57 protein-coding genes (2 of these 57 cut by a window edge) are annotated in these 57,671 nt (G+C 41.1%); 23 read left to right on the plus strand and 34 right to left on the minus strand.

Annotated elements, in window-relative coordinates:
- The 3 genes from A9267_RS16660 to A9267_RS16670 all read left to right on the plus strand — a co-directional run.
- Positions 1-270, plus strand: partial view of a M14 family zinc carboxypeptidase gene (locus tag A9267_RS16660; RefSeq protein WP_065109986.1) — the 3' portion only. 750 nt of this gene lie to the left of the window's left edge; 270 of the gene's 1,020 nt are visible here — the last part of the coding sequence; its start codon lies beyond the left edge, outside the window; the stop codon is at positions 268-270.
- Between the two features lie 59 nt (positions 271-329).
- Positions 330-1,088 (plus strand): alpha/beta fold hydrolase, encoded by a 759-nt coding sequence (locus A9267_RS16665; protein ID WP_065109987.1) that lies wholly within the window; start codon positions 330-332, stop codon positions 1,086-1,088.
- 139 nt (positions 1,089-1,227) lie between these two features.
- On the plus strand, positions 1,228-1,602 hold the full coding sequence (locus A9267_RS16670; RefSeq protein WP_055024855.1) for a hypothetical protein: 375 nt from the start codon (positions 1,228-1,230) through the stop codon (positions 1,600-1,602).
- 11 nt (positions 1,603-1,613) lie between these two features.
- Here the strand turns inward: A9267_RS16670 and A9267_RS16675 are convergent, their stop codons facing one another.
- The gene (locus A9267_RS16675) at positions 1,614-2,030 is read right to left on the minus strand and encodes a thiol-disulfide oxidoreductase DCC family protein (protein ID WP_065109988.1); all 417 of its coding nucleotides are present in this window, start codon (positions 2,028-2,030) and stop codon (positions 1,614-1,616) included.
- Positions 2,031-2,210: 180 nt separating this feature from the next.
- Here A9267_RS16675 and A9267_RS16680 point away from each other — a divergent pair, with 180 nt between their 5' ends.
- Positions 2,211-2,501, plus strand: a complete 291-nt coding sequence (locus A9267_RS16680; protein ID WP_065109989.1) for a hypothetical protein — start codon at positions 2,211-2,213, stop codon at positions 2,499-2,501.
- Positions 2,502-2,623: 122 nt separating this feature from the next.
- Here A9267_RS16680 and A9267_RS16685 read toward each other — a convergent pair whose 3' ends face one another.
- On the minus strand, positions 2,624-3,514 hold the full coding sequence (locus tag A9267_RS16685; RefSeq protein ID WP_065109990.1) for a LysR substrate-binding domain-containing protein: 891 nt from the start codon (positions 3,512-3,514) through the stop codon (positions 2,624-2,626).
- A 191-nt stretch (positions 3,515-3,705) separates the two neighbouring features.
- Here A9267_RS16685 and A9267_RS16690 point away from each other — a divergent pair, with 191 nt between their 5' ends.
- Positions 3,706-4,668, plus strand: a complete 963-nt coding sequence (locus A9267_RS16690) for a TDT family transporter (RefSeq protein WP_065109991.1) — start codon at positions 3,706-3,708, stop codon at positions 4,666-4,668.
- Here A9267_RS16690 and A9267_RS16695 read toward each other — a convergent pair.
- The 4 genes from A9267_RS16695 to ppiC form a co-directional block, all read right to left on the minus strand.
- The gene (locus tag A9267_RS16695; protein ID WP_065109992.1) at positions 4,665-7,118 is read right to left on the minus strand and encodes a penicillin acylase family protein; all 2,454 of its coding nucleotides are present in this window, start codon (positions 7,116-7,118) and stop codon (positions 4,665-4,667) included. The genes A9267_RS16690 and A9267_RS16695 overlap by 4 nt on opposite strands.
- A 157-nt stretch (positions 7,119-7,275) precedes the next feature.
- Positions 7,276-8,007 carry a YccT family protein gene (locus tag A9267_RS16700; RefSeq protein WP_065109993.1) on the minus strand — a complete coding sequence of 244 codons (732 nt, stop codon included), beginning with the start codon at positions 8,005-8,007 and terminating at the stop codon, positions 7,276-7,278.
- A 123-nt stretch (positions 8,008-8,130) separates the two neighbouring features.
- Positions 8,131-8,793, minus strand: a complete 663-nt coding sequence (locus A9267_RS16705; protein ID WP_065109994.1) for a sulfotransferase family protein — start codon at positions 8,791-8,793, stop codon at positions 8,131-8,133.
- Positions 8,794-8,936: 143 nt separating this feature from the next.
- Positions 8,937-9,215 carry a peptidylprolyl isomerase PpiC gene (ppiC, locus tag A9267_RS16710; protein WP_065109995.1) on the minus strand — a complete coding sequence of 93 codons (279 nt, stop codon included), beginning with the start codon at positions 9,213-9,215 and terminating at the stop codon, positions 8,937-8,939.
- Positions 9,216-9,388: 173 nt separating this feature from the next.
- Between ppiC and A9267_RS16715 the strand changes: the two genes are divergently transcribed.
- Positions 9,389-10,018, plus strand: coding sequence for a DsbA family protein (locus A9267_RS16715; RefSeq protein WP_065109996.1), 630 nt, complete (start codon positions 9,389-9,391; stop codon positions 10,016-10,018).
- Positions 10,019-10,190: 172 nt separating this feature from the next.
- On the opposite strand, the gene A9267_RS16720 is transcribed toward A9267_RS16715, so the two are convergent.
- Positions 10,191-10,418: a cytochrome c3 family protein gene (locus tag A9267_RS16720; protein ID WP_065109997.1), complete on the minus strand. Its 228-nt coding sequence runs from the start codon at positions 10,416-10,418 to the stop codon at positions 10,191-10,193.
- 396 nt (positions 10,419-10,814) lie between these two features.
- Complete coding sequence (locus A9267_RS16725; RefSeq protein ID WP_065109998.1) at positions 10,815-11,456, minus strand: SOS response-associated peptidase; 642 nt, start codon at positions 11,454-11,456, stop codon at positions 10,815-10,817.
- Between the two features lie 433 nt (positions 11,457-11,889).
- Here A9267_RS16725 and A9267_RS16730 point away from each other — a divergent pair, with 433 nt between their 5' ends.
- Positions 11,890-14,127, plus strand: a complete 2,238-nt coding sequence (locus A9267_RS16730; protein WP_065109999.1) for an acyl-CoA dehydrogenase — start codon at positions 11,890-11,892, stop codon at positions 14,125-14,127.
- Between the two features lie 239 nt (positions 14,128-14,366).
- Positions 14,367-14,942: a hypothetical protein gene (locus tag A9267_RS16735; protein ID WP_065110000.1), complete on the plus strand. Its 576-nt coding sequence runs from the start codon at positions 14,367-14,369 to the stop codon at positions 14,940-14,942.
- 88 nt (positions 14,943-15,030) lie between these two features.
- On the opposite strand, the gene A9267_RS16740 is transcribed toward A9267_RS16735, so the two are convergent.
- Positions 15,031-15,276, minus strand: a complete 246-nt coding sequence (locus A9267_RS16740) for an NINE protein (RefSeq protein WP_055025792.1) — start codon at positions 15,274-15,276, stop codon at positions 15,031-15,033.
- A 16-nt stretch (positions 15,277-15,292) separates the two neighbouring features.
- Positions 15,293-15,595 carry an NINE protein gene (locus tag A9267_RS16745; RefSeq protein WP_055025791.1) on the minus strand — a complete coding sequence of 101 codons (303 nt, stop codon included), beginning with the start codon at positions 15,593-15,595 and terminating at the stop codon, positions 15,293-15,295.
- Between the two features lie 396 nt (positions 15,596-15,991).
- Between A9267_RS16745 and A9267_RS16750 the strand changes: the two genes are divergently transcribed.
- Complete coding sequence (locus tag A9267_RS16750) at positions 15,992-17,254, plus strand: metal-dependent hydrolase family protein (protein WP_065110071.1); 1,263 nt, start codon at positions 15,992-15,994, stop codon at positions 17,252-17,254.
- A gap of 102 nt (positions 17,255-17,356) precedes the next feature.
- Here the strand turns inward: A9267_RS16750 and A9267_RS16755 are convergent, their stop codons facing one another.
- Positions 17,357-18,685, minus strand: coding sequence for a sensor histidine kinase (locus A9267_RS16755; protein ID WP_065110072.1), 1,329 nt, complete (start codon positions 18,683-18,685; stop codon positions 17,357-17,359).
- 8 nt (positions 18,686-18,693) lie between these two features.
- Positions 18,694-19,389: a response regulator transcription factor gene (locus tag A9267_RS16760; protein WP_065110001.1), complete on the minus strand. Its 696-nt coding sequence runs from the start codon at positions 19,387-19,389 to the stop codon at positions 18,694-18,696.
- A 127-nt stretch (positions 19,390-19,516) separates the two neighbouring features.
- Here A9267_RS16760 and A9267_RS16765 point away from each other — a divergent pair, with 127 nt between their 5' ends.
- From A9267_RS16765 to A9267_RS16775, 3 genes are read left to right on the plus strand one after another with little or no spacing between them, the layout of a single operon-like run.
- Complete coding sequence (locus tag A9267_RS16765; RefSeq protein ID WP_082972433.1) at positions 19,517-20,710, plus strand: glycosyltransferase family 2 protein; 1,194 nt, start codon at positions 19,517-19,519, stop codon at positions 20,708-20,710.
- Positions 20,711-22,153, plus strand: coding sequence for an ArnT family glycosyltransferase (locus tag A9267_RS16770; RefSeq protein WP_065110002.1), 1,443 nt, complete (start codon positions 20,711-20,713; stop codon positions 22,151-22,153). It begins immediately after the preceding gene.
- Complete coding sequence (locus A9267_RS16775) at positions 22,153-22,614, plus strand: GtrA family protein (RefSeq protein WP_082972435.1); 462 nt, start codon at positions 22,153-22,155, stop codon at positions 22,612-22,614. The genes A9267_RS16770 and A9267_RS16775 overlap by 1 nt, the downstream gene beginning before the upstream one ends.
- Before the next feature lie 229 nt (positions 22,615-22,843).
- Here A9267_RS16775 and A9267_RS16780 read toward each other — a convergent pair whose 3' ends face one another.
- From A9267_RS16780 to A9267_RS16805, 6 genes are all read right to left on the minus strand, one after another.
- On the minus strand, positions 22,844-25,057 hold the full coding sequence (locus tag A9267_RS16780) for a cation:dicarboxylate symporter family transporter (RefSeq protein WP_065110003.1): 2,214 nt from the start codon (positions 25,055-25,057) through the stop codon (positions 22,844-22,846).
- Positions 25,058-25,160: 103 nt separating this feature from the next.
- Positions 25,161-26,318, minus strand: a complete 1,158-nt coding sequence (gene bshA / locus A9267_RS16785; protein WP_231919189.1) for an N-acetyl-alpha-D-glucosaminyl L-malate synthase BshA — start codon at positions 26,316-26,318, stop codon at positions 25,161-25,163.
- Between the two features lie 381 nt (positions 26,319-26,699).
- Positions 26,700-28,868 (minus strand): cation:dicarboxylate symporter family transporter, encoded by a 2,169-nt coding sequence (locus A9267_RS16790; RefSeq protein ID WP_055025785.1) that lies wholly within the window; start codon positions 28,866-28,868, stop codon positions 26,700-26,702.
- Between the two features lie 317 nt (positions 28,869-29,185).
- Entirely contained in the window at positions 29,186-30,241 is a 1,056-nt protein-coding gene (locus A9267_RS16795; protein WP_231919190.1) for a dihydroorotate oxidase, read from the minus strand.
- Between the two features lie 159 nt (positions 30,242-30,400).
- Positions 30,401-31,132, minus strand: a complete 732-nt coding sequence (locus A9267_RS16800; protein ID WP_082972436.1) for an oxidative stress defense protein — start codon at positions 31,130-31,132, stop codon at positions 30,401-30,403.
- A 319-nt stretch (positions 31,133-31,451) separates the two neighbouring features.
- On the minus strand, positions 31,452-33,107 hold the full coding sequence (locus A9267_RS16805) for an amidohydrolase (protein WP_065110004.1): 1,656 nt from the start codon (positions 33,105-33,107) through the stop codon (positions 31,452-31,454).
- 307 nt (positions 33,108-33,414) lie between these two features.
- Between A9267_RS16805 and A9267_RS16810 the strand changes: the two genes are divergently transcribed.
- The 10 genes from A9267_RS16810 (at position 33,415) to A9267_RS16855 (ending at position 42,011) form a co-directional block, all read left to right on the plus strand.
- On the plus strand, positions 33,415-34,272 hold the full coding sequence (locus A9267_RS16810) for a GGDEF domain-containing protein (RefSeq protein ID WP_065110005.1): 858 nt from the start codon (positions 33,415-33,417) through the stop codon (positions 34,270-34,272).
- Positions 34,273-34,446: 174 nt separating this feature from the next.
- Positions 34,447-34,866, plus strand: coding sequence for a TetR/AcrR family transcriptional regulator (locus A9267_RS16815; protein WP_055025782.1), 420 nt, complete (start codon positions 34,447-34,449; stop codon positions 34,864-34,866).
- Between the two features lie 381 nt (positions 34,867-35,247).
- On the plus strand, positions 35,248-36,966 hold the full coding sequence (locus tag A9267_RS16820; RefSeq protein ID WP_065110006.1) for a pepsin-like aspartic protease: 1,719 nt from the start codon (positions 35,248-35,250) through the stop codon (positions 36,964-36,966).
- Positions 36,947-37,474, plus strand: a complete 528-nt coding sequence (locus A9267_RS16825; RefSeq protein ID WP_156669187.1) for a GNAT family N-acetyltransferase — start codon at positions 36,947-36,949, stop codon at positions 37,472-37,474. Before A9267_RS16820 ends, A9267_RS16825 begins: the two co-directional genes overlap by 20 nt.
- A 102-nt stretch (positions 37,475-37,576) precedes the next feature.
- Positions 37,577-38,377, plus strand: coding sequence for an SAM-dependent methyltransferase (locus tag A9267_RS16830; protein WP_156669188.1), 801 nt, complete (start codon positions 37,577-37,579; stop codon positions 38,375-38,377).
- Positions 38,378-38,463: 86 nt separating this feature from the next.
- A complete protein-coding gene (locus A9267_RS16835) occupies positions 38,464-38,745 on the plus strand; it encodes a hypothetical protein (protein ID WP_065110008.1) in 282 nt (93 codons plus the stop codon).
- A gap of 12 nt (positions 38,746-38,757) precedes the next feature.
- Positions 38,758-40,539, plus strand: coding sequence for a tetratricopeptide repeat-containing diguanylate cyclase (locus A9267_RS16840; protein WP_065110009.1), 1,782 nt, complete (start codon positions 38,758-38,760; stop codon positions 40,537-40,539).
- A gap of 190 nt (positions 40,540-40,729) precedes the next feature.
- Positions 40,730-41,086 carry a DNA polymerase III subunit psi gene (locus tag A9267_RS16845; RefSeq protein WP_065110010.1) on the plus strand — a complete coding sequence of 119 codons (357 nt, stop codon included), beginning with the start codon at positions 40,730-40,732 and terminating at the stop codon, positions 41,084-41,086.
- Between the two features lie 70 nt (positions 41,087-41,156).
- Entirely contained in the window at positions 41,157-41,657 is a 501-nt protein-coding gene (gene rimI, locus A9267_RS16850) for a ribosomal protein S18-alanine N-acetyltransferase (protein ID WP_065110011.1), read from the plus strand.
- Positions 41,658-41,792: 135 nt separating this feature from the next.
- The gene (locus tag A9267_RS16855; protein WP_065110078.1) at positions 41,793-42,011 is read left to right on the plus strand and encodes a DUF6500 family protein; all 219 of its coding nucleotides are present in this window, start codon (positions 41,793-41,795) and stop codon (positions 42,009-42,011) included.
- Between the two features lie 117 nt (positions 42,012-42,128).
- On the opposite strand, the gene lipA is transcribed toward A9267_RS16855, so the two are convergent.
- The 14 genes from lipA to leuS all read right to left on the minus strand — a co-directional run bounded on the left by lipA (position 42,129) and on the right by leuS (position 56,460).
- A complete protein-coding gene (gene lipA / locus A9267_RS16860) occupies positions 42,129-43,094 on the minus strand; it encodes a lipoyl synthase (protein WP_065110012.1) in 966 nt (321 codons plus the stop codon).
- Between the two features lies 1 nt (position 43,095).
- Complete coding sequence (gene lipB, locus A9267_RS16865; protein WP_065110013.1) at positions 43,096-43,746, minus strand: lipoyl(octanoyl) transferase LipB; 651 nt, start codon at positions 43,744-43,746, stop codon at positions 43,096-43,098.
- A gap of 93 nt (positions 43,747-43,839) precedes the next feature.
- Positions 43,840-44,106, minus strand: a complete 267-nt coding sequence (gene ybeD / locus A9267_RS16870; RefSeq protein ID WP_055025773.1) for a DUF493 family protein YbeD — start codon at positions 44,104-44,106, stop codon at positions 43,840-43,842.
- Between the two features lie 157 nt (positions 44,107-44,263).
- Complete coding sequence (locus tag A9267_RS16875) at positions 44,264-45,439, minus strand: serine hydrolase (protein WP_080917405.1); 1,176 nt, start codon at positions 45,437-45,439, stop codon at positions 44,264-44,266.
- A gap of 224 nt (positions 45,440-45,663) precedes the next feature.
- Positions 45,664-46,476 (minus strand): septal ring lytic transglycosylase RlpA family protein, encoded by an 813-nt coding sequence (locus A9267_RS16880; RefSeq protein ID WP_197495555.1) that lies wholly within the window; start codon positions 46,474-46,476, stop codon positions 45,664-45,666.
- The gene (mltB, locus tag A9267_RS16885) at positions 46,466-47,503 is read right to left on the minus strand and encodes a lytic murein transglycosylase B (RefSeq protein WP_065110015.1); all 1,038 of its coding nucleotides are present in this window, start codon (positions 47,501-47,503) and stop codon (positions 46,466-46,468) included. Before mltB ends, A9267_RS16880 begins: the two co-directional genes overlap by 11 nt.
- Before the next feature lie 89 nt (positions 47,504-47,592).
- Positions 47,593-48,705: a rod shape-determining protein RodA gene (gene rodA, locus A9267_RS16890; protein WP_055025769.1), complete on the minus strand. Its 1,113-nt coding sequence runs from the start codon at positions 48,703-48,705 to the stop codon at positions 47,593-47,595.
- A complete protein-coding gene (gene mrdA / locus A9267_RS16895; RefSeq protein ID WP_065110016.1) occupies positions 48,702-50,558 on the minus strand; it encodes a penicillin-binding protein 2 in 1,857 nt (618 codons plus the stop codon). Before mrdA ends, rodA begins: the two co-directional genes overlap by 4 nt.
- A 95-nt stretch (positions 50,559-50,653) precedes the next feature.
- Entirely contained in the window at positions 50,654-51,124 is a 471-nt protein-coding gene (gene rlmH / locus A9267_RS16900; RefSeq protein WP_055025767.1) for a 23S rRNA (pseudouridine(1915)-N(3))-methyltransferase RlmH, read from the minus strand.
- Positions 51,124-51,453 carry a ribosome silencing factor gene (gene rsfS / locus A9267_RS16905; protein ID WP_055025766.1) on the minus strand — a complete coding sequence of 110 codons (330 nt, stop codon included), beginning with the start codon at positions 51,451-51,453 and terminating at the stop codon, positions 51,124-51,126. Before rsfS ends, rlmH begins: the two co-directional genes overlap by 1 nt.
- Positions 51,454-51,541: 88 nt before the next feature.
- Positions 51,542-52,195, minus strand: coding sequence for a nicotinate-nucleotide adenylyltransferase (gene nadD, locus A9267_RS16910; protein WP_065110017.1), 654 nt, complete (start codon positions 52,193-52,195; stop codon positions 51,542-51,544).
- Complete coding sequence (gene holA / locus A9267_RS16915; RefSeq protein WP_065110018.1) at positions 52,192-53,223, minus strand: DNA polymerase III subunit delta; 1,032 nt, start codon at positions 53,221-53,223, stop codon at positions 52,192-52,194. Before holA ends, nadD begins: the two co-directional genes overlap by 4 nt.
- A complete protein-coding gene (locus tag A9267_RS16920) occupies positions 53,223-53,717 on the minus strand; it encodes an LPS-assembly lipoprotein LptE (protein ID WP_055025763.1) in 495 nt (164 codons plus the stop codon). The genes holA and A9267_RS16920 overlap by 1 nt, the downstream gene beginning before the upstream one ends.
- Positions 53,718-53,880: 163 nt before the next feature.
- Positions 53,881-56,460: a leucine--tRNA ligase gene (leuS, locus tag A9267_RS16925; protein WP_065110019.1), complete on the minus strand. Its 2,580-nt coding sequence runs from the start codon at positions 56,458-56,460 to the stop codon at positions 53,881-53,883.
- 120 nt (positions 56,461-56,580) lie between these two features.
- On the opposite strand from leuS, the gene A9267_RS16930 reads away from it, so the two are divergent.
- A complete protein-coding gene (locus A9267_RS16930; RefSeq protein WP_055025761.1) occupies positions 56,581-57,081 on the plus strand; it encodes a zinc ribbon-containing protein in 501 nt (166 codons plus the stop codon).
- A 44-nt stretch (positions 57,082-57,125) separates the two neighbouring features.
- Here the strand turns inward: A9267_RS16930 and A9267_RS16935 are convergent, their stop codons facing one another.
- Positions 57,126-57,620 (minus strand): prepilin-type N-terminal cleavage/methylation domain-containing protein, encoded by a 495-nt coding sequence (locus tag A9267_RS16935; protein WP_065110020.1) that lies wholly within the window; start codon positions 57,618-57,620, stop codon positions 57,126-57,128.
- Positions 57,617-57,671: the 3' end of an apolipoprotein N-acyltransferase gene (gene lnt, locus A9267_RS16940; RefSeq protein ID WP_065110079.1), read on the minus strand. Its footprint extends 1,475 nt past the window's final position; 55 of the gene's 1,530 nt are visible here — the last part of the coding sequence; its start codon lies off the right edge, out of view — the gene reads right to left on this strand; the stop codon is at positions 57,617-57,619. The genes A9267_RS16935 and lnt overlap by 4 nt, the downstream gene beginning before the upstream one ends.

A 57,671-nucleotide genomic window follows, 5' to 3' on the forward strand; every position in this document is an offset into this window, starting at 1 on the left:
ACTCATCCCAGTAAAGTCCCTTTTGTGCCATTGACATTAGAGATGGGCTCCTGGGCTTGGGTAAAAAAGAATCCACGGCAAATATTTAATTTTTCGGGTTATTTTAATCCGCAGAAACCCCACCGTCACCACAGGATATTGCGCCGTCATGTTGTATTGATGCAATTTTTGATTGAAGCGGCTTTTTCTCAGACTCTTGAAGGAATCAGCGCCGAGCAATATTTAGGTTTACAAACTGATGCACAAAGGCATTGGTCTAAAAAACGTTAAGCGATATATTAGTGTCACTATAGTTTGTTGGTAGGTTAAATTTCACACTGAGGTAGTCGATGGCAACGTGGGTTTTACTGCGAGGGTTAATGCGAGATAGTCGTCACTGGTATGGCTTTGATACGCAATTACGTCAAGCGGGCATTAATTTGCTGACACCTGATGCCACTGGCAATGGGGAACTTGCTGATAGAAATAGTCCGTTAAATATCCGAGATTATTGCGATGATATCTGGCACCAAATAGATAAAGGCTTAGCTAAGAACCCAGATTATAGTCGAGAGTTAGTGGTTGTTGGCGTGTCGATGGGGGGCATGATCGCATTAGAAATGGCAAGACAACGCCACAAACAAGTACGTCATGCTGTATTGATTAATTCAAGTGCAGCTAACTTATCTCCTTGGTATCAGCGCTTTCAGTTAATGCCATTAGTGAATGCTATTTGGCATCGCCGTAAAGCAAAAGAGTTAAGTTTTGTAGAATCCTGCGTGCTTAACTACACCACAGTCACTAAAGCCCATGATGAAAAAGTCATTAAAGATTGGGGAAACATGCGTAGTCAATTACATACCCGTGTACTTAATGGCGCAAGGCAGATATATGCAGCTGCTCGTTACCAGAGTTCTTGGTTTGGTCACTGTAAAGTGAGTATTATTGTGGCGAATCAAGATAAGTTAGCCAACCCTAAATGTAGTGAAGCATTAGCCAAATTTTATCACACTGAATTGTTGCGTGTAGATCACTGCGGCCATGACGCAAGCCTAGATCAGCCTGAACAAATACAACAGCTTATTGAAATGGCGTTATCAAGGTCTTGATTTATGCTTTAGCGTTAATTGAGTCGACCTTGCTTGAGGTCACTGCTTTTGCTTATTACTGATTGCTGTGTGCTAGATAACGTTAAATTAATCAAAACACAGTATAATCAAAGCTAGGTTATGTTGATTGGAAGATGATGTGCTGACAAAAATACTAGTCACGTTATTAGTTATAGCGGGGGCTTTTGCCTATATTCGCAGTGGTCGAGGCACTAAAGTGAGCAACAATGATAAGTTGCTGGCAGGTGAAAATTCACCTTTTTTCAGCCGTGTTGTTATTTACGCCATGATTGCGGTATCCATGTTGGCCTCTGCTGGATATTGGGGCTGGACCTGGTATGACGATAACACCATCGTTGAAGTCACGATTTCCTCTCCAGTTGAAGCCATGTCTGCTAGCTATCAAGTTCGCAAAAAAGACATTGAAGCCCAGCGCATCACCACAGTCGATGGTATTCAAATTCGATTATCAAACCAAGAACGGTTAACGGTAAAAGCAACAGAGAGTCAGTAATAGCCAGTAAACTATTGGTCTAAAAATTTATGTTGTAACGCAGCTGTTGGTACCATACATGCCTGTTTTTTACCAAATAGGCGATATCGATTTTTGGCAACTAAACGATAGGCGTAATCCCGAATTATCTTGGGTAACACGCTAAACCCCCTACATAAATACCAAAATCCAGATAGATCTTTTGTTATCTCTAACGCTGCATCACTGCGTAAAAAAAACTTATCACCTTTGATTAGAATAAATGAATCATTACTGACAGCCTCCAACTGATGCTTGGCGATTAGCGATTGTGCTGTCTGGCTTTGCATTGGGGTGAACAAAAACACATCTTTATGGTCACGTTGAATGATAAAGCTAACCGCACCATTGCAAAGATTGCACACGCCATCGAAGATAATAATATGCTTTGGGATGAGCTGAGCCTTAATGTCTTTTTATAGGGAAAATTATTGTACTCGAAATATTACCTTGGTTGTTTACTGAGGTATTATTAATTGGCTAAACTCAGGCGTTTTCATTTTAAATGAGTTTGTAGCGCGTATTAAAACATGGATGTAACTCATACAACGACAAATTAAGCATAGTAGTCAGTTAAAGGGAGTTTAGCGATGGCACTTTTTTCTATTTCAATTGGGGCAATAATATTCTTAGTATCATTAATTTGGATGGTGTTATATACCCAATTATCTTCGAGTAATAATGCATTATTTGTGGCTATGGTGGGAATGCTACCGATTATATTCGGTTTATTTATTGCGGTTCCAAGTACCTTATACCGCACCATTTTTGTATTAATAAATAAACCTAAGCAATCATTGATAGAAAAAGTCATTTTAACGATGGGCTTAGCAATGACACTGCTGTTTGGGGCTGCCTTAGTGGATATTATTTTTCAATAACTTACCGAAAAACAGCACTTCTATTCTTGACTCTCTACCGCTATCACCATTCGCTTAAAACCATACTTTTCAGCCTATTTCATAGAGGGTAAAGCCTTATATCAATAACTCTATTTTTGTTGTTACTTGCCCCAATTGATACAATATTCAATAAAGTGTTTGAGTAGCGGGCTCTGATATTTGTCTTTGTGAAGTAATACCCAAAACTCTCTTGGCATTTCAATCGGGACATTCACCTTGCTGACGCGTTGGCTTTTTAATGCATGCTGGGCAGCGATATTCGATAAGCAGCCAAATCCAAGCCCTGCAGCTACGGAATTGATCAGTGCCTCTGTGGTATTAACTTCAATACTTTGATGCCATTGTTTAATGTGTGGGGCTAAGTTTTGAATAAAACTGTCCCTGGAGCCTGAGCCTTGCTCTCTGAGTACCCACTCACTGTTTTCAAGTTCTGATAATGCAACATGTTCTTTTGCTGCTAATGGGTGCGATGGAGCACAAATAATACACATGGCATCGCCACTAAAAGGCACCGCAATGATGTCAGGGTGATGTGGCTTACCTTCAATAAGACCAATATCGAGTTCATAATCAATGAGTTTTTGGCAAATATGTGCAGAGTTTGAGACAAATAAACTTTGGGTTTGCTGGGGTGTTATTTGCTTAAATCCGCTTAATATACTCGGCGATAAATGATTACCTATGGTGTCACTGCTTCCGACCCGTAAAACGGCTGATAAGCCTTGGTCTTGGTCAAACACATGATTGATGTGTTGTAGGCGGTTAATTAACTCATCGGCCAAGGGGAGTAATTTTTTGCCTTCTTGATTCAAGATTAAGCGATTATTTACTCGGTCAAATAATGGGTGGCCGAGTTGTTTTTCTAGTTCGGCTAACGACAAACTGACAGCCGCTTTTGAGACAAATAATGTTTCAGCAGCAGCGGTGAGCGTTTTGTGCTGAGTAATCGCATTGAAAACATTGAGCTGTTTAAACGAGATATGTGCTGACATAACGTGAGCCTTAGTGGTTTATAAACCTTATTATAAACGGTTACCTTAATCGTTAAGTATATCTTAACCTCGGTTTTAAATTGTTAGATATAAATAAACGTTTAGCAAGCGTAAGATCAACTTAATTGAAAAAGACAGCTCGTTTGCTCCAATGGTTTTTGAGCAAGCAGGTCAACGACATTGAGGTGATTATGTTACAAACCGCCAAAGTTAAATTGCTTGCAGCACCAACTCCTATGGCAGGTCTTGCACTTGGCATTGCGAGTTTAGGTTGGTGCTGGGAAAATTTTGCAGACATTCAAGGATATGGCCAGTTACTTGGCGCCTTGCTAGCCAGTGTGTTGCTGCTGGTGTTGACCGTAAAATATTTAATTCATTCTGACACCCTTAAAGCTGATTTAGCTCATCCTGTGGTCGGCAGCGTTGTGCCAACTTTTGCGATGGCCTTGATGGTCGTATCAAATGCGTTGGGGCATTACTCACTGATTTTAGGTGATAGTTTATGGCTTGTGGGTCTTGGGTTACATGTCGTCTTTTTAGTCACCTTTATCTATCATCGCGCAAAGGATTTTGAGCTCCACCACATGGTACCAAGTTGGTTTGTGCCACCCGTTGGAATTATCGTTGCTGACGTATCGTTTTCAGGTACAGGGGCGCTTAGTTTATTGGCAAATTCGGCATTAATATTTGGTATGTTGGCTTATGCAGTAATGCTGCCGATGATGATTTATCGCTTAATGTTCACCCATGAAGTCCCAGATGCCGCGAAACCAACAATTGCCATTTTGGCCGCGCCTGCCAGTTTGTCGTTAGCGGGATATTTAACGGTAACAGCGTCACCATCACCACTTATTGTTGCTTTACTATTTGGTATTGGCGTATTGATGACAGCGATTATTTACTTAGCTTTTTTCAAATTACTGCAGCTCCCATTTAGCCCAGGTTATGCGGCTTTTACCTTCCCGATGGTGATTGGTGCGACAGCGTTATTTAAGATGATTGAATGGATGCAAAGCATTGGCATGGCCAGTCAATATATTCAGCAAGTACAGTTACTGGCAACGATTGAGCTGACCATTGCTACGCTAGCGGTGAGTTATGTGGCAATCAGATATGCGTACTTTTTTAACGGCCAGCGTCATTTAACGGTTTAATCTGCCGTTGACTTAACGGCTTCACTATCTTGGGTATCTGATTGAGCCTCAGTTATATCGGTTTCAGTTAATGAACCATGATTATCTTTCAATGGCTCAATCATCAAGGTGTGCTCAATCTCAGTAGGTAATAATGGTGTATTTTGATGTGTCACATATTGCTGATAACCACTTCGGTAGTAAGGCGATAAAGGATGACCCGATTGCCCCCCCGGTATGGTCATAATTGCATCTTGCTCAGCACCTGGTTGTACAATAAAGCGCTGTGAAGCGCCAAACGATTTACCTTGAACTGCAGGCATAAAACTATCACCAAAACCGTCAACACTTGGCATATCTAACCAACGACTGAGTTGAGGGATCTGTTTTGAAAAAGGGTGTTGGATCACCAGTTGGTTGACCTTTCCCCAGCGTAGATCTGATAGCTTTTGATGCTTACTATACTTGGCGAATAAAGCCTGTTTGGCATCGTTATATGCGCTTAGTGCAAAGGCCTGCCAATGAGGTTGAGCTTTAGGTAGCCAACTGGCTGGCTGCTGCTCGATGATTTGCCACATAGGGGTTTCAAGGTATCGTTTTATCACTGACAAGCTGCTTTCTCTTTCTTTGAGCTCTGTTTCGATAGGGGCAAATGTTTGGTCTATTAGTGCCGTTCTAAAGTGTCTGACTAATGTGTAGCCCACTGAATCAGCACAAGCGCAGTGGCCCCAATTGGCAATCAGTTTTATGTCTTCGGCATATTCGACAGGGTATTCACTCAATATTTGCAGTAAATATTGCTGCCAAGGTGCTAAAAAAAGTGCTTCATTATCGAGCTGTAACTGATAAAAATCGGCTTCGTTAAAGTTGGAATTTGCTAATAGGCGATCACGTATCTGTACGCCGCGAGCGCCAAGCGCATAACCACCATCTCCAAAGCGTAATTGCTCTTCGCTAGATAAAACGCGAGAGTTTGCTGTCCATATACGTTGGTTATCTGGATTTATCACCTCAGGCATAACGGCTTGCTGCAGTTGCCATTTTGAAGATTGAAAATTGCTTGGTGACTGGGCTGTATTCGAAGGGTTGTCACGAGCGGGAACTGCCCCTGCGATTGTCCAGCCTGCATTACCTTGATTATCTGCCAGCAACATATTTTGTGCTGGGATCCCCATTTCTGTTGCAAGTGTGCTGGCTTGTTCAACAGTCTCTGCGGTTTCTAATGACAATAACGCCATGTTAACCGCGTAATCAGCATGCCCCACCCAAGAGAGTGCATAATTAACGCCCGCTACTGTTTTTACTGGACCAAATTCACTCACTTGAATCGTATAGTTCACTTGATCGTTAGGCAGTTCGATAGGTTCATATTCAATATCGATTGCTGTATCTGGGCTAATTTCAATCCAGTCCGCCGTGTCGATGTAACTGTTGGTAAAGCCCCAAGCGAGTTTGCCATTAGAACCAACGACTATCGCAGGTGCGCCCGGAAGGCTTACTCCCGTGATTTGGTGTGATGATTTATCTGAAATAGGTGGATTAGGTTTTGCTGAATCTTGAGCTGCACTTGTTTGGTAATTGAGTTGTGCACGATACCAAATAATGGGTACCGCAAAGGATAAATGCATGTCATCGGACAGCATGGCACGGCCGGAATCGGTTAATTGCCCCGTTACTGCCCAATTGTTACTGCCTACTTCTACTGGCTCTTCAATCGTCTGAGTTATCGCACTCAGTAAAATATCGTCCTCGAGAGCGGGAATATCTCCTTGATACAGCGGTATTTGACTGTCATCTAAGGCGGCTTGGTGATGACTTGGCTGGATTAAAAAATCGACCATTTCGTTGCCAAAGGCTTGCTGCAATTGGGTTAACGCCATATCACGTTTAATTGTATTACCTTGTAAATCTAGGTACATACTATAAATCACTAACAAGCTGTCAGTTTCATGCCATTCTCGTGGGCTAGATTGTGTTAGCAAGTACTCAAATGAGCGCACAGTTTGTTCTGCTAATGCATGATTTACCCCTTGGGTATATGCACTAAGCATGGCTTTATCTTGTAGTGGTAGTTGCTCAAAAATGTTTTGTGCTCGCATTCTTAATTGATGAAAACGTTTGTTTTTATCCAATTTAAGTGCGGCTTTGCCAAATATTTCAGCCAATTCACCAGCTGCATTTCGGCGTAATAAGTCCATTTGAAAAAATCGATCTTGGCTATGTGCATACCCCAAAGCATAGGCCGCATCTTTGCGGTTACTGGCGGTAATGATTGCGGTGCCTAATGTGTCTCGTTCAATGGTTAGTGGAGCTGAAATGTCGTCACTCACTACCGTGGCTGATAACGAGGGCATGCTTAAACGCAGGGTGCTATAAATAGCCAGAATGATAATACCGACTAGCAATAACACTATGGCTAGTGAATATTTGGTGAACTTAGATTGTAAAACCCGGTTAAGGCTAAAAGACATGATTTCTTACCCAGTAAAGTGAACCTGTCTATCATAACCAAGGTTATCGAATTGTTAAAAGTGATTTTTGAATATAGTGTGTAAAAAAGCAAAGTAGAAAGAATCAGTTAGCCTCACTTTTGGGTAAAGCTAACGGTTTCGAAGAAGGCGGGTTGCGTTACTGACTTATTTTGGCTTTAAACTTCGCTTTGGTTTCTGCATTGGCTTTGTTGTACCAGTAATCCAGCATTTCACTGATTTCAGCTTGGTCTTCAGCAATTGTTTTTGGGGTAATCACCTGTGGTTGAGCAGGCGCAACTGTACTGGCTGACGCTACGTTTGTCGGTACAGTGTTCGTTGATGCTGTATTAGTTGATGCTGTATTAGTTGATACTGTGTTAGTCGGTACTGTGCTCGTTGGTGCAAATGCAGCAACCGAGGCAAGCTGTTGTGTTTGATTGTAGGTGAGTAATTCTTCTTGATAATCTCGACCTAGCTGTAATCCATCCTTACGTAAAATGTCGGCTTGATATGCCACTGAATTACTTTGATTACTGCTCAGAGTGACTGATGGGGTTTTATTGAATTTATTCGCTGCATTTTTATTGCGAATGCTAGGTAGCGATAATTCATATTCAGCGTTATTGGCATCAAAGGTTAAAATGACAGGGTCTGAGTTAAACTGGGTTTGCATGCCACTATCGCGGTAATTGATAACGTAGCGAAACACGATTTGGTTAGTGCCTTCTACTAAAGTGACTTCACGGCCGCCATCAAACGTCTGGCCATTCAATACTTTGACTTCGGCACTGCTAGGCAATTTCAATATGCTGGCAGCAAAAGACATAGGGCTGACGAGTGATAAAAATAGTGTGATAACGAGTGTAGTGAAAAGTGGCTTAGAGGTCATAGTATTCTCATTTAGGCAAGGGGAGCTAACGCAGCTTGTACCTTGTATTAATGTATAAAAGCTCTGGTTAAGTTATAGCAAATCTTGCGATAGTTACATAATGACAAAATTGTTATTTAGCGATTAATGACTCAAACCTAGCTTTTTATAATCAAAGAACTTTCTATGTTCTGGGCCTGCCAAATTAGTATTAACCTTATTAGGGTGCTTATGCTCGCCCCAACTAGCCACATGCGTGCCGACATTTAACACAGGAAAACTGTGGTTAAGGCTGGCATTAATACGATTTTCGCTTACTCCAATAAAACGCAGTAGTTGCGTTAGGCTGTCTGGTTCGCTTAGTGTAATTGTGAGTAAATCATCACGCTGTGAAAAATAATTGAATACACCTTGCTGATGGCTTAGATAGCATGCTTTAAGCCGTGCTTCATCGAGTAAGTTGTCAGCGTTAATATCCCCAAAAGTTTGTTTAAAGCTACGTTTTAATATTGGATGAAACGTGCCAGTCTTTTCTAGCAAGTTAGGTTTCATTTTAGTGAGTAACATTTGAATTGAGGATACCCACTTATCAAGCGGCCTATCGATATAAACAAATTTGGCATCAGGAAACAGCTTGTCTAATTGGGGATAATCACAAAAGCAAGGTACATCGGATACCACATCAGCAACTTCAAAGGCACGTTTAGTGAGCCCAATATGGGCGACTTTAAACCCGTAATCTAATAATGCAACACTGACGCTGGTGGTGCCAGTACGTGGCAAACCAATAATAAAAACTTTATTCATAAATGCACTCAGGTTGGCAAAGAGCGATATAGGGAGGGTGGGCAAGTACCATAATGACTGTCACTTTTTTTGCTTGTATTTGACGTCACTGCTTGCTGTATTAGGCATTGCAACTATCAATAAGTAGCCAGCCGAACCTTAACTTAGGTTCTGTACAGCACTTTTATGACATGCCAACCAAATTTGGTTTTAACAAGGTGAGGTGTGATGAGTTCACCTGTAAAGCACACTTTATCAAACTGAGGTACCATTTGACCTTTTTTGAACTCACCTAAGTTACCGCCATTTTTACCCGATGGACACGAAGAGTGTTTTTTGGCGAGCACATCAAACTTGGCGCCTTTCTCGAGTTGTTTGATTAAATCTTCTGCTTGTTGCTTATGTTTAACGAGAATGTGCAAAGCAGCCGCTGTTCTGGCCATGATAAATACTCATTTTGACGGGTTGGAGATGAATGACGGGATTATAGCGTGATTTGCCTATGAGCGGCTACAAATGGCGTTACACTTTAACCTTATCCGTTATGTTGTAGATAGAGCAAGGATATTTTAAGCTCGAGAACTAGCCCTCATAAACTAATAATTAAGCGTGTTTTATGACTTCTAATACCGCAAAACTTAAATATGTGTACGACCCTATGTGTAGTTGGTGCTGGGGGTATCGACCCGCTTGGATAGCACTCAAACAGTTAATCGCAGAGCATGGTAACGATATCGAGATTGAGTATTGTCTAGGGGGATTAGCAGCAGATTCTGACGTACCCATGCCTGATGAGATGCAGGGCTTTTTGAGCCAAACTTGGCATAAAATTGCAGCGCAATTAGGCACTGAGTTCAATCACGATTTTTGGCAAGTGTGTCGCCCTAGACGTTCAACCTATCCAGCATGTCGCGCCTGTATCGTTGCCAGAGACCATGGCCTTGAGCAGCAAATGATACTGGCAATTCAAACTGCCTATTATTTAGAAGCAAAAAATCCATCAGATATTGATACTTTAGTGGAGGCAGCAGACAGTATTGGCATTGAAAGCGCTGCTTTTAGCAAAGCAATCATGTCTGATGAAGTAAATCAAAGGTTGATGGCTGAGCTCACCGTAGTGCATCAACTGCCAATAAGAGGCTTTCCATCATTAGTGCTCGAATATAAAGGGCGAAATTACCCTATTGCGCTCGATTATCGGGAAGCGCAAGTGACCTTTAATGAAATTAAGGCATTGATGGTTTAGAAAGTGGGGAGCTTGATGTGCTGGTTAAGGCCAGCTTAAATTGGGGATATAAAAAAACCAGCTGAGCAATCAACTGGTTTTTATTCTCTTACAGAGATAACACTTGATTTAGTGAACGAGCAACGTCAAATCTGGTAAAAGACAGTTGCTGTAAATCAAGGTTTATACGAGATTAAAGCTCGTGACAATCAGCACATTCAGTGATTGTTAGGTCAGGAGTGTGCAAGTCTGCATCTAACTCGTGAGCGTCAGTAAAGCTGTGACAATCATTACAAGTTTCGATGTTTGCTTCCATCTCAGCATGCTCTTCAACGTTGATTTTTTCGTGACAATCTACACAATCAACAGCAAAAGCAGAACTAGCGAAAACTAGTGTAGCGATCATAGCTAAATATTTCATAGTAACTCCATCATCAGTTAAGGGGCTTTATCGCCCGTGCTAAGTGCCAAATTAGGCCTTAACAAATCGCGCATAATCAATGTACAACTATCTTAATGAAAATAAATCCGTTACTTCAAAACTAAGAACACTGAAAATTGGTTAGCACATTTTAATTTATTGTTTAAAGCAATCTAATAAAATGAAAAAAGGCTGATTTCTGTCCAGAATCTTAAGCGCTTTCTTAAATTCCAAGTACTTTACTCAGCTACCATCTTATTGATTTAACTTAATTGAAACTTAAAATGGCCTGCAAAGCCAGTATTTTGCATTTTCTAGCATACTTATTTCTCAAGGTTGTGATCTGCTTAATAAAATTCTACATTTTTTAAATGTGTTTTGAGTAATGGTTGGACTTCAAATTTGTGTTGAATCAGTGATTTTAATCCAATGTTCAGGCAATGGATTAATGAGTTCAGACAGATTGTCGGCTGGCTGAGTTAGCCAATGATTTATCTGAGTTGAGGCGATAAATAAGGGCATTCTGTGGTGATACTGAGCACACTTAGTATTGGGTTTAATCGTTAACGTTACAACTTGTTGCCGATCGGGATACATCACGCCAGCCATGAATAATGGCTTATTTCCCGCATGAGAAAAGCGGTATTTGTGCTTTTGTTGCTGACTTGAAATAGGGGGAGTATCAGCGCCGTTTGCCAGTTCTTGGTCAAGACTCAATAAATCTGTTGTCGGTTCTTGTCGCCATTCAAACCAACCACTGCAAGGAATAATGCAGCGATGCTGAGCAAATGCGCTAGAAAACGTGGGCTTTTGTGAAACGGTTTCAGCCTGAGCATTGATAATCAGTTTTTTAGACCAGTCAGGCTGTATTCCCCATCGCTGCTGGCTAGAAATGATTTTACCTTGTCGGTGACTAAGCGTCGTAATGGGATCGGTGGGACGTAAATCAAGGTTATCTTGAATCGTCAGCGGCTGCTCGAATAGATTGTCTAAGGTCGACTGCATTCCACTTAGTAACACCTCAATTCTACCGCACATTGGTTGTCTCCTTAGTCCCCATACTTTGGCACGTTATCACTGTAAGCTGCTGTTGGTTATTTTTCCAATCATTTTCGGCGATGTATGTAAGGTTTGCGTTAATCTCATCGACAGGGCTCATTGCGTGTTGTTCAAATTTAATCGCGTCATTGTGTCAATAATTCTTCCTATTTTTGACTCGCTATTTTGAAATGTCTCAGCCTAAATAGCATCGTTTTTGCTTAAAAAATGCAAAAATTCAAACGAGCGTATAAATTTTTTAATTTTTTTTCATTTCAGCGTACATGTGTAAGTCTATGAAAAGTTGGTAATTATTTTTGTTAGCTGCTTTGTTACTGTAAATAAAGGCTTTATTTTTGAATTAGAATATTTGATCTAATTTGTTTTTTGTGACGTAATGCACACTATTATTCTGGTCTGATGAGTATGAACTATGAGCATAAGAACAACATTTAAAAAAGTACTGCCGAGTATTTCAACGACTGAACAAGAAGCGTTAGATGCTGGTGACGTGTGGCTTGAAGGCTCTATCTATCAAGGTATTCCTGATTTTGCTGCATTGCGTGACATTCCTAATGCGACCCTGTCGGCGGAAGAGCAAGCTTTCTTAGATGGCCCTGTGCAAACCTTAATTGAAATGGTCGATGATTTCGATATTCAAAACGGGAAGCATTTGCCTGAAGACGTACTCACTTTCCTAAAAGAAAATAAATTCTTCTCTCTGATTATTCCAAAATCATACGGTGGACTCGAGTTTAGTCCATATGCTAACTCAACCATTGTTGCGACAATAGCGGCGAAAAGCTCAGCTGTTGCAGTAACAGTAATGGTACCTAACTCCCTAGGCCCAGGTGAGTTGTTAATGCATTACGGTTTAGATAGCCAACGTGACTTTTGGTTACCTCGTTTAGCTAACGGGCAAGAAATCCCTTGTTTTGCATTAACAAGTCCAGAAGCAGGTTCTGACGCCGGTGGTATACCAGATATAGGTACTGTCACTATGGGCGAGTACGAAGGTCAAGAAGTACTTGGCTTATCGGTAACTTGGGACAAACGTTATATTACCCTAGCGCCTATTGCGACAGTATTAGGCTTAGCATTTAAGGTTGAAGATCCTCAAGGTCTATTAGGTGGTAAAGAGCAACTTGGTATTACTTGTGCGTTGATCCCAAAGGCACATCCAGGTGTGCAATTAGGTAATCGTCACGATCCAATGGGTTGTCGTTTTTATAACGGTACGACACGTGGTGAAAATGTATTCATTCCAATGGACTTCATTATTGGCGGCCAAGACAATATTGGTCGTGGCTGGCAGATGCTTGTGAGCTGTTTAGGTGCTGGCCGTGGTATTTCGTTGCCTGCATTAGGTGTATCAGTGAGCCAATGTTCATTTAAGTCGTCTGCTGAATATGCTGCGGTACGTGAACAATTCGGTTTATCAATCGGTAAGTTTGAAGGTATTCAAGAAAAGCTTGCTGATATTGCAGGTAAAACATACTTGCAAGAAGCGATGCGAGTGCTGACAACGGAAGGCTTAGGTCTTGGATTAAAGCCATCAGTCGTCACCGCGATTGCGAAATACCATATGACTGAGTTAGGCCGTGATATTTTAGATTCAGCGATGGACATTCAAGCGGGTAAAGCGATTCAACGTGGTCCTCAAAATACGCTAGCATCTGGTTATGTTGCACAACCAATTGCGATTACGGTCGAAGGCGCTAACATCCTAACCCGTAATTTGATGATTTTTGGTCAAGGTGTGATGCGTTGTCATCCTCATTTACAAAGCATGGTTGAGTCTATTCACAGTGATGCAAGCGATGCGGATAAAACCTTTAATCGTATCTTCAGACAAACCATTGGTTACAGTGTTGGAAACAGCCTACGTGCATTTAAATTAGGTTTATTACCATTTACTGCGCCAGCTCAATCAACGCTTCCTGAGGTTGTTGGTTACGAAAAGTCGGTGCATAAGTTGGCATCAAAACTCGCTGTATATGCCGATTTCTCGTTACTTGTATTAGGCGGTAAGCTGAAACAAGCTGAAATGCTGTCAGCACGCTTAGGCGATGTGATGAGTTATTTATACGCTGCAATGGCATCAATTCGTTTTTACGAGCAAAAAGTGACAACTGATGAACGTAACGAAGCAAAGCCTTACTTTGAATACGCAACGCGTTGGGCATTATGCAAAGCGGAAGAAGCATTGTTGTCTTTCCTTGAGAATTTCCCATCGAAGCCAACACGCCAGTTTATGCGTTTAATTACCATGACTTACTCAGGCAAAATGGTCAAAGTGAACGATGATTTAGTACGTGAATTAGCTGAACAAGCGCAACTAGATACAGCTTTCAAAAAGCAGCTGACGCATCTTGTTAAACCAGTTGCTGGTGATGGTAATTATATTAATGAGCAAGCTTACCTTGCTAAAATGACCTGTTTACCATTGCTTGCCAAAGTCAAAAAAGCACTTAAACAACGTGTATTTAAAGCGGGTGTTCGTTTTTCAATTACCCTTGATAATGCATTAGACGCCAAAGTCATTAGTGCAGACGAGCATAAGTTGCTGCAAGATTACAACTTAAAACGTGAACGTGCGATCCGTGTTGACGAGTTTGATTTTGATTTAAATCTTATCTCTGATAAAGCGGATTTAAAAATCGCTAATTAATTGTTCGTTTCATTACGTTGAAATAAAAAGCCGCTAATTAGCGGCTTTTTTGTTGGCTCAAACTGTGCGCTGAATGAGTATGTGGTCGATATTTCTTTGTTTGTTTTTTAACCTGATCACAGTTTGGATATCTAGTTTCTCTATTTTAAAAACAAGCTTACAAAGTTTGATCTAGCTTACGTTCCCATTACCAATAATAAGTGATGATTAATTAAGGTATCACTGAAATGGGAGGGCGTATGGCGGCAAAACAGCTCATTAAAAGCCTGGCTATATTGTCTTTATTCCCGCAGTTTTCTTATGGTGCTGATAAGATTATTGGTGGGGTTGTCGGTTATCATTATGCAGAGTTGTCAACATTTTCAGCCTTGCCGTCTAATGTAAATGAAATCCAATTAGGTGGGATTAACTACCAGTTACGAAACGGTGTCGCCTTTGACCAAGCGAGTCGGCTATACGGCACTTACTCATTTAGTTCTGATGATTTAAGTCATCATCAAGGGGTTTTAGTTTCCTATGATTGGTTATTTCCCTTTGATAATGCCGGACTGGTTAGTTTATTTGTTGGGGCTTCTGCAGGGTTAAGTAGTCAAGAGACCCAATACACAGATAGTGAACAAAGCTATTTTGATACTCGTAGTAGCTATGTTTTTGGCGGACAAACTGGTGTTGTCTTTGAGCTGAGTGATCAGTTTACATCAGAGGTGGGTTTTAGGTATTTGATGCATAACTTTACTTCGTCAGGGGACAATGTGTCATCTCTGTCGGTAAATGATGCTGAACAAGTTTATTTGGGCATTGATTATATGTTCTAACGCGTAAAAGCGAGTTTCAATATCGTTTTGTTCATAAAAAAGCCACGTTAATTAACGTGGCTTTTGAGTCTTTACGGATAAAACAAGATTAGCTTGCTTTAATCGCACGACCTTGTGAGTCTTTAAAGTTACCAACTGCAATAATAATGAAGTCGATTAACGTCCAAATACCTAAACCGCCAAGGGTTAACAGCATCAAGATCCCAGTACCAATTTTACCTGTGTAAAAACGGTGCACACCTAGAGAGCCTAGGAAAAAACACAAAAGAAGAGTAGGTACAAAACCTTTCTCACTTAGTTCTACTGGTGTTTCAGCTGTTTGTACTTCTGACATAATTAAAATCCCTTAGTTATAATTTTTGTCCCGGATAGGTGATTAACTTACCTTGTCCGTCTCTGTAGCTTCCAACTAGAAGCATAAATGTCACTACGACTGTATGAATGACATCAATAAAAATAAGACCTGCACCGATCAGGGTGAGCGTAACGTCTTCAAACTGCAATAACGTAATGCCAACAATGGCTAGTGTTAAATCAAAAAAACCATGCAAAACTCGGCCACAATAGAAATGGTGAACTCCAAAAATCCCGAAAATTCCCGATAAAATAACTGCAGTCGCATAATTTTTGTCAGATTTGACAGATTCAGTCACTTTCAACCTCCCTGATGAAAATCTTAAATCTTTTATATAGCAAAGGCTTAGGTTAATCAAATACAAATGTTAAATTTACCTATGTAATGTGCTCGAGATCTAGCGAATTGGGTTAACTTGGTTTGCAGTTGAGTAAGGTTTGAACGATACGTTAGTGCTGGGTTAGTTTGGGGTTATGGCTTGTTGCGGAGCTTAATGGTAAATAAAAGTTGTTAAGCAAGATTGTAAAGCGCCCTTAAGTTAGGCATGTTAATAGCTTAGGACAATGAAACACATTCAGGGATTAATATGCCTCAAACAACGCGTAACGCTTCTATTTTAACGAGCCTGAAATCAACGCTTAAGGGTTATAAAAAAGCGACTAGCAAGGCAACTATTTTGCTATTGACCATAGGGATGTCTTCAGCAGCTTTTGCTGCCGACTACAAAGTGATTCATGCTGGTGAACTATTAACTGTAGCTGGTAAATCCACACTGAAAGCGCATTCGGTTGTGGTTAAAGATGGCAAAATCTCTGCCGTCGAAAAAGGCTTTATACAAATAAACGACAATGAATTAACTGCAGCTGACACGATTGAGTATGTCGATTTAAAGCAGCAATTTGTAATGGCTGGCTTGATGGATATGCATGTGCATCTTCAAGGTGAACTGGGACCCAATAATGACAGTGAATCTTTAAGGATGTCTGATGCCGACGTGGCGATGAGAAGTGCTTATTTTGCTAATAAAACCTTGATGGCTGGATTTACCACCGTACGAGATTTAGGTGCAAAACCTGAACAGATTTATGCGCTTAGAGATGCCATTAATAAAGGATGGTTAGCAGGACCTCGTATTATTGCTTCTGGTGGAGTTTCGGTGACTGGCGGCCATGGTGATGTTGATGGTAAAAGTCCTGATCTGTTGGATATGCTGACATCTAAAACCATTTGTGATGGCCCATTTGATTGTCGTCGTGCAACTCGTCGGGCAATTAAATATGGTGCAGATGTCATTAAAATAACCTCTACTGGCGGCGTTCTTTCCGATACCAATACAGGTACAGGTCAGCAGATGGCAAATGATGAATTAAAAGAAGTCATCGATGCGGCTCATGCTCTGGGAAGAAAGGTTGCCAGCCACGCTCATGCTGCAGAAGGGATTAATGCTGCTCTACGCGCTGGTGTAGACAGTATTGAACACGGCAGTTACGCTAATAAAGAATCAATTAAGCTGTTTAAGAAGTCTGGTGCATATTTGGTTCCCACTTTATTAGCTGGTGATACGGTCGTACAAATGGCTAACTCCAGCGGCAACTTTATGTCGGAAGCAATTAAAGCCAAAGCTATTCGTGTGGGTAATGACATGCAAAACAACTTCGGAAATGCTTACAAAGCGGGTGTTAATATCGCTTTTGGTACTGATAGTGGCGTATCAAAGCATGGCCAGAATGCCAAAGAAGCCATACTGATGCACCAAGCTGGCATGTCTAATCAAGATATTCTTATTTCAGCCACGATTAATGCGGCTGACCTTTTGGGAATGTCAGATGATATAGGCACGCTAGAGCCTGGTAAACAAGCAGATATTATTGCACTTAACACCAGTCCAGTAGAGCAAATAGACGCCTTACTGGATGTACCTTTTGTGATGAAGTCTGGAGTCATTCATAAACGCTAACCACCGTTGATACAGATAAACGAATGGCTAACCTTGTAATGAGAGTTAGCCATTTTTATTCTGAGCTGTTGTTTATGTTTTGGCTTAGCTTAATGGCTTAGATTAAAGGCTTAGAGCAGGTAAAGATAAGGTCGCAATGCAGCCTCTTGGGTGGTTTGATTTTAGGGTAAATTGCCAGTTATATCGATGGCATAAAGTATCAATAATCACTAAACCTAAACCGTGGCCTGACATATCGCTTTGTTGCTGACCTTTCTCAATATTAGATAAACCCTGTCCGTTATCTTCTATCACTATTTGATTGTCGAAAATGGTAATCTTAATCCAGCTCGTTTCATCGTCAGGCAAATTATCACCGCGAGCATTAATTGCGTTATTCAGCAAATTGCTAAGTAACATTTTAATCACGGCTGAATTGGGCTGCACATATGGGGTACCTTGCCAGTTAACCGTCACTTCAATGTGCTGTTTTTTAGCTAAGTTCACTGCTGTTTCAATGGTTTGGTTGAGCTCTTGTTCAGTCAATTGACGTGGTGGATTACTATTGTCAGACTTTTCCTGCTTAACAATATTCAATAAGGCGTCTACCGTATTTTGCATGTCTTGGGCTGCACGAGTGATGCGCTCTTGCTGGCGCAACTGAAAATCAGCATCGGGCTTTTTAGAAAGCAATTTAGCCGCGCCAACAACGATACTCAATGGGGTGCGTAACTCATGACTGGCATACCTGGCAAAGGCCTGTTCTTGTTTGATTAAGGTTTCATTTTGCTGACGATAACTATTTAAGCTATCGGTTAGAATACCAAACTCTTTGGCTGCACTCGTATTGACGCTAAATGTGGTTGGCAAAGGTTTTTTCGCGAGCTGTTTGCTTAAGTCATTGATGGGTTCAATTAAGCGTTTTGATAATTTAATCAGCGCATAGCCAAGTAAAATTAATAGCCCTAATGTGAATAGCAATGAGAAGGTACTAATACTTTTCCATTGGGCATTAGAAAGTTCAACATTGTCAGCTGGCATAGTCAGGTATAACTGAACGACTTCTCCATCCAGTAAAAACTCATCTCGATGCAAAAACAGCTCATGATAGTCATCATTAATTTCGCCATTAAAGCCAAGTGGATAGTTTTGGAGCTGGCCATATTTTTTCGGAATAAAATTGGTGCTGTAAAAGGCGGTAATATTAGGCGGCAATACCAAAGGTTCAGGGGTACCTGATTGAAATTGCTTTACCACATACGGGGCGCTTTCTCTGAGGTTATTTAGACTTACTTCATCCTCAACCCATTGCAGTATGAAAATCATCATGACATAAATGATCCCAGCAGCTAAAACACCAATGAATGCAAAGTAGACGCTTAGCCTACCAACAAAAGATCGCGCAGTGGTATTACTTGTGCTGGTACGACTTACTTTGGGTTGATTTAGCATAGTTGCATTCACTCGGTTAAATTCGTATCAGTAGAACCTTGGTCGAGGCGTAGACCGACTTTGGGGACTGTCACTAGCATAGGTTGACCAAACGGCTTATCGAGTTGATTACGAAGCTGATATACATGACTGCGCAAAATATCTTTTCCTGGTGGGTGTTGGCCCCAAAGCTCGTCGATAAGTTGCTCCCTTGTGACAACATTTGGTGCATTCTTAATGAGCAAATGCAGTATTTGATAGGTGGTGGGAGTGAGTGGCAATATCATACCTTGGCGTGTGACTTGGTGACGTGCCGTGTCAACTTCAAGATCGCCAAAGCGCAGCTTAGCTTGAGCCACATTTCCACGGTGGCGTTTAATCAACGCCTTGATTCGTACATCCAGCTCATCTAAATCAAAGGGTTTACCTAAGTAGTCGTCAGCACCACTGTCAAATCCGGTCATTAAATCCGCTTTATTGTCTAAGGCTGTTAGCATCAGTACTGGTGTAGAGCACCCTTGTTCTCGCAGGGCTTTACACAGAGTGAGTCCATCCATTTTAGGCAGCATTAAATCTAAAATAATAGCGTCAAAATCGTCAGCGAGAGCCAGAGATAGCCCAAGCTCACCATTCGTTGCAAAGTCAATTTCAGCATCTTGAGCTTCAAAGAAATCGCCTAAGATCCCCGCCACATCGTGGTTGTCTTCAATGATAAGTAGTTTCATTTGTTGCTCGTTGCCTTCGAAATGGAGGCTTATTATCAGTCATTTTTTGTCGAAGAAATGTCAATGACATTTCTTACACTCGCTATCATTCAAGATGTTGGCATATTTTGATTCACAGGAATAGTCCATGCGTCATCAATCCTCAGCCAGCCAGCAATCCGAAGTCTGCTTATCGATCATTATCCCAATGTTTAATGAGGCGCAAAGCCTTGATGTGTTGATGCAGCGCCTTGACGGAGTGCTCTCAACCATGCCCGAGCATTGCGAGTTAGTGTTTATTGATGATGGAAGTACCGACAACACTTGGGCGCTATTACAGCAATTACGCATGAGTCATGGCGAGCATCAATGCATTAAACTCAGCAGAAACTTTGGTAAAGAGGCTGCGCTTTCTGCGGGCCTTGCTCAAGCAAGAGGCCTTGCGGTTATTTTGCTTGATGCAGATTTGCAAGACCCACCAGAGCTTATTCCACAGATGTTAGCCACTTGGCGTGAAGGCTATGAAGTGGTGAATATGCGCCGAAAAAAACGGTTGGGCGAAACCTGGTTTAAGCGCTTTTCAGCAGGTTGTTTTTATCGATTAATGAATGTGATGTCAGACTCTCCTGTGCCTGAAAATGTTGGCGATTTTAGGTTGCTAAGTCGTCAGGTGGTTGATCATATTAATGCAATGCCAGAACGTAATCGTTTTATGAAAGGCATTTTAAGCTGGCCAGGCTTTACTCAAACTACGATTGAGTTTGATCGAGATCCTCGCAGTGTAGGGGAAACCAAATGGAATTACGGCAAGCTGATTGGTTTAGCGATGGATGGAATTACCTCGTTTAGTTTTAAGCCCCTTCGTTTAGCCACCTGGTTTGGTGTCACCATTGGTTTAAGTTCGTTGATTTATGGTGTGTGGGTGGTATTGAAAACCCTGGTATTTGGTGAAGCTGTCGCGGGATATGCATCAATGATGGTGGTGCAATTATTTTTAGCGGGAATTCAATTACTGGCGATTGGTTTAATTGGCGAGTATCTGGGACGGGTGTTTATGGAGGTGAAGCAGCGCCCAGTATTTATTGTAGAAGAGGTATATCACCAACAAAGTATTCCTAATACGGTTGTGAGTTTTAAAAAGCCGCTCACGTCAATGACCAAAGCAACGACTCATAGCAAGCAAGCGCTAAAGCGTGCTAAGTCGACATCTATAAACCATGTAAATCAATTCAGTAACGGTGATTTGCAAGTGAGTTTTCTGCAAGGGAGCCGTTTGCAACAAGCATTTTTTGTACAACCAACAAGTTACAAGCAAACCTACAACTATGGTGGAAAAGTCTAAATGAATGCTCTGCAATCACCTTCACATAAATCTAACCCATTGGGAACGAACCTATTATGGCTTTTAATGGGTGTGTTATTAGTGCGATTAGTGTCATTAGCCTTATACCCGTTAATGGATACGACAGAGGCTCGCTATGGTGAAATGGCAAGGCTTATGGCAGAAACTGGAAATTGGCTCACACCTCAATTTGATTATGGTGTTCCATTTTGGGGAAAACCGCCTTTGCAAAATTGGATGAGTGCCAGCTTTATCGAGCTGTTCGCCAATAATGAGTTCTTTTTACGTTTACCGCATTTCATTGTCGGTGTGCTGAGCCTTGCCTTGGTGGTTAAATTTGCGAAACGATTTTCAATCAATGGCTTAACCGTTGCCATCATCTATGCGACCACAACCGTTTTTTATGTGTGCTTAGGCACAGTTATGACAGATATGGGCTTATTACTCGGGTTAACGTTAGCATTTATTGGTTTTTATTTAGCTTGGCAAGGTGAGTATTTTTGGGGATACGCAGGCTTCGCGGGATTGGCCATAGGCCTAATGGCCAAGGGCCCTGTTGTGATTGCGATATTTGGCATCGGTGTTTCTTTGTGGATGCTTTGGGCTGTAGGCCCTATCAACATGTGGCGCGAGTTATGGCAAAAAGTTCCCTTGTTATCAGGCCTGACTTTGATGCTGAGCTTAGTGTTACCTTGGTACGTGATGGCCGAGCAGGCTACCCCAGGCTTTATTCAATACTTTATTGTTGGCGAGCATTGGTCAAGGTTTGTTGATAGCGGCTGGAAAGGCGATTTATACGGCACTGCCCATGATGAAGCACGTGGTACGATTTGGATGTATTTTGCCGTAGCGTGTTTACCTTGGTCATTTTTCTTGCCACGTGGCCTCTATCGTTTATATCAAAATAGCAGTGGGTCAAATACAGAGGTTAACCAGCAAAACAAAGGGTTTGATTCCTTCACTAAATTTCTGATCTGCTGGATGATATCGCCTATGGTGTTATTCACTTTAGCGGGAAACATTCTACCTGCTTATGTGTTACCCGCAGCGCCAGCATTAGCATTACTTATTGCTTATGCTTGGAAAGATGATGTGATTAAACGGTTCGTGACCATAGCAACTTCTATTCCCTTATTGCTTATGGTTGCCGTTGGGGTACTTAATACTGATGTCAGTAAAGAAAAAAGTGATAAGTGGTTGTTAAAGCAACGCTTATATGACTTGCCTGTGTATTACTGGCTACAGCAACCATTTTCGTCACGTTATTACAGTGAGGGTAAAGCGGTGGTGGTCAATGATGAAGATGAACTAATTCGTTTGCAAAATACTCCTTACTATATTGTTGTGACTCAAACTCAACTGACAAAATACGATAATTTTGCCACCTGTAAGTTAGAAGCCGAAACTAAGAAAAAAGTGCTAATGTTGTGTGGTGAAAGCTAATGCCGCACACACCGATGTTATCCCAACCAGCCCAAGCTATGCCTGTGTTTAATCGGCAAAAACTTAAAACCGTGAGCTGCTTTTTACTGGTAGGTGGTGGGAGTTTTTTAGTCGATTTAATGCTCTTTTTAAGCCTATTACACTTAGCTAAATGGCCTGTTCTATTGGCGAGGTTTGCCGGATTTAGTATCGGGTTAGGGCTAAATTGGTGGGGGCATAGGTGTGTGACATTTAGCCACCGCAAGCAGTTACAAACCCGTGCACAAATGAAATGGGTGGTTGCGGTAGCGATAGTCGCAGGAATGGCTAATTTAGTGAGTTTTAGTCTCATCAGAACTTGGTTACCCACTTCGATTAGTTTTGAGCTATTTAGTGTTGCATTTGGGGTGCTGATTGGACTGGTTGTTAATGGGTTAGGGGCTAATTATCTGACATATCGTTCACAACCCGATGGAGACTAATATGATTTATATTCAATATCGGCTTTATCTGGTTCAAGTGATCTTCAATACCGCGCTCTGGCAGTATTACGTCACTCATCGCTCGTGAGTACTGTTGCTCGTAAGTAAGGTAGCTCGTAAGTACCGATACTCGTAAGTACCGTTACTCGTGAGTATCTTGACTCTTGAATAAAATATAAAGCCTTAACTATTACAGTAAGGCTTTATGTTTAACTCGCTATTTTCCGCACTAGTCGACCCAATGTAATACATCCTTTATGACTGACCATCTTGGCTGCTTAGGCTGGGCGTTTTCTCCTAAAATCCAGTAACTATAAAGCGTGTCTACGTAACCGGATGATTGCTGAATTGCCAACCAGCTATTTAAAAAGGTGTGCAATGAGGTATTCCCTTTTGCAACAGCGTAGGATGCTGGGAAAGATTTAATTTCTTCACGGTTATATAGGGTCGTGTATTCAGGGTATAAAATGGTCCAAGTTTGGCCAGCTTCAAGGCTAATAAGCAGTCCGTCCCAGGTTTTGCCATCATCTTCAAAAAAGAGTTTGTCAGAGTCGATTGAAGTAAATTCAATGTTATCGAACTTCTCTTTTAGGTAAGGGATAATTGAATATTCTCCCACAGACGCAACTCTGATTTTATCGGCTTGATGTATAAGTTCATCAGTTTTAAATTCATCAGCACGGTAATCTTTAACAACAAAAGAATAGTGAAGATCGAGCACTGGGTTAGTGAAGTCGACTAAACCGATTCGAGTCGTGGTCATTTGTAAGCCTGAGACTGTGATATCAAACAAGCCACTGTTGATTGACTCTAAGGCATTTTCGCTTGAGTAAGGGATAAATGCGATTTGTAAATCAAGTTCAGCAGCCAGTTTTTTCATCAATTCGATATCAAACCCGACAAGTTCATGCTCGGCATTAAAAAATGAAAAGGGGACTTGAACAGGATTATATCCGACTCTTAACGTCCCGCTTTGCTTAATTTGTTCCACAGAGCGGGGGCCATTAACAACTAATTCTTCTGACCAATTAAAGGTTGTCACATCTTCAGGTACTTCTGCAGCAGAGCTCATTTGTGCTACCACTTCATCCATATTGTATTCAGTATCAACAATACTATTAAGCAGCCAGCTGGTTCCCAGTAAAGAGATGCCAAAAACAATCGGTGTCAGGGCGCTGCACATTATCAGTTTTTTCATGCTGACTTTTGCGATACCAGCCAGCATCGCTGTACCGCCAATCGCTAAAATAAAGATATTCATTGCAGCGAGTAATGAGGTAAAACGGCTAGTGAATAAACTCGACACCATATACAGCTGGAATAAATCCGAAGACAGCTCTAGCGAATCCAATAGCATAGGAATGGTTAAATACACGCTGCCAAATAAACTGATTAAGCCATTAACAGACATCGGAAAATAACTAATAAAATCGAGCTCTTTGCCTGAAAACCAAGCGGCAAATAACACAAAAACGATGGTTAACAGCTTGCCCAAATTAGGAAAGCTAAATACCACAGGAATAATAATATTGGCGTAATCATCGGTTTGCGCATTACCAATCTTGTATTTATGGAATAGCTCCTTGGTGCGTTGAATAAGCAATGGCAAGATTATAAAAATATTACCGGCTGCAAATGCTGTAATCATGGCATCTTTCGCGATACCAGTAATGTCACGATAGGAGAATGGTGTGATCACCATAATGATGGCGGGTAAAACCCAGTATGTGAGTAATATTGTCATCACCACATGAGCGATAAAATAAACCTGTAATTTTTGAAACTCATCAAAATCCATCGTGCCAGCTGTCGCCGCTGTCATGGCAAAAATACCAATTGGCATCAGCATGACAATACTTTGTGTGACCTTATTAAAGGAGGCGCCAAGTAACTGCAATGGGCGCATTAATGACTCTTTATCATCAATGGATATCAGCGCAATCCCCGTGGCAACACAAAAAAGTACAATTGCAGGAATATAACTATTAGACAGTGAGAAAAACGGGTTAGAAGGGATATATAAATCCAAAAGGTTGACCGAATTAGGATCTTGTAATGCCGTTAAACTAAAGAATTCACCCGCTTGCCATTCAGGGAAGGTGTACTTGATCAAGTACATACTTAACAGACCGAAAAGCCATATCACTAACATCAATTTACCGACTTTTACACCTAATGACTTGGCTTGTTCTAAGGTTAAACTGCCTAAACTAGAGATTAACGATACGATAATGTAAGGAATGATGGTCATCTGTAATAACTTGATAAACGCATCGCCGATGACCGACATCCACGCCAGCATTTCACCGAAAAACAATCCTGCAATAATACCGCCTGCAAATGACAGTAATACCCAACTCGACATACTGATTTTTTTATCTTTCTTAACTGGTGCGGATTGATTTTGCTGTTCGGTGTCCGTTTGCGTGCTGGCATTAGCCATATGATTCCCTTTTACTTATTGTTTTTGTCGACTTTCATGGACGTTGCTGACATGACTCAACATGCCAGCATTACTGCTATAGCAATAACAAGCGTTAAATCGCTTAACTTGCGACAGCTGAGCGGCTAAATCTAGCTAAGGTCTGGCGGTAACAGTCAACGTATTGTTTGATTTTATTGTCGCAATTAAAGTGCGTTATGGCTCGCTCACGCCCAGCTTGACCGAGTCGTTGCTGTATTGAACTATCCGAGAGAATATGGCTAATTGCAGCTGCCATACTAGTTGAATTTTCAGGAGGAAATGAGTAACCCGTTACGCCTTCATCAACGACTTCGGGAATACCATCAACATTACTGCTAACCGTCGGAACCGCACACGACATGGCTTCTAAAATCACCATGCAGAATGATTCCCTAAAGCTAGGTTGGATAAGGCAGTCAGCATTGGCAATATAACATTCAACCTTATTAACTGAACCGGTAAAAGTGACACGGTCGAGTATGTTTAATTGCTGGCATTGCTGTTTAATCTTTCCAATATCAGGGCCATCGCCCACTAATACTAACCTTACAGGCTCACTGCAGGTTAGTTGGCTAAAGGCATCGACGACTGTTGAGGTGTTTTTAAGGGGTCTAAAATTGGAGACATGCATTAAGATTTTTTCGTCATCTTGAGCTAACGTCGCTCTTAACGTTTCATCTTGAAGTGCTGGGGTGAAATCGTCTGCATCAATAAAGTTATGCACTACGTTAATCGGTTGCTGAATATCGAACTCTTGCAGCATGTATTGACGCTGAAATTCAGAAACTGTCGTTAATAAGGCACTTTGATTCATGCTAAATGTATTTAAGCGCTTAATCGCATCGTCTTGGCCAACTATCGTGACATCCGTGCCATGAATTGTAGTGACAATTGGGAAGGGATAACGAGCAATATTACTGGCTAAATGGGCGCAAAGTGAGTGTGGAATGGCATAGTGAGCATGCACAATATCTAACTGGTATTCTTCCGCAACTTCAACAATTTTTGCCGTTAACGAATAGGTGTGTAGCGGGCCTTCAAATAAGGGATAGTTCACTTCATCTACGCAATGAAAGACAACATTCTCTATGTCTTCAGATAATTTAAACGGACGCTTGTGTGCAATGATATGCACTTCATGGCCAAATTTTGCCAAGCCTAATCCCAATTGGGTGGCAACCAAGCCTGAACCGCCAATACTGGGGTGACAGACAATACCTATACGTAACTTATTCATCATTCTTCACTAGTATCCTTACTAATTGGAGCGCTAAATATCAACGAGGTGTTTAACAAAATGCTACAGTTATTTTTAGGTTAACTTTACAAGGTTTGCAATATTTTTAATCGTTTTCAATTTATTGATTGTCACCTGATAGAAGGCAATAAATTCACAATTTATTGCAATCACCATAGCGTTATACTGTAGTCGGTGAATATGACAGTTTTAGGTAGGCTTAATTGCCGTAAACCTAGTGACAAAATGAAGTGAATATAAACATAAAGCTTAACAAGCAGATTTGTTAGGCTTTATGTTTTTTGGGATTGAGGCATATTATTCAAACTAAATAATACTCAAACTAAATAGTGTTAAATCATCAGCTTTGAGGGACTAAACGGGTTAATCAACCCAATGCAGTACATCACGAATGATTGACCATCGAGGCTGCGGTGTCGTGGCGCCTTTACCTAGCATCCAGTAATCATAAAACTCCTGTTGGTGACCATCGACTTTGCGAAGCTTTTGCCAGTTATTGATGTAATTCAATAATGATTGATTTGTCTGAGCAACAGCATAAGCAACTGGGTATCGATTTTTACCTTCTAAAATAGCGATACCGTAGCCTGGGAAGAACAATGTCCAAGCCGACCCCGCTTCAGCACTAATGACCACCGCATCATACTTATCGCCTTTCTGTCTAAAGAAGTCTTTGTAGCCATCAATTTTTACAAAGGTTAAGTGCGGTAACACCCGCTTTGCTTCTTTAATTTTGTCATCATGTTCGACGTAAGCAATGGTGGTATTTTCCATTTCTAAAATCGATTGATTAGTTTTAAAGCTATTAACTCTATGGTCTTTGGTGGCAATCGCAACGTTTAGCTCAAGTACTGGATCGCTATAGCTCAAGCTGTCCATTTGCTTAATATCCATTGCGAGTCCCGACATAGCAACATCAAAAAAGCCTGCATCTAGCGAGGCAGATAAGGTCTTTTTACGAAAAGGAATAAACTCTACTTCGACATTTAAATCTTCAGCCAACTTTGTTGCCATAGCAGAGTCAAAGCCGACTAATTGGCCTGCGTTATTGTAATAACTGAATGGCACATTGCTTGGAATGTAACCAACTCGAAGTACGCCACGCTTAATAATGTCTTGTACGCCAGCGATAGGTTGTGAAGGGGTTTTGCCGACTTCAGGAAACTGTCGTTTAACTTTTGTAGGAACCTTATCAGCCACTTGCATATTGGCAATCACGCCGCTGGTAATTTCAGGACTATGAATAAATAAGCCCATGCCGACTCGACATATCAATATCGTCACGACAGTGCTAATCAATAAACCCGCGGACATTTTAATTAATTGAGGGGGACGCAGTTTAAGACTACCCTGGAATAAGCAAACGGTGAGCAAGGTTAAGGCAAATAGATTCATTACCGCAGCGATTGAGTTAAATTTACCGGTTATAAACCCAGACATCACAAACAGTTGAAATAGATCTGAAGGTAAATGAACCAACTCAAGCATAAACGGAATCGCCACATAAACACTGCCAAATAAAGACAATAAGCCACTGATAGATAATGACGGCATTGCACTCACTTCAACAGGCGTTCCGTTAAACCAGCCTGCAAAATAAACAAATAAAATGACGGTCAGTTTGCCAATATTGGGGAAGGTGAAGGCGATGGGTACGAGGATTTCAATCAGAGTTAACCCATCTTCGCTTAGGTTATTATGCTCACGCATGATTTGCTTACATTCTTCAATGATCACAGGGATCACAATAAAGATGTTACCTGTGGCAAATGCTGTGACTAAGCTGGCTTTTGTTATACGCACTGTTTGGGCGTAAGTAATAGGCGTTAATGAGCACACAATCCAAGGTAAAATGACAAACGTGAGCAATAAACACAGTACAAAATAACTGATTAAGTACACCTGCATACTGGCAAATTCATCAACCCCCATCGTGCCTGCTGCTGCCGCTGACATAGCAAAAATACCAATAGGTAAAACTTTGACTAAACCTTGAGTAATACGAGAAAAGGTTTCTGTAATGGTATGCATGAATGACAACACTTGGGTCTTGTTGTCGCCTTCCATACCGATAAGCGCCAGCCCCATTGCAATACTGAACACCACCATTGCTGGTACATAGCCTGCAGCCATTGATTCGAATGGGTTTGAAGGAATATAGAGTTTGAAGTAGTTAATTGGCTCGACAGGTTCAACAATACTGGTACTAAAAAAGGAGGCCGATTCAATAAAGGGAAATGACAGTGGCATTAAAGCAGTAAGCACGATGCCGACGAGCCAAAGCAGCAGCATAATTAAGCCTGCTCGACTAAAAATAAGAATGGCGGTGCTTTTTTGGAGCTTACCTATACCGCCGATAAGTGAGACAACAATGTAAGGTAAGACGGTCATTTGCATTAACAAAATAACGCCATTGCCAATGGTGCTTAACCAGCCAACAGATTCACCAAAGAAAATCCCTACAGCAAAACCCACAAACATAGCGACCAGCATTTGGGTAGAACTGGTCATCGCAAGTAATTTTTTAAACACAATTAATATCCATTTATTCGATTATGCCTGCGGCGATTGAGTGCTATGACTCTGTATGATCTTTCAGCCACTTTTGATGAGGTTGCTAAAAGTTTGCTAACCATTAATTGTTAAGTGGTGAAACTGTTAATTTTTATCAATATTAACAGTGTTATTATCGAATAGTCAGGTTTTATGGAATAAATTTATCGTGAATTGAAAGTTAGCAATTGCTAATTAAAAGGTGGGTTGATTGGGGGATATGTTAACAAGCAATAGCCAGAACAAAAGCGAACTGGCTATTGCAAAAAATGCACGTTTAAGTCTAATACGACCAACTAAAGCGGTTTTAATTTTCCTTTCGCATCTGCAATGCATTGGTAGTTTTTTGACTTCATAAACTCAGCAAGCTCTGTTTCAATTCGTTTAAAACAGGCCTCGCCTTCTTTTTCAAAACAAGTGGCTATTTGCACCGCATCAGCACCAGCTAGTAAGTATTCAAACGCATCAACCCCCGTTTTTATGCCGCCTACGCCAATGATTTGCACATTGTCATCAAGCAGTTCACGAAAAGCTCTCACATTTGCAAGACCAACAGGTTTGATATAGTCACCGCATAAGCCGCCGAATCCGCCTTTAGGTTTGATTATTGGCTGCTCTGTATAAGGATCAATGATTAAAGTATTACCGATTGAGTTAATGCAGGTAATAAATTTAACGGGGTATTTTTTAATAACATTTGCGGCGGCGACAAAGTGGGACATATCAAAATAGGGAGCTAACTTAATCCCTATAGGCTTATTTCCTAATGCGGTAATCGCTGCTAATGCCTTATCTGTTTGTTCAAAGTCATAGGCAACTTGTGCTTTACCCGGGATATTAGGGCAAGAAAAGTTCACTTCAATTAAATCAACATCACTTTGCTGAAATGCCGTCACCATTTCGATGTTATCTTCAACACTAAAACCCGATACGCTTACAATCACAGGTTTTCCTAAGGCTTTCAGTGCTGGGATCATTTCTAGATAAGCTTTATAGCCTAAGTTTGGTAAACCCATTGACTGAATTGAGCCAAGTGGCAAGTCTTGGTAACGAGGCTCTGGGTTGCCCTCTCTAGGGGCGATGGTACAAGATTTGGTGACCACAGCCGATGAATGAGATTGCGCTATGGTGTGTAATTCTTCCCAAGTGGTGCATTTAGGGCCAGAGGCATTCATCAAATAACTTTCTAGCTTAACGCCTGCAACGTGAGTGGATAAATCGATTTTCATTAATGCGTCCTCTTGACTAAATGAGTATGGATAAACATGACGACCGATTTGAGGAAATAACTGTAGGCTGCATTGTTGCGGTGTAGGGCGCATCTGGCTAGCTGTGAAATTAATCTCCGACAAATTGCGCCATAGTTTATGGAGCAAAACAATGGGGATATTGATTAGAAACAAGAAAACAGCAAAATAATGGTTAAATTGTCAATAGTGTTAAGCTGAGCAGACAAAAAGCGATCATGCTTAAGATGATCGCTGTTTAATATCACAGTGAACTGGCTAGTATTATTTTAAGCGATAAACCACTTCCACACGTTCTTGCACATTAACCTCCCCATATTGATAGCTTTCCATTGTGTCACTTTGCACAGCAGACATTCGCATCATTACAGGTTGTACAGGGTGCTGGGTTAAGTAACGGATCTCCCAAACACCATCTAGCTTACGGTCAAAACCCTGTGCCAAGGATTGGGCTTTTTGTTTAGCATCGTTAATTGCAGCTTGTCTCGCTTGTTCAATTGCTTTGGTTTCATCCGATGATTTAAGGGCAATATTTTGTACACGGTTTATGCCTTCTTCTAGTGCAGAGTCGAGAATGTCGTTGAGCTGGTTAAGCTTCATTACTGTCACTGTTAACTGACGGCTTGCATGATATCCGGTTAACTCTCTAGGCTGCTTTGAAGGATAATGATATTGCGGCTGGATCTGTAAATTAGCGCTTTGTATATCATCGGTGCTTACGCCAGCTTCTTTTAAGCGAGCAATAAATTTCACCACGGCTTCATCAACTGCCGACTTTGCCTCTTTCGCTGTTGTTTTAGTAAGGCTCACTTGTACAGAGATTTCAGCCATGTCTGGCGCAACCTGAACTTGGCTTATGCCGACAGTTTCAAGGTGAGGGAAATCATAATTTGCTGCTATAGCTGATTGGCTGCCGATACCAAATAATAAGGCGGCACATAATGCTGAGCCAAGAACTTGAGAATTGAATAAAGATTTTTTAACGGAATAAGTCATGGTGTTCTCCAACAATAAAACAGAAAAATCAATCGGTGTTATTGCTATAAACGAGAACAAATTTGAAAAGGGTTATTTTATTTTTCTTATTTTCTGTTACTTAATCTTCCTTGTTTAATGCACTTGTCAAAAGCACTTGTCAAAAGCACTTGTCAAAAGCACATATTTAATACGGCGCTAGTTAACATTCCTGATGGTTAACCAAACACTGACTACGAAGATTTTATGGGCTTACTAAAAAAGCCCTTCAATGCTTAAACCAGCTGAAGGGCTCTTCTTAGTATGTGTAATCTTAGTATGTGTAATCTTGATTGATTAATTAATGAACTCGCTTGCCATTGACCCAAGTTTCGTTAACCGTGACTTTCCACATATTTTCATATGTGGTGGTAAAAATATCATCCTCAATCAAAATAAAGTCAGCCTTCATTCCAGGGCGTAGCTCACCAATCATTGATTCTTGATGCGCCGCATAGGCTGCATTAGAAGTAAAACTGGCTAAGGCTTCTGTTAGGTTCATTTTTTCCTTTCGATACCATCCATTAAACGGCTGGTTTTGATGATCTTGTCTGGTGACCGATGCATGTAAACCATAAAATGGGTTTGGTGACTCAATAGGAAAGTCAGAACCTGCTGCAATAATCGCACCCGAAGTCATCAACTTTCGCCAAGCATAAGCACCTTGAATACGGGTGTTACCAATTCTATCTACAGCCATGTTTTTGTCGCTGGTGGCGTGGGTTGCTTGCATCGATGCAATCACATTAAGTTCTGCAAATCGAGGAATATCACTTAGCTGCAGTACCTGAGCATGCTCAATGCGGTGACGTAAATGACGTGACTGAGTTGTTGCTATGAGACGCTGGTATTCATTTAATACAATGTGATTAGCAAGATCGCCAATGGCATGAGTATTGACCTGAAACCCTGATTTCATTGCCATTTCGATGGTGTCGATTAAGGCGTCATTAGAATACAGCAGTAACCCTTTATGACCTTTTAAGTCGCTGTAATCTTCAATTAACGCTGCACCTCGGCTACCTAATGCGCCATCGGCTGAAATTTTAACACTATTGATTTGCAGCTTATCTGAACCAGCAGCGATGGGGCCAGCCGTCATTAACTGAGCAAAATTCGGATCTTCGGCATCAATCATCGCATTCACGCGGATAGGTAACTTATTAAAGTTTTCTAGTGTTTGGTATGCCTTGATTGTGTCGGAGCCAACGCCTGCATCATGCACGCTAGTTAACCCCATTGCAGCTAACGAATTAAGTGCCGTAAGTAATACAGTTTGTTGCTCATCAACTGACAAGCTTGGAATATTGTTGGTGATTAAGCTCATGGCATTATCAACAAACACCCCTGTAGGGCGTCCGTCACTGTGGCGTAAAATCTCTCCCCCTTCAGGGTTTATTGTCTTGGCATCTACCCCAGCAATTTGCATGGCTGCCGAGTTGGCCCATCCAGCATGTCCATCGACTCGTACAAGCCATACTGGTGTGTCAGGAAAGGCTTTATCTAACGATGCTGCAGTAGGGAAGGTGTTACTTGACCATAAGACTTGATTCCAGCCTCTGCCTTGAATCCACTGCATATTGCTGTGTTGTTGACGAAATGCTTTGACCATATTCACCGCATCAGTTTCTGATTGGCTAGTACGAAGTTGGGCACGCATTAAACTTAATCCATAGCTCAATACATGCCCATGCGCATCAATTAAACCAGGTAGTAGTGTTTGGCCTTTACCGTCTATTCGAACAATATTAGCTTGGGTGCTGTAAGGTAAAATGTCATGTTCGGTATACACTTCTTCAATGGTGTCGCCGTTAAATTGTAGCGCTTTAAATTGAACAAGTTGTCCATCTTTAATGGTATAGCCGTGGATATTACTTATTAACTGACTTTGTGCAAACAGCGAAAAGCTGCAAAAGCACAAACAAGTAATAACAATCTTTTTGCTGATATTAATCATGTTATTAATCGATCCGTGTTCTTATTATTTATTGTTTGATACTCAAAATGGGTATTAGGTAAATCAACATCTTCCTGATTGATGTTGACATAATGTTAACTGCTTTTTAGGTGAAACACGAATTGGCTGATTTAAAGGCGAAAAAGTCGCTGACAGCCGCAAGTTAATGGATAACTGCTACACTAAATATGGAGGATTAATGGCACCTTTTTTCGATTTTTCCACTTTACTGTCTGGCACTTAGCTTTGTATTCTGTCAAAACGGCTAAGCATAAAACAAACAGCACTGATACCCACAGGAGTCCACATGGATTTTTTTGCACTTACAATGGTATTACTTGGGCTTGTTGGTCTAGCACTGTCTTTACGACCCGCTTACGACATCTGTGCTTACTCGCAATTTAGTAGTAAAGGTTGGTTGGCTTTACTGATGATGATTGTGCTGTTTGTGATTGGTTATTTCAGTTATTTATCTTTATTGCTGCAACATCAAGACCGCGTTAATTTTATTGAAGTGATTGTGGCAGGTATTTTTTTAGCTGGTGGATGGTTTGTGTTTTTAGTGACCAACTTAAGCAAGCAGACTATTGAGAATTTGGATGACATTTTGCAGCAAAAAGCCCATCAAGCGAGCCATGATATATTAACTGGGCTCCCTAATCGGCAGCAGTTTTATCAGCAACTCGATAGTGCCATTGCACGAAAGCCAGACTCGTTTTATTGCATGATGTTAGATATTGATAACTTCAAAATGATCAATAACACGTTTGGCCATGTCGAAGGTGATAAAGTGCTACAAGTGTTGGCAGACAGGATAAACCAAACCGTCCCTAGTGATGGCGTTATAGCCCGCATTGGTGGCGACCAATTTGCCCTTATCGTACCTGATGTTGAAGCACGAAATATCACTGTCGTTGCTAAAGAAATAGAGCAAGCACTATTGGTCGATATTCCTTGTTCAGGTCATATGATAGTGGTTGGCGTCAGTATCGGTATTTCAAAATACCCTGACAATGCTCAAGATAGAAAAACGCTCATGAAAACCGCAGATAATGCGATGTATCATGCTAAAGAACATGACATTGCCCATCATTATTATCAGGCCGATTTACAATCCTCTCAATATGTGAGTTTTGCTGCAGATCCCCATGGCCGTCGCTTTTAGTTTTTGTTATGTATGTGACAAAAATAGCTAATCGTATATCATGCCGTAACCTATTTAAATTAACGCTTTTATTGCCCTCACATTGTATTTTTTTGAGTGACTGCGTACATTTGCTATACAAGTGTTAACTCAGCTGTTATACAATGTGGCCAAAATTAATGATATGGGGGTATCATGACAACAGAACAACGTTTATTAAATGCAGCAAAAGACCTTATTCAAGAACATGGATTAATCAATTTTTCTATGTCTGATGTGCCTAGAGCATGTGGGTTATCTCGCGCATGTTGTTATCAAAATTTTAGAGATAAAAATGAAATCCTTGCAGCGCTTTGTATCGAAGAAGTTCAAGCCAATATTAAAGCGATTCAAGAGCAACGATTTTCTGATTTAATTGGCACATTTAGTATGGTGCTTCGCCCGCTTATTTTTAATCATTTAAAAGACAAAGATCGCTTAGCATTAGATCACGTTTTTGCAGAGCTGCTCGCGCTTATCCATGGGCTCCCAGAAAAAAATGAATTCCTCTTTTTAAAGCGTGGTTTCGAGTTCATTGAATTAGAAAGAACTCAAATTAAAGCCAATATCGCTTAAACTTTCATTTTATCAATTGATTCATGACGTTAATGTTGTAAAGGACTTTTAGGTTTTTACAACATTAACTGTTTGCCTATTTTCTACTCCCACGTTAGCCAAGCTTTAATACATTAGCCCTATATAGCCTTAGACTTGCTTTGCTCATCGGTTAAGGTGTCATTATGTTCATATTTGATGACAACTCTTAATGAGTTAAGTGTATTAAAAATAACCTAATAACCATCTAATGAGTGACAAAGGTCATCATGTTAATTTAAAGTAACGGCTCAAGGAGTCAGAAAGGCTCTTTATTAGATAATCTCTGTAAATTACCGAAAATCAGTAAAATACAAGCGATAGCATATTGAATAGTATCAATAGCAAGGAAGCAACACCTGCATGAGCAAGCAAGAACACAGCGATACTGAGACTTTAGATGAAGCAACAGTTGCACTAGAACAAGCAATAAACCAACAAGCAGCGCAACAAGCCTCTAATGATGATCACCATCAACACCTACTAGGCCATTGCCATCATCATAATCAAATGCAGCAACATTTAGATGATCAAGCTAATCCTGAAAATGTTGATGATTATTGCTCTGAAAAAACATCTACAGCCAAGGTCACAGCCCAATCAATACAGCCTAGAACCGTAAAATTACCCCTAGTCAATGTGTATGCCAAAGGTGGTTACTGCGTACAAATGCGCCTTGGCAGTGAAGGTAGCCCTGCTAATTTAATCGTTGATACCGGTAGCAGCACTTTAGTCGTTAAAAAACAGGTGTATCAACCACATCAAGATGAATACTTAGAATCTAGTACCTTTGCACAGCAGGTCATTTATGGCGCTGGTGGCTGGGATGGCCCTTTAGTGCATACTAAGGTGAGTGTGAGTGAAGATGGTCTCAAGCACGACCCATTAGCTCAAGATTCTTTGGATGAAAATACCTCAACCCACGTCCCACATTTAAACTTAGCGCATCAGCCTTTATCACTTAATGATTGTCCTGTCGCGATTGTACCTTCATTACAGCAACAAAAAACGTTCGCCGATGCAGACGGTATTTTAGGGCTGGCGTATTATGGGCTTAATAAAAGCTATGATTTAACAGCCTACATTGAAAAACATAAAATTAAACCCGCCTCGACCTTTCCATGGCCTTTTTCAGAGCCAAATTCTGTGTGCCCAGCCCATTGCGAGCATGATGAAAAGAGCTGTGATGAAGCAGACGAGTCAGAGCGTTTTAGTGGCGAGGATTTAAAGCGTTTCAGAAAATTCTTGAAAAAACAGCCACAGCAGACCGTCGTACCCTATTTTACTCGCCTTAACAAAAATGGCTTAACGCACAATAAATTTGGCTTTTATTCAAAACGCTCGAGCATCCATATTGCTAAAGATGATTATACCCAAGAGCAAATTGCAGCTGACCCACTTAACAAAGGCTGGTTGATTCTAGGCGGTGGCAAAGAGCATACCGAGTTGTATCAGGGAAAGTTCAAAACCATCGATGTCATTCATAATCGTTATTACAACGTCAAACTGTATTCAATGCGAGTGGGTGAACAAGCAGAAGTAGAGGCTCCAGCATTACAAAGTCAGTATGTCGCATCCCATAAAAGTAATGCCATTATCGATACAGGCGTATCAGGTATTTTACTGACAGACTTGTTATACAAAGCCATGATGACTGGATTTAACAATGTTTCTAGTGACTTTGTAACGTTAGTCGAGCCATTCAAAGATATCAGTTTTCAAGAGCAAGGGATTGATATGGCCGAGCTATTTAAAGGCCGATATATGACAGGCCATCATCCTGATGATTTAAGCCACTGGCCGACACTGCATTTTACATTTGACGGTGAAATCACCAACGAATGCCCTGATTCAGAAAATGAAGTTATCGATAAAGCGATTACTATCAGTTGTAAACCAGAACATTATTGGCAACTCAACTCGCCAAGCCCAGGTAAAGCGTGTTTTAAAATATTGAGCCAGCTACCAAGGTGGCCAAATCAATGCTTATTGGGCACGCCATTATTGAATGATTATTATGTGATTTTTGACCGTTCAGCCCATGAAACGGGAGTGATTCGATTTGCAGAGCAAAGAGATTAGTGTAGAAAATACTATGCATAGTTTTGAGACTGAAAGGTTAATTATAAGGTTGCTTGAGCAAGGAGACAGAGGTTTCTTTGTAAGCTTATATACAGACCCCAAAATTATGCGTCATATTGGAGAGCCTTTTTCGGATAAAAAAGCGCATTCATCTTTTAAAACTGCAATTAAGTTAAATACTGAAACTCCTATCAAGCAGTTACTTTGGGGGATTATCGACAAATCTTCGAAAGAAATTTGTGGGATTCAAAATTTGTCATTGCACTATGAAGACAAAAGGGTAGCAGAAGCAGGCTTAATACTTGCTCGAAAAGCTCAAGGCAGATTTTATCCAGAGGAAGCATTAGTTGGTATGGTTAATTATGGTTTCACCCAGCTTGGTTTGAGTTCTATATATGCTTATTCCTCAGTCAGGAATAGAGCTAGTAAGCGAGTAGTAACTAAAGCAGGCTTTCATCAGTTTGATGAAACTGAAAGTAAAATTAGTTTTAAAATAGAATCGGAATGATTGATATAAATCGAACGTTGGGTGAAGCAATTTCATTACAAGTTGATAACTGTTATCTTACAGTTGATTTGATGTTTTTCATTAAAAAATAAGAGTAAGTTGATGACGGGTAGTTTAACTTGTGTGGGTTTAGGTATGACATTAGGGGCGCATATTTGTCCTATTAGTAAAAGTTACATTGAAAATGCGGATGTAGTATTTTCAGCTGCTTCCCATGGTATTACAGAATTGTGGGTGCAAGAAATGCACTCAGATGTGCGTAGTTTACAAGAGTACTACGAAGAGGGTAAGTCGCGCCAAATAACCTACAACGAAATGGTTGATGCGATGATGACTGAAGTGAGGGCGGGTAAAAAAGTGGTTGGGGCTTTTTATGGTCACCCAGGAGTATTTGCCCAAGCGCCCCATAAGTCAATTGCTATGGCGAAAGCTGAAGGCTTTGCTGCAAAGATGATCCCGGGCATTTCAGCTGAAGATTGCTTAATCGCAGATTTAGGTATTGATCCTGGACGCTTTGGTTGCCAGCAATTTGAAGCAAGCCAGTTTATGTTTTATAAACGCCAATATGATCCCTCTTGTTATTTGATTTTATGGCAAATAGGACTGGCTGGAGATCGCTCGTTGGCAAGGTTTTCAACGGGTGCAGCGCATCGACAAGTTTTGGTTGAGTTACTGGCAGAAAAATATCCATTAGATCATCAAGTAATTTTATACGAGGCTGCTGTACTTCCAATAGATAACATTCGTATTGAAACTTTGTCACTTTCTGAGTTGGTCACTGCTGAGATTCATATGCACACCACCTTAGTGATTCCGCCGAGTGAAAAAATGCAGCCAAATGAAAAACTTGTAGCACGTTTGGCTGAAATTGAGCAAAATTTAACGCGACAAGATATCGCGTAATTAAATAGTGTATTAGCATAATAACTTTTGCTGCATTATAAAAAAAATGCCTATTTATCGGCAACTTAAAATTTCAAGGAGATATAATGTCAAGTGTAATCGATTTATTAGAATGTTTAGGGCAAGATGCAAATTTATCCACGGCAGATCAGTTTAATGAAGCAATAAACAAAGCTGATTTAACTCCTGAGTTGAAAAGTTCGCTTTTAAAGAGAGATGTAATTTTATTAACGAAACAATTGAACATTAGTGCTGAGTTAGTTTGTGGTTTATTGCCTGCTGATGAAGAGGAAGGAGAGGAAGGAGAGGAAGAAGGAGAGACTGAATCACCTTCTGAAAACAAATCGTATAATGAAGAAATAGCTTAAGAAGTGAAGCCAATGATTAAGTTGCTGTCGACGATTATTTTAATATGTTTATCAATCAACTACTCATTAGCTGATAATGCTGATTTCGAGCTTCAAAACTCAGATATCGATTATTTATTGAGTGAAGCAGATAAAATTAGAAGTCAACATCCTCAGCAATTTAATCAGTTTTTAGACAGAATAAAGACTAATGAAACTCGCTTATCAGCTGTTCAGAATGACTATTACCAATATCTATTGGCTTATCAATATGGATATAAAGGTGACTTTTATCAAGCTCAAGCTATATGGGAAAAAATTAGTGAAACAAGTCTATCTACAGAGCTTAAGTTTAGAGCAAATTTATCTCTGATTAATATCTTTGCATACACTAAACAGTGGAGTGAAGGTTTAACGTATTTAGAAAGTAACTTACAGAATCTTCATTTAATAACTAATCCTGAAATAAGCCAGTTAGGTATATCTGCAGCCGCAATTTTCTATAACCAATTAGGTCAATATGAGTTGGCATTGAAGTATGCTAATCAACTTAACCTTTTAGATATTGATGGCAGAAATTCTTGTATTGTAAAACAACAAATTATTGAATCTAAGTTCCATTTGAAAACCTTAAATATAAACTCTGAAGAAATCAAAAATGCTCTTAATTTATGCTTAATTAATAATGAAATTGTTTGGTTTAATTTAACTAATACTTTTATTGCGAAACTTCATTTACAGGAAGGAATGTACCAAAAGGCTATAGACCTGATTTTAGAAAATTTAGAGGAAATTAAAAAAACAAATTATATCCCTATACTTTCTCAATTTTACTCACTACTTTCAAAAGGTTATCTTGCTACGGGGGAAGTTGAGTCGGCTAAGTTTTATGGTAATGAAAGCGTATCAATCAGCAGTGGTATTCTAAATTCAGAGCCCTCGATGATAGCTTATGAAGTGTTATATCAAGTTGCTGTTCTTGAAAAAGATTTTGAAACAGCTTTAATTTATTACATCAAATTTGCAGAAGCTGAAAAGTCCTACTTTGACGATCTAAAAACCAAATATCTCGCTTTCCAACTTGCCCAGCACAAAGCGGTTGAGCAAAAAGTCCAAATTGAATTACTCAATAAACAGAACAAGCTTTTACAAGCTAGCCAGCGCCTTGCTGAAAGTGAAACTGAAAATAATCGCTTGTTTATGGCCTTATTGATCATGGTTATAAGCTTATTAAGTTTAGCCTCGATTCGTGCAAAACAAACCCAGAAACGTTTAAAGCGTTTAGCGCAATATGATTCGCTGACTCAGATATTCAACCGTGGTCATTTTACCTCTGCTGCGCAAGAGGCAATTACGGCCTGTCAAAAGAATCAAGATACAATCAGCTGTATTCTATTTGATTTAGATAACTTTAAAGGTATTAACGATAAACATGGTCATGGTTGCGGTGACTGGGTGCTTAAACATGTTGCTAGTACTTGTGATGACTTAAAGCGTAAGCAAGATATATTTGCGCGCATAGGCGGCGAAGAGTTTTGTGTTGTTTTATCAAACTGTAATGCTGAAATGGCAATGAATATTGCCGAAGATTACCGTAAAGCGATAGCAGCATTAGACAGCTCGCCAAGCGGGTATGAGTTCCCAATTAGTGCAAGTTTTGGCGTTACAGATAGCCAGCAGTCTGATTACAGCCTAGAGGCGTTAACCAGCAATGCTGATAGTGCCATGTACCTTGCCAAGCATACTGGCCGTAACCGAGTTTGTAATTATGCTGATGTTGAGTCCGCAAAAGATGCTGACGGTGTGATGATATAAGGGGTTATCATTATAAGTTGGCAGAAATTTAAAACTAATCATTGTTTATAGATAAAGCGATTGTGCTGAAAAGCATTAATCGCTTTATTTTTTGGTTAACAAATTGATTAATGAACTGCTATTCTAGTCACTTATCAAGTTGTTTCGTTACCTCAACCTTTATGTCGCCTTTCGCTTAGGGAGTACTCTTTTGGAAAAATCAGCTTATTTAGATGCAATGGGGGTAACTCGTTGGCGCAGTGCTGATGCGAAAGGAAAACCATATTTAATCATTTATGACAGCGACGCTGATAATAATGGGGCTGATATTAGCCAGCACCCGTTAGTTACAGAGGTGCTATCTTTATTGAATATCGCACTTGCTGATTGTGATTTTGATACCGAAATGGTCAAGGGAATGCAGGTTGTCTGGGATATGCGTAAGTTAAAAGTGCGTCCCCGAGTGGCTTGGTTAGTGTCGTCCCCTTTAGATGAACTGCAGCAAGGGCATCAAGCCAAACGTGAACTGTGGCAGCAGATTTACCAACATTTATCAAAAGCAGCTTAGGTTTTAGCGGTTTTTAATACCTAAAGTAAGTCATTCTATTCTCACCATTACCATATGAATCCAACATCTTATGCCTGATAACTCATCGCGACCTGAACATCAAAAAATACCTTCTTCTTTAACGGTAACAATCCGTCTACTGGAGGTTGAGAACGCTCCTGAGATGTTTAATATTGAACAACAGGCTCACAGTCACCCTTGGAGCCTTGCAAACTTAGCAGACTGTTTTGGGCGTTTATATCGCGTTTATGGCGCTTATGATGGGCAGATATTAGTTGGTTTTGCCATAGTGCAGCAAATAGTTGATGAATTAACTTTGCTGGATATTTGTATTGCGCCAACCTATCAAGGATTAGGGTTAGGTAAGCAATTACTTAACCATCTTACGGTTGATGCCAGGCAGTATGACGCGGTAGTTGTGATGCTAGAAGTTCGGCAATCAAATCAAGCTGCGATCGGCTTGTACCATAAATTAGGGTTCAGTGAATCTGGTAGGCGTAAGGGCTATTATCCGTGTGAAACTGGCCGAGAGGATGCCATATTAATGGATTACTCGATTGAAGCTGTCTGATATGACCTATCATGTTAGGTTGATTTAACTAAACATTATTGACGTCATTATATAAGAGTAAGAAGTCGCTAGGCTTTTTGAAACACGCAACGGCGATGGCTGTAAGCATTAACTGAGTATGAGAATTAAGTGGATATGAGAGCATCACTAAGAGCCAAAATCATTGAAGTGTGTGATAAAAAAATTGCAGTGAAAGGGGATAATGTTGGCGTGTCATTTTATGCGTTTTTTGCTAATAAAAATGATGATCCTGAGTTGTTGATGGAAGCCGCAACTTGGTGGATTCAAACACATAAGCTCGACCATTTTGTTAAAGCCAAGGTAATCAAAACCATGGTTCAACAAGGGCGATAAAATCAGTTAATACGATATTTTCGAGGACGATTATCGATTGTGAGTAAAATTGATTATGGCTCATAAAAAAACGGCGCTTTAGCGCCGTTTTTGTTAAATGAAGTTCTTTACACCTGCTTACTTAACTTCTTTACCTTGAGCTTGTAAGTCTGCATGGTAGCTTGAGCGTACTAACGGACCACAGGCTGCATGAGTAAAACCAAGTTCGTCTGCTAACTCTTTTAATGCATCAAACTCTGCTGGCGGTACGTAGCGCTCAACAGGTAAATGGAACTTAGAAGGCTGTAAATATTGACCTAAAGTTAGCATTTCAACGTCATGAGCACGTAAGTCGCGCAGCACTTGTGCAATCTCTTCGTTAGTTTCACCGAGTCCCATCATTAAACCTGATTTAGTCGGTACATCAGGATGACGTTCTTTAAAGCGTTTAAGTAAGTCTAATGACCACTGGTAATTCGCCCCTGGACGCGCTTTACGGTAATGCTTTGGCGCTGTTTCTAAGTTGTGGTTAAACACATCAGGTGGCTCAGTGGCAATGATGTCTAATGCTGCATCAATACGACCACGGAAATCAGGCACTAAAATCTCGATTTTGATATGCGGATTTAAAATACGGATTTCACGGATACAATCAGCAAAGTGCTGTGCGCCGCCATCACGCAAATCATCACGGTCAACAGAGGTAATAACCACATACTTAAGCTTCATATCCTTGATGGTTTGCGCTAACTTTTTAGGCTCTTCAGCATCAGGTTTTAGCGGACGCCCATGGGCAACGTCACAGAAAGGGCAGCGACGAGTACAAATGGCACCTAAGATCATGAATGTAGCTGTACCATGGTTAAAACATTCAGCAAGGTTTGGGCATGATGCCTCTTCACAGACTGAATGTAAGCCATTTTTACGCAGTGCTGATTTAATTTCAGTAATACGTTGGTTCGATGCTGGTAGCTTCACGCGTAACCAATTAGGTTTGCGCAACATGGTTTCTTTTTCAGAAGGAACCACTTTTACTGGAATACGTGCGACTTTTTCGGCATCACGCAGTTTTACACCAGGTTGTAATCTTTCAGGCCTATTCATATTATTCTGCTAATCCTTGATGATGTACAAGTTCTTGGTAGCCCAATACTTTGCTTAATGTTTGAATCAGTTTTTCGCCAGCTTCAGTTACGGTTTGAGGGCCGCCTAATGCTTTGCATTGCACCATTTCAAGCCCTGCATAACCACACGGGTTGATGCGTTGAAACGGCGCTAAATCCATATCGACATTGAGGGCAAGGCCATGAAAAGAGCAGCCTTTACGAATTCTAAGCCCTAAAGAAGCCACTTTGCGTTCGTCAACGTAAACACCTGGAGCATCAGCTTTAGCGTATGCATTAACATCATACATAGCCAACATATCGACAATGCTTTGTTCGATGTTATTGACCAGTTGTCGTACGCCTAGTTTACTGCGCTTGATGTCGATAAGAGGGTATACAACCAGTTGGCCTGGACCGTGATAAGTCACTTGGCCGCCGCGGTCGACTTGTATGACGGGAATGTCACCAGGGTTGAGAATGTGCTCGCTTTTGCCTGCTTGGCCTTGGGTGAATACGGGCGAGTGTTCAACAATCCATAATTCGTCATTGCTGTCGCTATCACGATTATCGGTATAGGCTTGCATTGCATGCCACACTGATTCGTAATCTTGGCGTCCAAGATGTCTGATATGTAACGCTTGAGTTTGCAAGGGCAACCTCTCCCCTCAAAAAAGATGGCTTATTATACGCACCTAACACTAAAAAGACATTAAAGTGTTAGGTTGATCACGTTTTAAACGCAATTAAAGTACGCGGTTAACGCCTTCAATTGCTGCAAGATCTGTATAAACTTTTTCGATGTGCTCTTTGCTTGTTACAGTAATACGAATAGAAATAGCGTAGTACGTACCTTTGCTTGACGATTTTACTGTTGGGGCGTAATCGCCTGGAGCAAGCTGTTGTGCAACGGCAACAACACGATCGGCTAGCGTATCATCTGCTGCGCCAATGACTTTGAATGGGCAAGAATTCGGGAATTCCATTAATTCGCCAAAGTTTGTATCTATCATGTGTGTGCTCTCTGCGGTTGTGATTTGTGCTTTGTGTTCTATATGGGGTAATTATACTGTAATACAAGGCTAATGCGGTTAAATAAAGCGGTAAAAAATAAAGTCACCCTAAGGTGACTTTATTTATATGAAGCGAGGTTATGGTTTTTAGCTAGGTTTAGCCAAACCAACCTTCAAACATTTGCTTGAAGTAATCCATAAGTTTACTAAACCAGCTGCCTTCGTTCACTTCATTAAGAGTAACAAGTGGGAACTCAGCAATATCTTTTCCGTTAAGCTGGAAGAAGATACGGCCAACCGTCTCACCTTTAGCTAAAGGCGCAGATAAAGGCTTAGTTAGCTCGAAGTTAGCTTGTAAGTTTTTAGCTTGGCCACGATTAATGGTAATTGGGGTGTCAGTGACCACACCTAAATCTACCGTTTCACGATCGCCATACCAGATTTTTTGAGTTACAAAGGTGTCACCCGCTTTATAAGGGGTAATCGTTTCAAAGAAACGGAAACCATAATTAAGTAACTTTTTGCTTTCCGCTTTACGAGCTGACTCACTGCCTGTACCCATCACAACAGTGATTAAACGCATGCCGTCATTGGTTGCAGAAGAGACTAGGTTATATCCAGCGCCAGAAGTGTGGCCTGTTTTAATACCATCAACATTTAAGCTGTTGTCCCATAGCAAGCCATTACGGTTGTACTGTTTAATACCGTTAAAGGTAAATGACTTTTCAGAGTAAACACGGTATTCATCTGGTACATCACGAATTAATGCAGCACCTAATAATGCCATGTCGTATGCAGTTGTTTTGTGGTTGTCAGAATCAAGACCGTGTGAGTTTTCAAAGTAACTTTGGGTCATACCTAGCTGTTTTGACCAAGAGTTCATTAAGTCGACAAAGCCGTCTTCTGTTCCGGCAATATGCTCAGCCATGGCGACACAAGCATCGTTACCCGATTGAATAATAATGCCTCGGTTTAGGTCTTCAACAGTGACTTTTTTACCTACTTCGATAAACATTTTCGACGAATCTGGGAAGTTTTTAGACCATGCTTTTTTACTGATGGTCACTTCGTCATCCAGCGAAATGTTGCCAACTTTAACTTCATGACCAATAACGTAGCTGGTCATCATTTTGGTTAAGCTAGCAGGGTTAAGTGACTCATAGGCATTATTTTCAGCAATAATGCGGCCAGAGTTGTAATCCATTAATACGTAAGCTTTAGCGGCTACCGTTGGCGCATTTGGCATAACCATAGGTGCGTTGGCTGCTTGAGAAGAAAAAGATACAGCGGAAAGCAGCAGCAAAGATTTAAGCGGTGTGTTTACAATTTTCATCATTGAGTTTGCACATCTCTGGTTAGTCATGAAAGAAGTCGAGTCGTTAATCAATATTTAATGATATTACAGCGAGTTAAACATAAAGTAGCTAACTACTTCAGTTGATTTACACACTAAAACGACACAATTAAAATAATTATATCATTAGTCGACCATAAATTGGCATTTAGGTTCATTAACAAGGGTTAATTTACAGTCGGTAATGACAGGTTATTATCGATTTATTTTTTTGTCGGTGTTCTCAGGTAACTTTGTGGGTAACCGTCTTGTTTTATCTGGGTTAATAACTTATTGGCTAGGTAGGTTTGCGCTATCGGTCCTAGCAGTAAGCGGTAAAAGCCATTTGCACTTTCTACTATTGCAGGCACCTTGTATTTGCGCTCAAACTCTTTGGCTAATACGTTAATTCTTATTTGGTCTTTTGAGGCCACAACTTGAATGATATGTACGCTGTCATCTTTTAGCTCATCTAGGGCCATAGATTCAGGTGACTCAATATGAATGGTTTCAATACTTACTTTGGCAGTACCACTACCCAGCATGTCGAGTTTATAGGCCGCAGCATATGACAAGTCAATAATACGCCCTTCGTGAAATGGGCCGCGATCATTGACTCGAACGATAACCTGTTTGTTATTGGCTTCATTGGTCACTTTAACATAGCTAGGTAAAGGCAAAGTCTTGTGCGCCGCAGACATTGAGTACATGTCATAGGTTTCGCCATTTGAGGTTAAATGACCATGAAACTTAGAGCCGTACCAAGAGGCGTAACCACTTTGTCTGAAGTCTTTTGCTGTCGGTAGTACAGTATATGACTTACCACGCACGGTATACGTTCGCTTATTGCCTTGTCGACTGTAGGGCTCATATTTGGGATGGGCATCTTCAACTTTACTGACATCTGGGGCACTTTTCGGAGCCCGATCATTTTTCATTTGATAACGATCATCTTGGCTTGAACCAGAGCTTGAACACGCGCTGAGCAAAGCACATAAACTCACGATGACAAGGCTTAAACGAGTGTTATTTTGCATGATAAGCTGCTTCTAACTGTTGGCTAAACTGGTAAACGGCCATAGCATAAAGCGGGCTACGATTATAACGAGTGATGACGTAAAAATTATTTAAACCTAACCAATACTCGTTCATCTCAGGTTGTTCAAGCTTAATTAATAATGCAGCTTGTGATGCATCGATGTCTTTAGATTCTGCCAGACTTAAACTTGGCGCTAAAATGTCTGCAACGGTTTGTGTTGGCTTACCCTTAACCCAAACACTTGCAGCAGGCGCAGTGTCACTGGTGTGGTTTAATTTGAGTGTAACAGGAGCACCTTTTTTCCATCCGTGTTGATGAAAGTAGTTAGCAACACTGCCAATGGCGTCTTCTTTACTATTGAGTAAATCTCGACGTCCATCGCCACTGAAGTCAACCGAGTAATGGCGATAACTTGAAGGAATAAATTGACCATAACCCATGGCGCCAGCGTAAGAGCCTTTTAGATTATCGTTATCTAATTGTTCTTCTTTGATCAGTGACATCAAGTTGCCAAACTCACTGCGGAAAAAGGTCGCTCTTGGCGGGTAATAAAATCCTAAGGTATATAAAGCATCTTGAACCTTATAGTTACCCATGTAACCGCCGTAGAAAGTTTCAATACCAATAATGGCCACGATAATTTGTGGGTCGACTTGAAATTTTTCAGCTGCCTTTTGAATGGTCTCAGCATTTTCTTGCCAAAATGCGAGGCCTTTTTCTAATCGCTTATCAGTTAAGAAAATGGGGTAATATTGATGCCAAGGTTTGGCTTCCCAAGGTTTTGAAATGGCATCTAATACAGCTTGATTGTGGTTAGCACTGGAAAGAAATTGCTGCACTTCTTGTTCAGTAAACCCTTTACTGACTTGGGTGGCGATAAATTCTTGTTTTAGGGCGAGGACTTCTGCGCTATCGGTCATTTTAGCGCTATCAGTCACTTGCGTATTCACCGTATCTTCAGCTTGAAGGCTGGTGCAGCTCAGTAGCAATGCTAATCCAGCTGCGAGTCTTGTTTTAAAGTGCATTAACAATCCTATTGTTTAATGTTTATTAGCGACTTATTGTAATGCGAGCCGTTGTGTTACGACTCTACGCATAATATACAGCGCAATACTTAACGGTCTATGAATCGTCGATGAGTATGAATACTCATTAAGATGCCAAATCCTATCATCAATGTCATCATCGATGTACCGCCATAGCTGACTAACGGCAGTGGTACGCCCACTACAGGTAAAATGCCGGAAACCATGCCAATATTCACGAAAATATAAACGAAGAAGGTCAGGGTAATACTGCCTGCGAGCAAGCGGGCAAAACTGGTTTGTGCTCGTGAGGCGATAACAAGGCCTCGGCCAATGATATACAAGTACAAGCCTAATAAAATTAAACTACCAATCAAACCAAACTCTTCGCCTATCACGGCAAAAATGAAATCAGTGTGGCGCTCAGGTAAGAATTCTAATTGTGATTGTGAGCCCTGTAGCCAGCCTTTACCCCATAGACCACCAGAACCAATGGCAATTTTGGATTGGATAATATGATAGCCAGCACCTAGAGGGTCACGTTCAGGATCGAATAGGGTCATCACACGTGTGCGTTGATAATCGTGCATTAAAAAGAACCACAGTATTGGCAGAAGCGCCAAAATTGCTGCGACACAACTGCCGACAATAACCCAGCTCATGCCTGATAAAAACAGGACAAATACACCTGATGCGGCAACAAGAATCGACGTTCCTAAATCCGGTTGTTTGGCAATTAATAAGGTTGGGATTAACAGTATGACTAAACCGCCCGCTAAGTGGCGCTTTTTAGGCGGCAATGGAAACTTACTGATATACCAAGCCATCGTAATTGGGAAGGCTAATTTGATGAGTTCAGAGGGCTGAAACTCCATAAAACCGAGGTTTAACCAACGTTGTGCGCCTTTATTGATGGTGCCAAAAAAGTGCACTCCCAAGAGCAGTATTATGCCTGCAACGTAGATGGGCAGAGCCCACCGCCTGAGGATTTCAGGGTTAATTTGTGCAAATACAAACATTACGCCTAGCGACAGTGTTAAGCGAACTAACTGACGCTCCATCATGGCAGCATCTTCGCCACTGGCTGAATAAATCACAAATAAGCCAAATAGCATTAATGCTAATAGGCCCAGTAATAGTGGCAAATCTATGTGAAGTTTTTGCCAGATATTTTTTTTATGTGGGTGGTGAGAAGCATTCATTCTTCTACCTTCCATTCGTCACGTAACATATATTCATCCAATAGAGCACGGGCAACTGGCCCTGCATTAACACCACCCCAGCCAGCATTTTCAAGTACAACTGCTAAGACTATTTTCGGGTTTTCATAAGGGGCATAGGCAATGATTAATGCGTTATCTCGTAAATGCTCTGCAACGGTTTCAGAATCGTATTTGGCATCTTGTGCGACACTGAATACTTGCGCCGTACCGGTTTTCATTGCTGCGGTATAAGTAGCATCGGTAAAGCGAGATTTGTAAGCTGTGCGGCGCATTGCTTCATTGATGATTTCCCAGTTGTTGTCATTATCGAGCACAATTGGGGCTTGCTCATCTATCGGTGTATCAATTTTTGATGTTTCATCTTTAAATGATTTTAACAAATGAGGTGTGAAGCGCTGTCCATGATTGGCTAATATGGTGGCAGCATTCGTTAACTGTAATGGCGTGGTTGTCCAGTAGCCTTGGCCAATTCCCACCGAAATAGTGTCACCAATATACCAAGGTTGGTTATAGCGCATGCGCTTCCAATCTTTTGAAGGCATGATGCCGTTGGCCTCTTCGTAAATATCGATGCCAGTGGATTCGCCAAAACCAAATTGGGACATAAACTGGGCAATTTTATCGACACCGACTTTATAGGCGAGATCATAGAAAAACGTGTCGCAGGAATCCATGATTGAACTATACACATCTACCCAACCGTGACCCCAACGTTTCCAATCTCGGTACTTACGCTCAACATTCGGAATTTGCCAAAAGCCAGGATCCCAAATACGGGTTTTCTCGGTAATGGTTTTTTCTTCTAGCCCAAGCAGTGCGACATGGGGTTTAATCGTCGATGCAGGTGAATATTGACCTTGTGTTGCACGGTTAATCAAAGGCCTAGATTTATCATTAAGTAATGCGCTATAGGCTTTAGAACTAATGCCATGTACGAATAAATTAGGGTCGTAAGTTGGGCTAGAAACCATGGCAAGAACACCACCATCTTGCGGGTCAATAGCGACAACAGAGCCACGGCGACCATCGAGTAACTCCATGGCTTTTTGCTGCAGTTTTAAATCTAATGTTAAGTAGATATCTTGACCCGGTGTCGGCGGGGTGACTTTTAAGGTACGGATCACTCGGCCACGGTTATTCACTTCTTCTTCCAAGTGGCCTGGTTTACCTAATAATAAGCTTTCGTAGAATTTTTCGATGCCTTGTTTGCCAATGTCATTGGTTGCGGCATAGTTTTTCCATTGTCCTGAGCTTTCAAGTGAAGCACGGTCACGAGCATTAATTTTTCCAACATAACCCAATACATGGGTCATTAAGCCTTCATATGGGTAATGACGTTTAAGGCCTGCCTCTACTCTAAAGCCAGGAAATTGGTGTTGGTTAACACTAAATGTGGCAACTTGTTCTTCAGTGAGACGGGATTTAATTGTAAGTGGCTTAAAGCGACGATGATAACGCAATCTTTCAGTGATGCTTTCTCGTTCATCTGGGGTGAGTGCAATGATCTCATTGAGTTTATCCAGCGACTCAGTTATTCCTTGCGCTTTTTCTGGGATCAGTTCTAACGTATAAAAAGGTTGGTTTTCAGCCAGTAACTGTCCGTGTCTGTCATAAATAAGACCACGACTAGGTGCAACAGGCACCACACGAATACGGTTATCATTGGAGCGTGTTTCGTAATCTTGGAAAGAGACAACCTGCAATTGGTATAGATTAGATAGCAGGATACTGATTAGGACAAATACGCACAGGAAGGTAAACAAAGCACGACGTTTGAATAGCGACGCCTCGGCAGCGTGGTCGTGCATGGCAATGCGCTTTTTTGGCGACACTTAAGCTATCTCCGATAGGGGTAAGGCAGAAAAAATTCAGAATAGCTATATTAGCTGAATTAACTTCACTTTTACCAGCGCTTTACCAATTAGGTTTATTCTCTGTGGTAGGGGTGGTTGTTATTTATGCTCCATGCTCGATAAAGGCTTTCTGCCACCAAAACTCGAACTAATGGATGGGGTAAAGTCAGTGCAGATAAACACCAACTTTGGCTTGCTGCTGCTTTACAGTCAGGAGCAAGACCTTCAGGACCGCCAATCAATAAGCTGACATCGCGGCCATCAAGTTGCCATTTACTGAGTTGCTGAGCAAGTTGGGGCGTTTCCCAATTCTTGCCTGGCAAATCTAGGCTTACAATGTGATTGCCTTTGGGCACTGCTGCTAGCATAAGTTCGCCTTCTTTTTGAAGAATGCGTGCTATATCAGCATTTTTACCGCGCTTTCCTGCGGGGATTTCAATCAGTTCTAACGCCATATCGCGAGGAAAGCGACGTTGGTACTCTTCAAATCCGCGGGTGACCCAATCTGGCATCTTAGTGCCAACAGCAATCAGTTGTAACTTCATTATGCGTCGCTATCAGTCCATAGTTTTTCTAGGTCGTAGAATTCGCGTGTTGCTTGCTGCATCACGTGTAAAATTACGCCACCTAAATCAACCAGTACCCATTCGCTGCTATCACGACCTTCAACACCTAATGGTTGCATGCCTGCAGTTTTAGCTTCGACGATCATATTCTCTGCGATTGCACGAACATGTGTTTTTGATGTACCAGAACAAATTACCATAAAATCAGTAATGTGCGATTGGTTTGCCACGTCTAATACCACAACGTCTTTGGCTTTTAGGTCATCGATCTTATCGACAACAAAATCTTTTAATTCCGTGCTCTGCACGTCACTTACCTCGATCTGTTAAAACAACGGGGCATTATACGCAAAATACCCCTGTTAGCGCAATTGAACTGGCGTGCAAATGAACAGCTTAATTAGCTTGATACAGACTATGTTGGCAAATGTATTGCTGAATGACCTCAGGGAGTAATGCATTTAGCTGTGCATTATTTGAGTCTTGGCGTTCTTCGAGCGTTAAATTGCTCAGCAATTGGCGTATTTGTGTCGAGGAGATATCTTGTGGCTGTACTTCGATAGGGTAGATTTTTCCTGTCAATGCACTGGTACTGACGAGTTGGTTATCTGCTAATATGCTTGCCATTGGATGTTCAGCTGTTAACTGCCAGCCTGGACGCTGACACACGACGATATGACATAAGTCGAATAATGATTGCCAGTGATACCAAGTGGGTAATTGGATAAACGAGTCGGTTCCCATAATGAAGTAAAACTGATGCTGGGGATATTGCTGTTTAAGTAATGCTAATGTTGCTACCGAATATGATGGCGTGTCACGATTAATTTCAATATCACAAAGTGCAAACTCATCATATAGCTCACAGACAGCTTGAGTCATTGCAAGACGATGTTGACTGTTGACTGTCGTTGATTGTTTGTGGGGCGGTATATGATTTGGCATTAACCAAATTTTATCGAGATTTAGCTGATGCAAGACTTCCAATGCGGGCTTGATGTGACCTAAATGAATTGGGTCAAAAGTGCCGCCTAGTAATCCTATTTTCATGTCTGTAGCTCAATATGGGCAAGGCGGCGATGTGCATTTGGATCAAATAGCAGACATAAATGGCTCATAGCGGTCCAATCTTCAATACCGTGTTGTTTGAGATTCATTTCCATTCTTGAAGCAAAGGCAAGCATGTGTTCGATTTGGCTTAGGGTTAAGCGCGTTAATGCTGCTTGATAAAGCGGTTTGCGTTTATCCCATATTCGGTGCTGCTGCCAAAGACTATTAAGCTGTGCGCCTTCTTCGACCGCCGTTTTTAAACTAAGCAGTACATTAAGTTCTTTAAACAGTGCCCACATTAAAATTGGCATGGCGGTGCCTTCACCATTTAATTGCACCAGCATGTGCTGTGCGTGCTTTTGATGGTTACCTAATAGGGCATCCGTAAGCTGAAATACGGTAAAGCGAGATTGATCTTCAAAATAATCAGTTAAATGATCACTATGAATCGGTTGTTCCGGACTGAGTAATTGCAGTAGCTGTAGTGCTTGCTCTGCTGCTAATAAGTTACCTTCAAACAAATTAAACAGCATGGCTTTGGCATCCATTTGCACTTGCAAATGATAATGATGGATTCGGTTATCTAGCCAGCGCTGAAATTGCTTCCCTTCTGGGGTAGTACAAGGTAAATAAATGCCGGATGCATCGAGGGTCTTAAACCATTTACTTTTAGTTTCAGCGGACAGCTTTGGTCCGTGAATAAGTAAAATAATGTCTGGATTAGGGCTTTGCATCATTGAAATTAATGCAGCAGAGCCTTCTGTGCCGGGTTTAGCTTGTGGCAGGGTTAATTCAATGATCCGTCGACTGGCAAATAAACTCATGGATTGCCACTCCTGAATCAAATCATTCCAGCTGAAACCTGTTTCTTGAGTTAAGTGAACACGTTCATCAAAGCCATGCTTTTTCGCTGCAGCTAAAATCTGTCCTTTGCAATTTTCGATGAGCCATGGGTCATCGCCAAATAACAGGTAGCAACCTTGCGGATTTTTTAAATGCTGGCTTATTTGATCTGGGTAAACCCGCATCAATTCACCTCGATTGAGGCCAACGTTTGAATAATGTTGTCAGCTGCTTGAATACGCATTTCTTTGACCAACATATCCATCTCGCGACTTTTAGCGAGAGCTGTACGAGGATCGTCTTGGTAATCGCGACGTACTTCAGCATGGAAAATTTGTGGTTCAGATTGTGGCAAAGTGACGGAATAATTCACTAAATAAATCAATTCGTATTCGGCAACGTTACCTGTTGGGTATAACGATAATGTCGCTCGCTCTAATGAGTCGTTAATTAACCTTAGTGTTGGCGTTGTATCTGATGCAGGTACTGTTGAGACTGCATGAATACGTAATCTGTCGCTTACCAGTCTTGATAGCTCACTGTATTGATCGCTGGTGCTTAAATGTAATTCTTCAAGCTCAGCTGGAATAGAATAACTGCGTTGTAATTTAAAGCCGCAACCTGCAGTGGTTAAGATAACCAGTGCGATTATTGCCAAGCTAATGCGTTGTATTAGCATCACTGTTATTGGCATCCTTTTAAACGTTGGAGTGGATATTTTGCTAAAGCAAAGTTGAATAATAGATTACAGGGAAATAAGTAAGGTTGCTAATCAATAGCAACCTTACTGTCAGAAAATGCATTATTTCACTGTAGTGAACAGCGTTAATTGTTGAAAATGATTATTTTGCAACAATGTTCAGCAGTTTACCTGGTACGTAAATCACTTTACGCACGGTGACACCGTCAGTGAACTTTTGTACGTTTTCATCCGCTAAGCCTAATGCTTCAACTTCTTCTTTTGATGCATCTGCAGCAACGGTGATTTTAGCGCGCAGTTTACCATTCACTTGAACGATAATAAGTTTGCTGTCTTCAACCAGTGCTGACTCATCAACGGTTGGCCATAAGCTATCTTCAATATCAGTTTGGTTACCTAATGCAGTCCATAAGCTAAAGCTTGTATGTGGAATGATAGGGTAAAGCAAACGCGTTACTGCAGTTAATGCTTCTTGCATAAGTGCACGGTCTTGCTCGTTAGCAGACGGTGCTTTTTGCAATTTGTTCATTAGCTCCATGATAGCGGCAATAGCTGTGTTGAACATTTGACGACGCTCGATGTCATCACTGACTTTGGCGATGGTCTTATGCAATTCACGACGAAGTGCTTTTTGATTGTTATCAAGCGCTTTAGGGTCAAGAGCAACAACGTCACCTTGAGCAACATGATCGTGTGCCGTTTTCCATAAACGCTTAATAAAGCGATGTGCACCTTCAACACTTGATTCTTGCCACTCAAGAGTTAGCTCAGGTGGTGCAGCAAACATCATGAATAAACGTACGGTATCAGCACCGTATTTATCAACCATTTCTTGTGGGTCAATACCGTTATTCTTAGACTTCGACATTTTGCTCATACCGGTGTAAACCAGTTCATGACCTTCTTTGTCGACAGCCTTAACTACACGGCCTTTGTCGTCAGTTTCTTGAACTGTTACATCAGCTGGAGAAACCCAAACTCGAGCGCCTTTCTCATTGGTGTAGTAGTAAGCATCAGCAAGTACCATACCTTGAGTCAATAGACGTTTTGCTGGCTCGTTCGAATCTACTAATCCGATATCGCGAAGTAATTTGTGGAAGAAACGGAAGTAAAGTAAGTGCATACACGCATGTTCGATACCACCAATGTATTGATCCACTGGTAACCAGTAGTTCGCTTTAGCAGGGTCAAGCATTTGATCGGCATGCGGGCTACAGTAACGTGCGTAGTACCAAGATGACTCCATAAAGGTATCGAAGGTATCTGTTTCACGCAGTGCGCTCTGGCCGTTAACTTCAGTCTTAGCCCACTCTTTGTCTGCTTTAATTGGGCTTTGAATACCATCCATTACCACATCTTCAGGTAAGACAACGGGTAGTTGCTCTTCTGGCGTTGGCATGACAGTACCGTCTTCAAGGGTCACCATTGGAATTGGTGCGCCCCAGTAGCGTTGACGAGAAACACCCCAGTCACGTAGACGGAAGTTGACTTGACGCTTACCTTTACCTTCTGCGGCAAGTTTTGCATCAATCGCATCAAAAGCGGCTTGGAATTCAAGACCGTCGAACTCAGCTGAATTAAATAGTACGCCTTTTTCAGTGAAGGCTTCTTCACTAATATCTAGCTCACCATCAACTGGCTTAATTACAGCTTCAATGGTTAAACCATACTTTTTAGCAAATTCGTAATCACGTTGATCATGAGCAGGAACAGACATAACAGCGCCTGTACCATAGTTCATTAATACAAAGTTTCCGACCCAAATTGGGACTTCTTTACCCGTTAATGGGTGAATGGCATTAAGACCCGTTGCAACGCCTTTTTTCTCCATAGCAGCCATAGCAGCTTCAGTGGTATCAACGTTTTTACATTCTTCAATGAATGCAGCTAACTCTGGGTTATTCAGCGCGGCTTTTTCTGCTAGCGGGTGACCGCTTGCAATCGCAACATACGTCACACCCATAACGGTATCAGGACGTGTTGTGTAGATATCGAACGTCTCGTCACTGTTAGCAACATTAAAGGTCATTTCGATACCTTCACTGCGGCCAATCCAGTTACGCTGCATCGACTTAACCTGTTCAGGCCATTCGTCTAGCTGATCAATATCATTTAATAGCTCTTCAGCGTAATCGGTAATTTTGATGAACCACTGAGGGATTTCTTTTTGAACCACTTCAGTGTCACAGCGCCAGCAGCAGCCGTCTTGTACTTGTTCATTGGCGAGTACGGTTTCATCGTTTGGACACCAGTTTACTGACGCAGTCTTTTTATAGACTAAGCCTTTTTCGTATAGCTTGGTGAAGAACCATTGCTCCCACTGGTAGTACTCAGGAGTACAAGTCGCAATTTCACGACTCCAATCATAACCAAAACCTAATAGTTTAAGCTGGTTTTTCATGTAGTCGATATTTTCGTATGTCCACGGTGCTGGGGCAGTCTTGTTGTTGATTGCCGCATTTTCAGCAGGTAGGCCGAATGAGTCCCAACCGATAGGTTGTAATACATTTTTACCTTGCAAACGTTGGTAACGAGCAACAACATCACCTATGGTGTAGTTACGGACGTGTCCCATGTGAAGTCGACCAGATGGATAAGGGAACATTGAGAGACAGTAAAATTTCTCTTTGTTTTCATCTTCTGTAACTTCGAAGGTTTTTTTGTCTTCCCAGTGCTTTTGCACTAGGGCTTCAATTTCTGAGGGATTATATTGCTCTTGCATCAATCTATTCCGGCCTATGCCGCCCATTGTTTGATCTAACGCTAAAAAGCGCGAGTGAGATCTGCATAGAATAAACTAGAAGTGATGCATTAAAAAGGTTCAGATGAAGGAGTATTTTTTATGAGTGGAAGAAGTTCAGCGTTATTAGGGCTTTATCAGACGCTTTTTGAGCAAGTGAAACAGCGCTATGAAGAAGATAACTCATTGACTGCAAAGAGCCTTTTTGCATCAGTAACCCAGTGTAAAGATTATTTGCAATTGAAGTCAGAAGCTCAAGCAGAGGAACTCGCTTTAGTAGAAGAATTTTTAAAGCGTGACATCGCAAGCTATGTAAAAGAGGAAAATGCTGAAAATCTCAGTTTTAGTCCTACGGTTATCACTTTAGAAAACACCCTTTGGCATTGGCTAGGTGAAATTACGGATAGAAGCCAAGTTGAATGGCATGAGATTGCCCAAGACTTCAAACACAAGGGCTTTTATATGTCGGGTGAGGTGATTAACCAAGGAAAGGTCATTTGTACTGAATGTAACCATGAAATGAGCATTGAGTTTCCAAGCTTAATTCCTGACTGCCCTCAGTGTGATAATGAAATGTTCACCCGAGAATCATTAGCACCTTAATGTTTTAGCTAAGGTTAATTGGCTCAGCTGAGCCAATTAACGGTTTAACACCCAGACACCTCGTTAACATAGCCTGGTGGGCTGGTTGCGTTAGCAGCTTGGCTATAGAGAAAATAACATAGGTCATCTTGGACTTTGCCGTCTTGGTTTAGATCGTAACCGATAAAGGTATTTGCAATACCTTGGTACTCAATCACAAAACCATCATCAAGAATGAGCCATTTTTCGATATCAGTATTGTCTAGGTAACCCCATTTTAGGCGGGTATTAAAGCTGCCATCACCTTCTAAATCAATATCCAATAAATCCGTTCTATTTCCTACTGATTGGGTTGAGAAACTACTCATTTGTGAGCGGGCATAAACAAGATTATTTGCTGTTTTAGCACTGGCATTGAGCTGTGCAAGGCCACTGACTCTAGCTTCTGTAGAGACAGTGATAAATTTAGGTGCTGCCACAATGGCTAAAATAGCCAAAATGATAATGACAACAACGAGCTCAATTAAGGTAAACCCTGTTTGCTTTTGTTTTTGGTTCAATCAGTTTTGCTCTGTTTCCATATCGACACTTGAATAGCGATGCCAACGAGT

Origin of the sequence: Shewanella sp. UCD-FRSSP16_17 (genome assembly GCF_001675935.1) — a bacterium.
GTDB classification, from domain to species: Bacteria; Pseudomonadota; Gammaproteobacteria; order Enterobacterales; family Shewanellaceae; genus Shewanella; species Shewanella japonica.

What these genes read in the sequence shown, in the direction of transcription:
- A9267_RS16705 (WP_065109994.1), bottom strand. Translation starts at nt 8,793, where the DNA reads ATGAATAAAGTTTTTATTATTGGTTTGCCACGTACTGGCACCACCAGC.
- A9267_RS16810 (WP_065110005.1), top strand. Translation starts at nt 33,415, where the DNA reads ATGGATTTTTTTGCACTTACAATGGTATTACTTGGGCTTGTTGGTCTA.
- A9267_RS16800 (WP_082972436.1), bottom strand. Translation starts at nt 31,132, where the DNA reads ATGACTTATTCCGTTAAAAAATCTTTATTCAATTCTCAAGTTCTTGGC.
- A9267_RS16750 (WP_065110071.1), top strand. Translation starts at nt 15,992, where the DNA reads ATGTCTTCAGCAGCTTTTGCTGCCGACTACAAAGTGATTCATGCTGGT.
- A9267_RS16770 (WP_065110002.1), top strand. Translation starts at nt 20,711, where the DNA reads ATGAATGCTCTGCAATCACCTTCACATAAATCTAACCCATTGGGAACG.
- A9267_RS16720 (WP_065109997.1), bottom strand. Translation starts at nt 10,418, where the DNA reads ATGAAATATTTAGCTATGATCGCTACACTAGTTTTCGCTAGTTCTGCT.
- A9267_RS16680 (WP_065109989.1), top strand. Translation starts at nt 2,211, where the DNA reads ATGGCACTTTTTTCTATTTCAATTGGGGCAATAATATTCTTAGTATCA.
- ybeD (WP_055025773.1), bottom strand. Translation starts at nt 44,106, where the DNA reads ATGATAGATACAAACTTTGGCGAATTAATGGAATTCCCGAATTCTTGC.
- mltB (WP_065110015.1), bottom strand. Translation starts at nt 47,503, where the DNA reads ATGCACTTTAAAACAAGACTCGCAGCTGGATTAGCATTGCTACTGAGC.
- A9267_RS16775 (WP_082972435.1), top strand. Translation starts at nt 22,153, where the DNA reads ATGCCGCACACACCGATGTTATCCCAACCAGCCCAAGCTATGCCTGTG.
- leuS (WP_065110019.1), bottom strand. Translation starts at nt 56,460, where the DNA reads ATGCAAGAGCAATATAATCCCTCAGAAATTGAAGCCCTAGTGCAAAAG.
- A9267_RS16730 (WP_065109999.1), top strand. Translation starts at nt 11,890, where the DNA reads ATGAGCATAAGAACAACATTTAAAAAAGTACTGCCGAGTATTTCAACG.
- A9267_RS16920 (WP_055025763.1), bottom strand. Translation starts at nt 53,717, where the DNA reads ATGCTAATACAACGCATTAGCTTGGCAATAATCGCACTGGTTATCTTA.
- A9267_RS16780 (WP_065110003.1), bottom strand. Translation starts at nt 25,057, where the DNA reads ATGGCTAATGCCAGCACGCAAACGGACACCGAACAGCAAAATCAATCC.
- nadD (WP_065110017.1), bottom strand. Translation starts at nt 52,195, where the DNA reads ATGAAAATAGGATTACTAGGCGGCACTTTTGACCCAATTCATTTAGGT.
- A9267_RS16740 (WP_055025792.1), bottom strand. Translation starts at nt 15,276, where the DNA reads ATGTCAGAAGTACAAACAGCTGAAACACCAGTAGAACTAAGTGAGAAA.
- rodA (WP_055025769.1), bottom strand. Translation starts at nt 48,705, where the DNA reads ATGAATGCTTCTCACCACCCACATAAAAAAAATATCTGGCAAAAACTT.
- bshA (WP_231919189.1), bottom strand. Translation starts at nt 26,318, where the DNA reads ATGATGAATAAGTTACGTATAGGTATTGTCTGTCACCCCAGTATTGGC.
- A9267_RS16930 (WP_055025761.1), top strand. Translation starts at nt 56,581, where the DNA reads ATGAGTGGAAGAAGTTCAGCGTTATTAGGGCTTTATCAGACGCTTTTT.
- rimI (WP_065110011.1), top strand. Translation starts at nt 41,157, where the DNA reads ATGCCTGATAACTCATCGCGACCTGAACATCAAAAAATACCTTCTTCT.
- A9267_RS16685 (WP_065109990.1), bottom strand. Translation starts at nt 3,514, where the DNA reads ATGTCAGCACATATCTCGTTTAAACAGCTCAATGTTTTCAATGCGATT.
- rlmH (WP_055025767.1), bottom strand. Translation starts at nt 51,124, where the DNA reads ATGAAGTTACAACTGATTGCTGTTGGCACTAAGATGCCAGATTGGGTC.
- A9267_RS16735 (WP_065110000.1), top strand. Translation starts at nt 14,367, where the DNA reads ATGGCGGCAAAACAGCTCATTAAAAGCCTGGCTATATTGTCTTTATTC.
- A9267_RS16665 (WP_065109987.1), top strand. Translation starts at nt 330, where the DNA reads ATGGCAACGTGGGTTTTACTGCGAGGGTTAATGCGAGATAGTCGTCAC.
- A9267_RS16690 (WP_065109991.1), top strand. Translation starts at nt 3,706, where the DNA reads ATGTTACAAACCGCCAAAGTTAAATTGCTTGCAGCACCAACTCCTATG.
- A9267_RS16805 (WP_065110004.1), bottom strand. Translation starts at nt 33,107, where the DNA reads ATGATTAATATCAGCAAAAAGATTGTTATTACTTGTTTGTGCTTTTGC.
- A9267_RS16835 (WP_065110008.1), top strand. Translation starts at nt 38,464, where the DNA reads ATGTCAAGTGTAATCGATTTATTAGAATGTTTAGGGCAAGATGCAAAT.
- A9267_RS16755 (WP_065110072.1), bottom strand. Translation starts at nt 18,685, where the DNA reads ATGCTAAATCAACCCAAAGTAAGTCGTACCAGCACAAGTAATACCACT.
- A9267_RS16815 (WP_055025782.1), top strand. Translation starts at nt 34,447, where the DNA reads ATGACAACAGAACAACGTTTATTAAATGCAGCAAAAGACCTTATTCAA.
- A9267_RS16875 (WP_080917405.1), bottom strand. Translation starts at nt 45,439, where the DNA reads ATGAAAATTGTAAACACACCGCTTAAATCTTTGCTGCTGCTTTCCGCT.
- A9267_RS16725 (WP_065109998.1), bottom strand. Translation starts at nt 11,456, where the DNA reads ATGTGCGGTAGAATTGAGGTGTTACTAAGTGGAATGCAGTCGACCTTA.
- A9267_RS16880 (WP_197495555.1), bottom strand. Translation starts at nt 46,476, where the DNA reads ATGCAAAATAACACTCGTTTAAGCCTTGTCATCGTGAGTTTATGTGCT.
- A9267_RS16855 (WP_065110078.1), top strand. Translation starts at nt 41,793, where the DNA reads ATGAGAGCATCACTAAGAGCCAAAATCATTGAAGTGTGTGATAAAAAA.
- A9267_RS16760 (WP_065110001.1), bottom strand. Translation starts at nt 19,389, where the DNA reads ATGAAACTACTTATCATTGAAGACAACCACGATGTGGCGGGGATCTTA.
- A9267_RS16715 (WP_065109996.1), top strand. Translation starts at nt 9,389, where the DNA reads ATGACTTCTAATACCGCAAAACTTAAATATGTGTACGACCCTATGTGT.
- A9267_RS16695 (WP_065109992.1), bottom strand. Translation starts at nt 7,118, where the DNA reads ATGTCTTTTAGCCTTAACCGGGTTTTACAATCTAAGTTCACCAAATAT.
- A9267_RS16840 (WP_065110009.1), top strand. Translation starts at nt 38,758, where the DNA reads ATGATTAAGTTGCTGTCGACGATTATTTTAATATGTTTATCAATCAAC.
- A9267_RS16765 (WP_082972433.1), top strand. Translation starts at nt 19,517, where the DNA reads ATGCGTCATCAATCCTCAGCCAGCCAGCAATCCGAAGTCTGCTTATCG.
- A9267_RS16820 (WP_065110006.1), top strand. Translation starts at nt 35,248, where the DNA reads ATGAGCAAGCAAGAACACAGCGATACTGAGACTTTAGATGAAGCAACA.
- ppiC (WP_065109995.1), bottom strand. Translation starts at nt 9,215, where the DNA reads ATGGCCAGAACAGCGGCTGCTTTGCACATTCTCGTTAAACATAAGCAA.
- A9267_RS16830 (WP_156669188.1), top strand. Translation starts at nt 37,577, where the DNA reads ATGACGGGTAGTTTAACTTGTGTGGGTTTAGGTATGACATTAGGGGCG.
- holA (WP_065110018.1), bottom strand. Translation starts at nt 53,223, where the DNA reads ATGCGGGTTTACCCAGATCAAATAAGCCAGCATTTAAAAAATCCGCAA.
- A9267_RS16700 (WP_065109993.1), bottom strand. Translation starts at nt 8,007, where the DNA reads ATGACCTCTAAGCCACTTTTCACTACACTCGTTATCACACTATTTTTA.
- lipA (WP_065110012.1), bottom strand. Translation starts at nt 43,094, where the DNA reads ATGAATAGGCCTGAAAGATTACAACCTGGTGTAAAACTGCGTGATGCC.